This window comes from Suilimivivens aceti, from assembly GCF_025567405.1.
GTDB lineage: Bacteria > Bacillota > Clostridia > Lachnospirales > Lachnospiraceae > Suilimivivens > Suilimivivens aceti.
Window position 1 is genome coordinate 1 of the sequence record NZ_JAOQKJ010000017.1, and the last position, 57,485, is coordinate 57,485.

A 57,485-nucleotide genomic window follows, 5' to 3' on the forward strand; every position below is an offset into this window, starting at 1 on the left:
CCGCGCCCACCTCATAGCCCCGTATCTGGTCGCTCTCCTGATCGTTGGCGGTCAGGAATATTACGATGGTGTCCGGGTGCTGAGGCTTTATTAGCTTGCACAGCTCAAAGCCGTTCCCGTCCGGCAGGTTGATGTCCAGCAGCACTAAATCAAATTCCCGCTGGCGGATGGCGTCGGCTGCGGTTCTGGCATTTAGGGCAGAAGTCACGCCGTAGCCGTCTGCGGTCAGGTTATAGGCCAACATCTTATTCAAAAAACTGTCGTCCTCGACAATTAAAATCTGCTTCATATCCTCACTTCCTTTGCTTTTTGCAGATAGTATAACAGGCAAATGTCCGTGAAATGTTACAAGGACAAATATATTTATCATTTTACAGCTTTTTTCTGTGTACTGCAATTTTATAAAAGCAAGGACAGCAGTATCAAATTGCTGTCCTTGCGGTTTATTATAGCTGGTAGTGTATAAGCGTGGGTTCATCATATTTGGTGTGGTATCTTTAACTATGGGAAACTCCGCATTCCCACTTAGAAACCGTCTTGTCACTGACGCATAGTCTTTCTGCAAGTTCCCTTTGTGTCATCCCCTTTTCTTTTCTCAGCTTTGCAATAAAGTTTCCTATCTTTTTCTGATCCATCTGCTTTTCCTCTCTTTCTGCTGTCAGCATAACGGCAGCTGACCATAGAATCAACCTACAGTTGGGAGAACTACTCTCTCTTTCGTGGAATCTATCCTCTCCCGCCGTAAAGAATTCTCTCTGTTCCGGATATGCTTTCCACCCATATCAAGGTCACTGAAGCTTTTTTCATTTCTGGACATCAACCAGTTCATTTTGTGTACAAAAAAAGAAAGACCCGGATCTCTCCAGGTCTCTCCATCTTATTTTATCTTTCATTAAGCACGAAGCTTAAACTTGTCAAGCAGTTCATTTAAGGTAGCTGCTGATGCGGAAAGCTCTTCACTGGTTGCTGAGGTCTCCTGAGCTGCTGCTGAATTAGACTGGATAACATCATTGATATCCTCTACACCCTTACGGATCTCCTTAACGGATACAGCCTGTCTGTCAGATGCAGTTCTGATATTGGCAACCTCCTGAATAATCTTGTCGAGCTCATTCATGACTTCCTTCATGGCATCACCGGTTTCCTTGGTAACCTTATTACCAACCTCAACCTCATTTAATGACTCTTCAATCAGTTTCTTCGATTCTACTGCAGAGTTTGCACTTTCTTCTGCAAGCTGTCTGATCTGGTCAGCTACTACTGCAAATCCACGTCCTGCCTCTCCTGCACGTGCTGCCTCGATAGAAGCATTCAGGGAAAGGAGATTGGTCTGAGATGCGATATTTTCAATATCAGCAATGATCTTTTCAATATTCTGGGTAGTGATGTTGATCTTCTTCATAGCATCAACAAGCTCGTCCATCTTCTTCTGGCTGTTAGCAGCCTCCACCCCTACCTGCTTAGCTTTATCATGTACAATATCAGTAGATTTAGTGTTCTCTAATACCTGATTGGTTACCTCATCAACGGTTGCTACCAGTTCTTCAACCGCTGCCGCCTGGTTTGTAGCCCCCTCTGCAATATCCTGTGCGCTCTCGGCAAGCTGGTTACTTCCTGCGGATACCTGCTCAGAAGAATCCTGAATACCGTGCATCGTAGAGCTTACCTTATCAACCATTGCATTCAGTTCATCCAGAACGCTACGCAGCCTTCCTACATAAGCATCCGGACAGGAGCTTTGTACATCAAAATTTCCATCAGAAAACTGTCTGACAATACTATACAGATCAAGAACAACCTTATCAAGAACCCCTGCTGCTGTTTCAAAGCTGTCTGACAGTTCTCCCAGTTCATCCTCGGCCTCATAGGGAACTCCTATTTCAAAATCACCGGAAGAAATTTTCTCGGATGCCTCAACCAGATTTTTGATCGGTTCAACCAGTGTTTTACTCAGAATACTCTGTAACCGCACATTGTTAAACCAGATACTTACCAACATGATCACGACAATAATTGCCATTCCTACATAATTCTTAGCCTGGACCATACCAACAAATCCAATTGCTGCCAGCATAAGATATGCAATCAATATAAATTGGAATATAAGACTGAGCTTCTTCGCTATCGGCCTGTCCTTTATCATTTTTTCAATTTTTTTCATTTGTCATTGCTCCTTTTGTCTTAGCTTCATCTATAGATTCTATTCTAGTTTCTTCCTCATCTTCCGTCAAGAAAAATATAAAAATACAATACTCTTTCAGATACGGTTTTTCCCATCTTGTTTTTATATCTGGAATTTTTCTATTATCTTGCGGAGCTGGCCGATACTTTCCCTGCACTCATTAAGCAGTGCATATCCTTCTGCTGTTTTGGACGCTGCTTCTGTAGATTTCTCTGCAATCTGATTTACCCCCTCTGCAGACTGGCTTACCGTATCACTGACGTTTTCAATAGACTCTGCTATATCGCTTATTTTACTATCCAGATCTGCAATTTCCTGATTGATCCTGCTCATTGCTTCCGCAAAGGTATTGGCATCTGCCTGATATTCTTCTCCGATCTGTCTGAAAGAATTATAGTCCAGCACAACTGTGTTCTCAAGGAAGTCCATGATCCTCGTAATGCAGTCCGTCATATTTTCAACAGCACCATTAACCTCTTCCACCATTTCATTGATACCGTTTACTGTTTCAAAGGTCTGGTTGGAAAGATTACCAATCTCTGTTGCCACCACTGCAAATCCTTTTCCCGCTTCACCTGCACGCGCTGCTTCAATGTTCGCATTCAGTGCAAGCAGATTTGTCTGGGAGGAAATCTGTCTGATATTATCAGTCAGATTATTGATCTGTTCCACTGCCTTTGATCTTTCTATGGCTTCCTGCGTCTTACCTTTCATTTCCTGATAAATTTCCATTGCCTTGTTGCTGGAATCCACGGTAGTACGCTGCAGTCTGTCTGCCCTTCCCTTTACCTCTCCGGAAGTTTCCTTTCCTTCTTTTGACAGACTTCTGATCTCCTCCGTACTCTGCTTAATCCCATTGATATTCTCTGTGATCATCGAGGTACTTGCAGTAGTTTCTTCCATTCCGGCAGCCATTTCCTGTGTCGTGGCTGAATTATCCTCTGCCATTTCACTGTTTGTCTGCATAATCTCATTCAGCTTGTCCATATCTGTCAGGATAGCCGTTTCAGTTTCTGTAATATCACTCACAAAGCTGCGGAATGCCTTTCTCATATCACCGACAGCACAGGCCATCATGCCGGTTTCATCCTTCCTTTTGGTAAGCTTCTCTCCGCTTTCAGTCTTTTTAAAATTCAGATCCGCAGTCTGCCTTATGACTGCTGTAATTCCCGAAATCGGTTTGCCAATATTTATACTTATGATCACCCCAAGTACGATACTGAGCAGCAGACATACCAGTACAATCCCACCAAGACCTGCTGACAGGCTTACAGCACCTTCTGTGATCTCTGCGCGCGGTGCCGTCAGTGCCAGATACATGCCATTACTAAGCTCATAGAAAACAATATTTTCTTTTTCTTTTTGGGAAGTATAATCCATGATCTTACCGGCATTTTCAGGATTACACAGGAATTCCTGATCTGCCTGTGTAAATCCGAGCTGGTCCAGCCCTGTCCCATTATCAAGCTCCGGATGATACATGATCTTTCCATCCGCATTGTACAGGAAGGAATATCCTGTTTCAAACGCTTTTACACTTTCTGCCATTCCGGTAATCTTGGAGAAATCAATATCCATACCTATGATACCTACAGACTCCCCGTCAGCATATAGTGGAACCACGTAGGAAATCATATAAATATTAACATTTCCATTCAGATAGGGCTCCATCCAGATCGGCGCACCATTCTGCACCGGTATGTAATACCAGCCCACATGTTCCAGATCTGTTTTCTCATACATAGTGAAATCCGTTGGTGTTGAACTGGTAAATGGCTCCTCTGTACTGTTTCTGGTCAGAAAAATCCCTGATGTAGGAGCTGTGAAATCAGGATTATACCGTACATAAACGCAAATTGCACCATCGGTGTTTTCTCCAAATTTAACCACATCACTCATCAGAGATTCTGTATATTGTGTTACATATGTATTATTTCCTTTAAATTTTGAAAAATCCAGTCTTTCCATTGCAATGCTGCTTAAGGTATCCACTGACTGGGCGATTTGGGCGATCTGTGCATTGATCTCGCTTTGTCCATTCAGGCATGTCAGTGTCATTTCTTTTTCTGCACCCTGATCGGAAGTCTGATAAATATCCTTGATACTCAAAAATCCAATAGAAGCAGAAGAAAGCAATGTGCATTTGATAATGCCTGCAATAATTTTTGCTTTAATTGATTTCATGATTCTTACCCCCCATGATTTACTTCTTCTTAAGAATACTATATTGACCGTCATTTTTCAATATAGCGTTGCACTTTTGACATTTTATCTTAAACTTTTTCAAATACTCCTTTTGCTCATCTGTAATCCGGTAGCTTTCCCTTGCCTTCTGTATTGTCTTATTCTGAATCCACCGGTCCAGTCTTTTCTCCTCTATATAGGGAATTGTTTTTTCCCACTGTCTGGCAAGTGCTGTTGCAAAAAACCAGGCTGTCATCATATTCACATAATACTCATCAGAGTGGACTGCGGCAGGTATCTCCAGATATTCCTCTCTGAAATCCCCCTCAAGGAAATGCGTCATCAGCATTTTCATGCCAAACCGGCACGTATAAGGTTCCCTGGATGCGGACCATTTTCTGATCCTGCCTATCAGATCTTCTCTGTTCTTTCTAAATACCCTTGGAGAAAAAATATCGCAGACTGCCCAGTTATCCACAAAAGGCAGGAATCTGTCTACTGCCTCTACACATTCCTGATAATCGTTTATATCCGAAACCAACAGTGCGTGCAGTATGTTTTCATCATAATAGGTATGCGGCAGGCACTGCAGAAACTCTCTACTCTCCTGCTCCTTTGCATAGCTCTTTGCCAGCTTTCTCATCGCAGGTATTCTTATCCCTATGATCGTTTCCCTGTCAATTCCAGGAACCAGTTTACTCTGAAAATCCCTGTATTCTTTATCCTGCAGTGCAAATAACTGTTCCTGTATCTTCATCACATCTCCTCTGGATACTTAAGTCCCCATTCCCTTCTGAGTCCTGTCATAATATCCATTACATCCTTTGTATAGTTCAGATACATTTCTGTTTCATCCCCACTCTCAACAGCTCTTTCCATATCTGTCATTTCATAAAAAAGTGCATCCTCGGTCTTACCACAGGAGATTTCTTTCTTCTCACCGGTACTTGCATCCACGATCTTTGCCCTGTCCGCTCTTGGATATTCCATGATTTCTATATATCCCTTTTCGCAGCTGATCATAGCACGCTTGGGCTGCTTGGAATGCAGGGAAAGGGCAACTGTCGCCATCTGCCCGTCTTTATTCTTCAGAAGAATCGCCGCCTGCTCATCCGACCCTGCCGGAGACGGTTTCCACTGGCTTACGATATCAGCAGGCTTCTCTGTCATAAAGCTCCTCACGATAGAAAGGGCATAAACACCAATATCCAGAAGAGCGCCTCCTGCCAGATTCATATTGAAGAAACGGTTCTTCATATCATATTCCTTAAAGCTTCCAAAGTTCACAGTGATCATCTGGACTTTGCCAAGCTCACCACTTTCCACAATCTCCCAAAGTTTTTTATAGATCGGCATATGCCAGATCGTCATAGCCTCTGCCAGAATCAGATGTTTTTCTCTGGCAAGGGCGATCATCTCATCCAGCTCTTCGCTGTTCAGGGTAATGGATTTCTCCACCAGGAGATGCTTTCCATGCTCCAGTGCTTTTTTCATAAATCCATAATGGGTATTATGAGGGCTTGTGATATAAACGATATCCACCGCCTCATCCTCAAACATATCATCGATCTGCGGGTACACCTTCTGAATGCCATACCTCTTTGCAAACTCTACTGCCTTTTCGTAGGTTCTGTTGCCTACCGCATATAACGGTTTTCCTATTTTCTGCAGTGCCTGTGCCATCTGGTTTGCAATAACTCCCGTTCCAAGAACTGCCCAGTTTAACTCTGTGCCCATAGTAACCTCCTGAATGCTTGTATTTGAGTGTATTCGAATATATTTAAACAGACTTGAATGTATTTATTTCTTTCTTACGTCTTACCAATTGTCATAACTCTTTTTTATATTATCATTTCTGCTGTATCTGCTCAATATCCTATCCGGTTTCTCTCGTCAATTTTCCTTACCACTTTTTATTGTCAGCTTCCTTGACCAGTTTCTCCTGTCCCAAATCCTTTGAATCATTAAAGAAAATAGGTTTTGATATAGGAATCTACAACTTTCATATTTAAAGGAGCTGTACTCGTTTCATGTGTAATAATCAGGCTCTCTCCCAGTAAGTATCCGTTCTTTTCATATAAATCAAGTTTACGCATATTGGAAGCAACATAATTCTCGTCATCCATTTTCCCAAGATGTTCATAAAGAAACATTTTTCCTGTCCTTTTATTTATAACAGTAAAATCAGGTCTGCATGTCACTATTCTTCATTCAAAAACTCCTCAATCTGCTCTTCCACAGTCTTGAAAAGCGGTTTCACATGCTTTTTACGAGCCTTACATAACCTTTCAAAACATTTTTCAGGTTCTCTGGAACTATAGTTTTTCTCAAGTTCACGTAAAATCTGCAGCCTCTTTTTTAGCGCCACCTGCAATTTTTCATCATATTCTCTCTGTATGATTCCCTGTATTGTATTCATCTGCCTTTTATTCGCATATTTCCCGTTTATAAAAAATTGATCTGTTCCATTACTGCTTGTACACCGTAGCGTTCCGCCTGGCAAACCCTTAAGTTCATTCTCTAGACATACGAGCCCCTTCTCCAGTGTTTCGATTTCATTCTTTATTTTGTATAAAATAAAAATTTCCCCTTTTTCACTCTTCAATCTGTATTTTTCTTTTACTTGTCAGGAAAAATACGGCTATTTATTCTTTATTTATTTCTCAGGCAGTAAAAGCTTTATTTATTTATGCTTTTCTGACTAATTTTTACTGCTTTTGCTTATCTTTCGTGTTTCGAGCAGTACGATTAGGTAGCAAGAAAGCCGAGAGCAGTATGATTGTCCAAACCAAGTTCTGATATTGAAATATCTGGCACGGAAGTGTGCCCTAAATATGACCCCAAAATATGTTTGATTAGAAAATTATAGAAAAATTGGGGAAGTACAAGTACTTCCCCAAAATATTAGCTATACACTATCTGTCAATGATTACTCGATGATAGTAGCAACACGGCCTGAATGAGTTTTACCCTTCTTGTACCATTATGTATTACTCATCATTCAGCCTTATTTATCAGGTTTTCAGTCATGCATTACTACATATTCCTATGTACTGTTAATCCCTGATTCGTTGCAAATCCCCTTAAGTGTTGTATAATAAAGAAAATGGAGGAACTCATTATGTCACGACAAACAGCTCATCACACCAAGCAGTTCAAGTTGGATGCCATCAACTATCGCAAGGAACATCCTGATCTTACACAGGTTGAATGTGCAAGGAACCTAGGGATCGGTGTCAGTACCCTTGCCCGCTGGGAAGCCCAGTTCAGAGATAACGATGGCGATATTCCCGTTATTGGTTCCGGTAGTTACGCTTCCGAAGAAGAGAAGGAAATCGCTCGCCTTAAGCGTGAACTCCGTGATGCTCAGGATGCTCTTGATGTGTTAAAAAAGCCATCGGCATTCTGGGAAAAAATTAACAGAAGCTATCTATACTGAAGTTTCTGCAAAGGTAGAGGCTGCCAAAGTAACCGGACGCCGCGTCTCTATCTCCGTTTATTTTTCTTTTAACACCTATAAATAAAACTCCAGAAATTCTGTTGGTGTCATAATCTCCGGCTTTTCTATATCAATGTCCTTGAAATCCTTGTCTCCGGTGATAAGAATATCCACATCCTCAATAATTGCTGTGTAAAGTACCGGATAGTCTTTGATATCCCGAATATCAAATAAGCCTTCCTCCAGATCATTGGGTGTGTATACATACTCATAGCTCATTGCCACCAACAATTTGTTAATTACGTGTTCCTTATTGGGAAATTTTCTCTTTACAACGTTCTTAAGTTCCTCTACTACATAAGATGACAGTACAAGTTGATGCCTTGTAAAAATACAATTCATTAAGGTATCCATTTTACTGCCGGGAAAAAGCAGCGCCGATATCAGCACATTCGTATCCAGCATAATCCGCATCTACTTCACCACGCTTTCTTCCCTAATCTCTTTGATCATTTCCATTACATCATTGTCATCATGAAGCCCAAGTCTTTCAGCCTCTCCTGCAAATGCCCTCTGTGCTTCACGTAATGCATCCATGGAAGAATTCAACATATAAATTTTTCCGGCCTCTTCCACAAACAGAATTTTATCTCCATTCTTAATACCAAGTTTTTTACGGATTTCGATAGGTATTGTCACTTGTCCTTTGGATGTTACTTTTGCTAATTCCATATAAAGTCCTCCTTTCAAAAGCAATGCATTCCTTACTTTCCTTACACCAATAGTATATTCAATTTTCATAAAATTATCAACTAATATTATGTTTCCCTGTGTTCTTGACATGCAATCATTTCGCTGTTATATCACGCCCATTTTCAAATGCTATTGTTTTGTTAAAAAAGATATGATCTGCGCAGCAAACACGAATTTTCTGAATCAGTTTCCCACCATATGCATTTCTCTTTTCAGCATTATTAACAGCTACCCCTTCATTAATTCTAATAAACATTGTATTCCTTAATTGCCATTACGTCCTCCCTAGCATATTCATCTAAATTTTTAGTTTTATCAAATTAATCTCTTATACATCTTACCCTTTATACTACCAGTACTCTCAATCAAACCTTGCTCCGACAAATCCTTAAGGAGCACTTTAATTCTTGATTCTTTAACATCGGCAACGTCTTCAAATTCAGAAGCCTTATATCACTTATCAGGCTGCATAGCGTTCAAAATAGCATCGTATTTTTCTTGCGTTTTTTTCGTCACTTTTTCCGTCACTTTTTTTAAAAAAGAAAGCGACAATACCGTTCTGTCCGGATCAAATCTCTCCTCAATCACTGGTTCTTCCCAGCCTTCGTCTGCCCAAACATTAAAGATGTTCGGCACACCACTTCCAGCAACGCTATAATACTTGCAGAATACTGAGAAACATATTGCGGTTGGTTTTGATTATTCTTTACTGGATGATTTCCTGAATACCTGGAAAAAGAAAAAAGAGGACTTAGCCTCCGGTAAAATTACCAAAGAAGAGTATTTTGAATGGAAGATTAACTGACCGCACACTGAAGATTAGAAATAATACATATAATGTCCGTACCACAGATACACCGGATAATTGTTTGTTTTTTTGACGTGTATCAAATTTGTATCACAAGCCCATTTTGAGAGAAATCTTGAAGTGGGCTTTTCTTTGTGTTCGACCATCTTCCGCTAATAAAAGAAAACCGCAACTCCTCATAAAATGAGGAATTGCGGCTTGTATTTAAGTTTCTATGATACGAAATCAATGATTACTCGATGATTGTAGCAACACGTCCTGATCCTACAGTACGTCCACCTTCACGGATAGCGAATGTAAGACCCTGCTCCATAGCGATAGGATGGATCAGCTCGATAGTCATTTCTACGTTATCACCAGGCATGCACATTTCTGTACCAGCAGGAAGGTTGCAGACACCTGTTACGTCAGTTGTTCTGAAGTAGAACTGAGGTCTGTAGTTGTTGAAGAAAGGTGTATGACGTCCACCTTCATCCTTGGTAAGAACGTAAACCTGAGCGGTAAATTTCTTATGGCATGTTACTGTGCCGGGCTTTGCAAGAACCTGTCCTCTTTCGATATCTGTTCTCTGAACACCACGAAGCAGAGCACCGATGTTATCACCAGCCTGAGCCTCATCAAGGAGCTTACGGAACATTTCGATACCAGTTACAACAGTCTTACGTGTCTCTTCCTTAATACCAACGATTTCAACTTCCTCGTTAAGGTGAAGAGTACCACGCTCTACTCTACCAGTAGCAACGGTACCACGACCTGTGATTGTGAATACGTCCTCAACAGGCATAAGGAAAGGCTTGTCTGTTGCTCTTTCAGGATCAGGAATATAAGAATCAACTGTATCCATAAGTTCCATGATCTTGTCGCCCCACTCGCCGTTGGGATCTTCAAGAGCCTTAAGAGCGGAACCCTTAATGATAGGGCATCCTTCGAATCCGTACTCTTCAAGCTGCTCTGTAACTTCCATCTCAACCAGCTCGATCAGCTCAGGATCGTCAACCATATCACACTTGTTAAGGAATACGATGATGTAAGGTACACCTACCTGACGGGACAGAAGGATGTGCTCCTTTGTCTGAGCCATAACACCATCAGTAGCAGCTACAACAAGGATAGCACCATCCATCTGAGCAGCACCTGTGATCATGTTCTTAACGTAGTCAGCATGGCCAGGGCAGTCAACGTGTGCATAGTGTCTCTTAGCTGTAGAATACTCAACGTGAGCAGTAGAAATGGTAATACCTCTTTCTCTCTCTTCGGGAGCCTTATCGATGTTCTCGAAATCTGTAGCTTCGTTACCAGGAACTCTTGCAGCAAGAACCTTTGTGATTGCTGCTGTCAGAGTTGTTTTACCATGGTCTACGTGACCGATGGTACCAATATTACAATGGGGTTTGGTTCTGTCAAAATGCGCTTTAGCCATTTCTAAAAATCCTCCTTAATAAAATTAAATTGTTTACTCGTTTTACTATAAATCAGCTATCTTTGATTATATTAAAGATGTCCGATATTTTCAAGTTTTTCTTTATTTAATTACTTTGTTTTTGCAGCAAGTACCTTTTCCTGAACGTTCTTCGGAACGGGCTCGTACTTTTCGAAGAACATGGAGTAGTTACCACGGCCCTGTGTCTTGGAACGAAGGTCTGTGGAATAACCGAACATTTCGGAAAGCGGAACGAATGCACGAACCATCTTGCCTCCTCCGATATCATCCATACCTTCTACACGTCCACGACGTGAGTTCAGGTCACCAATTACATCTCCCATATATTCTTCAGGCATTGTAACCTCTACCTTCATGATAGGCTCAAGAAGTACAGGTGATGCCTTTGCCATAGCGTCCTTGAATGCCATGGATCCGGCAATGTGGAATGCCATTTCTGAAGAGTCGACTTCATGGTAGGATCCGTCATATACAGTAGCGTGAACGCCAAGTACAGGGAATCCTCCAAGAATACCAGCCTGAGCTGCTTCCTGGATACCTTCACCAACTGCAGGGATGTATTCCTTCGGAATAGCACCACCGACTACAGTGGATTCGAATAACAGGGTAGGCGGATCGTTGATCAGGATGTTTGCCTTAGGATCAAACTCGAACTTCTCGCAGTTTGCTTCCAGGGGCTCGAACTTAACTTTACAGTGACCGTACTGTCCACGACCACCGGACTGCTTAGCGTACTTGGAATCAACATCCACAGCCTTGGTAAAGGTTTCCTTGTATGCAACCTGAGGTGCACCAACGTTAGCTTCTACCTTGAACTCACGAAGGAGTCTGTCTACGATGATTTCCAGATGCAGCTCGCCCATACCAGCGATAATGGTCTGACCGGTTTCCTGATCAGTATGAGCTCTGAAAGTAGGATCTTCTTCAGCAAGCTTTGCAAGAGCTTCACCCATCTTGCCCTGTCCTGCCTTTGTCTTGGGCTCGATAGCAAGCTCAATAACGGGTTCAGGGAATTCCATGGATTCCAGAATAACAGGATGCTGTTCATCACAGATTGTATCACCTGTTGTAGTAAACTTGAAGCCTACTGCAGCAGCGATATCACCGGAGTAAACCTTATCCAGCTCTGCTCTCTTGTTTGCGTGCATCTGAAGGATACGTCCTACACGCTCTTTCTTATCTTTTGTAGCATTCAGTACATAAGAACCGGAGTTCATTGTACCGGAATAAACTCTGAAGAATGCAAGCTTTCCAACGAAAGGATCGGCCATGATCTTGAACGCAAGCGCTGAGAATGGCTCCTCGTCAGAAGAATGTCTTACAACTTCGTTGCCGTCCAGGTCAGTTCCCTTAATAGGAGGGATATCTGTAGGAGCAGGCATGTACTCAAGAATTGCATCAAGGAGCTTCTGTACACCCTTGTTTCTGTATGCAGAACCGCAGCAGACGGGAACAGCTGTACACTCACAGGTTGCTTTTCTTAATACTTTCTTCATTTCCTCTACAGAAGGTTCTTCACCTTCCAGATACATCATCATCAGATCGTCATCTAATTCGCAGATCTTCTCGATGAGTTCGGAACGATATAATTCAGCATCATCCTTCATGTCGTCCGGGATATCAGTAATGGTAATATCTTCACCCTTATCGTCATTGTAGATATATGCCTTCATTTCAAAAAGATCAATGATTCCCTTGAATTCATCTTCCTTACCAATGGGTAACTGAAGAACGATTGCATTCTTGCCAAGTCTTGTCTTGATCTGTTCTACGGCTCCGTAGAAGTTGGCACCTAAAATGTCCATCTTGTTGATGAAAGCCATTCTCGGAACATTATAGGTATCAGCCTGACGCCATACGTTTTCTGACTGAGGCTCTACACCACCCTTTGCACAGAAGACACCAACAGCACCATCCAGTACACGAAGTGAACGCTCTACTTCTACAGTAAAGTCTACGTGTCCAGGGGTATCAATGATATTGATACGATGCTCCAGTGCACCCGGCTTAGGCTTGCAGTTCTCTTCCAAAGTCCAGTGGCATGTTGTAGCGGCTGATGTGATAGTAATACCTCTTTCCTGCTCCTGTTCCATCCAGTCCATGGTAGCAGTACCTTCGTGAGTATCACCAATCTTGTAGTTGACACCGGTGTAGTACAGAATACGCTCTGTCAGAGTAGTCTTACCAGCATCGATGTGAGCCATAATACCAATGTTTCTGGTTCGCTCTAATGGATATTCTCTTTCAGCCAAAGGTTTTTCCTCCTTATATTAGTCCGGGCAAAAGGCAAGGCTTAGAAACGATAATGTGAAAATGCCTTGTTTGCTTCTGCCATTTTGTGCATGTCTTCTTTTCTCTTAACTGCAGCACCTGTATTGTTTGCAGCATCAAGAATTTCATTTGCAAGTCTGTCTACCATGGTCTTTTCGCCTCTCTTACGAGAAAACATTGTTAACCAACGGAGACCAAGTGCCTGACGTCTGTCAGGTCTAACTTCGATAGGCACCTGATAGGTAGCACCACCGATACGTCTTGCTTTACATTCCAGAACAGGCATGATGTTGTTCATAGCCTCTTCGAAAACTTCAAGAGCCGGCTTACCGGATTTCTCTTCTACTGTAGCAAATGCGCCGTATACAATCTTCTGTGCTACGCCTCTCTTACCATCTAACATGATGTTGTTGATCAGCTTGGTAACAACCTTATTGTTGTATAAAGGATCTGCTAACACATCTCTTTTCTGAATATGTCCTTTACGTGGCACGGTTCTTCCCTCCTTATTAAATAATAAATCATCGGTACTCACAGTGTGTCGTTCTAATTTAATACACATATTGTGTTCGTGCGGGTAAGTCTGTTCTATACTAACAGAATTCCAACACTATAATTAGTTCTGTTTGTGGGTCCAATCTGTTCCAAAAACTTATTTAGCTGCCTTAGGTCTCTTGGCACCATATTTGGAACGGGCCTGCTTTCTGTTTGCAACTCCCGCAGTATCCAGTGTACCTCTGATTACGTGATATCTGGTACCGGGTAAGTCCTTTACTCTACCACCTCTGATCAGAACAACGCTGTGTTCCTGCAGATTGTGTCCTTCACCGGGAATGTAGCTTGTTACTTCGATTCCATTGGAAAGACGAACTCTGGCAATCTTTCTCAGAGCTGAGTTAGGCTTCTTAGGGGTTGCAGTCTTAACAGCAGTACAAACACCTCTCTTCTGAGGAGCAGAAGTATCGGTTGCTTTCTTATGAAGGGAGTTCCATCCTTTCTGTAAAGCAGGAGCCGTTGACTTCTTAACTGATGTCTGACGTCCTTTTCTGACTAACTGGTTAAATGTTGGCATTCTGTTTCACCTCCTGTATATAAGATCAAAAAGTTTCTGTGCACACAAAAAGTATATGCCTTTTGCCGCACACTAGATTAGTATAATTGCTTCCTTTTTCCTTGTCAATATCTTTCCCTGTAAAAAATCGCTAAAATTAAGGCAAAAACTCCGTCTATACCATTATCAGTATACACGGAGTTTTCCTGTCATAAACATATGCTGACAAATATTCTGTCAGAAAATGGATTTTACTCTTCTTCTTTTTTCCTTGCCAGCTTTGTGCAGGATACGACTGCTGCCGCTCCTGCTATTGCCATAGCTCCTGCCCATGCGAATACTTCTGTACTGTCCCCTGTCTTCTGGCTTCTTCTCTTGCCAAGTACTGCCTGGTCTGTCCCCCTCTTCACACCAAGAACTGCCGGTTCCTCATCCTGTGCTGCTCTTCTTGCACCGAGAACTGCCGGTGCATCCGCCGGAACTGCTGCAAGCGGCACTGACTGATCCTCGATGGTCACGGTGGTTCCAGTGGTTCCACCATCACCACCGGTTGGAGCCGTGGACGGTGTTGTACTGGGTGCTGTTGAAGGAGCTTCACTCGGTGATGTTGTCGGTTCTTCCTTACTGTCCTCGTATTTATACATCAGCCCATCAATATGATATCCATCATTTTCATACTTAAAGGTATATCCAATAAAATACGTACTGCCTGTTGTCAGTTCGTCCAGGCTTGTAAAGTAATTTCCTGACAGCTTTCCATCCGTTCCAACTTCCCAGTAAATCACATCCATTTTTGATCCAGTGGAGATTCCTTTTCCTCTTGGCTTGGAATCATAATCCTCCTGATACATCAGATTTACATAATCCCTGTAAATAGTATAAGGTACCTTTACAGAACTGGTTCCCTTGGATACACATACAAAGTCACTGGTAGGTCTGGAAATTACTTTATCATTGGAGGTATCATAATTTTTCAGGTTTTCAGTCAATGGTGTTTTCTTTCCATTTTCATCAGCTGCTGCCTGTGCATAAGCTCTTGTATACTGGCCGGTGATCAGGGAATCTGCCCATTTCTTGAAGTTCTCTGCTGCATTTTTCGCTGCTACTGCTTCCTTTAAAGACTCCTCTGTATCCTTTACCTTCTGCTCTGCTTTCTGGATCTGTTCAAACAGTCTCTGCAGCTCCAGCGTAGTAGGTGTCTTCACATTTTTCGCTGCAGCCTTCACCGCATCCAGTTTTGCCTTCGCATCATTGTAAGTATCCTCAGCTGCAGTAATCGTATCCTGTGCTGTACTGATCACATTTTCCGCCGCCTGTGCCGCATTCTTTGATGCCTCTGCTGTTTTTGCAATATCCTCTGCTGCTTTTGCAGAGGCTTCTGCACTGTTCTTCGCATCCTGCGCATTGATTGCAGCAAGCTGCTTTTCATATTCTGCCATATTTTCACGGTATGCCTTTATGATGGCATCCATAGCAGCCTCTCTCTGCGCCGTGCTGACAGCCCACTGGGTGATTCCAAGATAATTAAAGATCTCCTGTACTTTGGATGCATTATACTCATTATCCATCCACCTTCTGGTATCTTTGGCATCGTCATAAATATCTGCGTACTCTTTTATTGTCTCCCAAAATTTCCAGCTTGCCTTTGCCTCATCATATTTGTCAAAGGTAGTATTGGCCCAGGCATTTAATTCCTTATCATACTCTACCTGATTGATTCCATCAGAGCTGTCAGAAAGCGCTTTCTTCACATCATCAATAGCTTCTAATTTTTCACCCGCCTCTTTTTTCTCCTTCATAGCTTCTTCAGCTGCTGTATTTGTCTTATCTACAGATCCGGTACCTTCTTCATTTGTAAGCAGTTTTTTCGCATCCTCTGCTGCCTTCTCTGCTGCCTTTGCAGCCTTCACTGCATCCTTTGCGGTTTCCTGTGCGGTATCTGCAGTAGTTTTAGCATTCTGAATTTCTTTTTCAAGTGCTGTGATATCCGCATTTTCGATTTCTTCTTTTCCCGCATTTACCGCATTTCTGTCGGCTACCTGCTTCTGGATCTCTGCCTGAAGCACAGCATCAGTAATGCCCGCTTTGGCAAAGCTGTCTGCATCATAGGTATAAGTAACACCTTTTTCACCATAAAGCGGAAGTCCGTACATCATCGCATAGGAATTATATTTTACTTTGGCATCTGCCACATTCTGGTTTGCCTGATCGACTGCTGCCTGCGCATCATCTGCTGCTTTAGCTGCATCAGCCGCTGCCTGATCGACCTCGCCTACCAGTTCCTTCACTGTTTTTTCTCCATCTGCAGTTGATACCTTATCATCTGCTGCTCCACCCTTAAGAGCCTCCTCCAGCTTAGCCTGTGCTTCCTTCTGTGCCTCCTTGGCTGCCTTCGCCTGCTCCTCAACATACTTGTCTAATTCTGTATCTGAAGCACCATTCTCCCCCTTTACAGAAGTAAGTCCCTCTGCAGTAACACTGTCTGCTGCAGACTGATTGTTTTCGAAGGTCTTATTATAATCTTCTGCGATTTTGCTGATATCATCCTTCTTTGCCTCTGCCTCCGCTGCTGTCTTTGCTGCCGTACCAGCCGCAGCCTCTGCTGATGCAGCCGCATCCTCCGCTGCTTTCACAGCACCGGTAGACTCCGTTTCACCTGTCCCCTTTGCTCCGGCAGCTTCAACCTTTTTCTCCACCTCAAGACCATCTATCGTTTTCTGCAGGTTTTCCACTGTTTTTGCTGCATCTTCCGCAGCATTTTTTGCCTCATCCGCCTTCGCTAAAGCAGCTTCTGCAGCAGGATCCTCTGAGGTTTCCTTATCATTGAATCTCTCTGCTGTAGAGTCCACGCGTTCCTTTTCCAGCTCACAGTCATCCACACGGTTATCTACCGCATAAACAGTCATGGTTGCCATGCTGCTAAGACCAGCAGAAAAGGAAAGCATCAGTACCATTGCCCAGGTAATCGCTCTCTTTACCACTTTATTTCCCATATTTCGTCTTCTCATTGAATTCTCCTTTTCTCTTTTACACAACAGATCCCGTCAATCCACTTTACTTTTTCTATATATAAAGACGTATTTTTCTGCTGCAACAGCTCACATCAGGGCAAAATTTTTTCGTTTTTTTCGCTTTTCTGTTATTATTATTTTTGATCCTTTCAAAAGTCTGCTGTTTTTGCAAAAGCTGTTGCCTCTGCAGTGTTTCTTCTTATATAATATGATCAAAGACAGCTACTAATCATAATATTGGAGGAACTTCCTTTATGCAAAAGGATAATTCTATCTACCGTTTAAAAAGAGCCAAGCTGATCCAGCTGACCCTGACAATCGGCATAGATCTGGTTTTCTTTATTATATTTATGCAGAGGAGCTTCCAGGCAGCATTATCTGATTCTCCTGCCCTTGCCTGCTTTTGCGCTGCTGTATGGGTATCAGTAGTCAGCTTTCTCATTTTCCTTCTATGGGATCTGACTTTGCTCCGCTCTCTTTCAGCAGAATCAAGGGAACTGAACCGGCTCGTCTATCTGGACGACCTGACCAGCATCCCTAACAGACATTGTCTGGATAAATTCCTTGCTGACCATATTGCTCCTGGCTCGCTCCCTTCACTTGGCTGCTGTATGCTGCGTATTTCCAATCTGGATAGGATCAACACCTCCCTGGGGCGCAGCAGTGGAGATGCTGCTTTACAGGATTTTTCTGAAATTCTGGAAAAGGTGGGAAAACCCTATGGTTTTGTTGGCAGAAATAATGGAAATGAATTTGTACTTGTAATGGAAAATGCTTCTCAGGAAAAAACTGAACAGTTCCTTGCTGATTTTGGAAAAGAAATTACTTCCTATAACAGTCACAAAACTCCAATCCAGTTTTCTTCCTGCTATACCTTAAACCAGGAATGTAATTTTACGGATCTTGGACAATTATTTGCCCATACCTCCAATAAGCTCCACCACTGATTTTAATTTCTTTTTATGAAAGATAATTATGGCGAATTACAATCACAGGCAGATTGCCATGCTTGTCAGCCTCTTTGTAGAAGAAAATGACAGTAATGCATTTGCCCAGCTTTATGGACTTACTTACAACAAAATATATAATTATGCCTGCTACTATCTGAAAGACACGTATCTTGCCCAGGATGCTCTCCAGGAGATCTACATTCAGGTCATGAAAAAGCTGCCGGACCTGAAAGAGCCGGAGCTGTTCATTTCATGGCTTAATACGATCGCTTTTCATGTATGCTATGATATTGCCATCCGTAAGAGCAAGGTAGAATTTTCTTCCAGTGAGCTGTTTGAGCTTCTGAATTTTGCTGATAGCCAGAACACTCCGGAAGAGTTCTGTACCAAAAATGCCGTACGTTCACTGCTCAAACAGGCTATCGACAGTCTGTCCCTCATGGAACAGCAGATCATTGTACTTCGCTATTTCAACGACCTGACCATGGAGGAAATCTCCAAAGCCTGCAGCGTCAGCCTCAGCAGCATCAAACGCCATCACCATACTGCTTTAAAGCAGATGAAAAAATATCTGGAAGAAAGAGAATAATCCTATGAAAAAGCCAAAACTGAGTATTGAAAAAGCAGATACTACCCTGCAGAATGTTTTTTCCGCCTGCAAGATGACGCCAAATACAATCCCGTTCCCCCGGATCGTCAGTCAGCAGAAATCCGACTTCATCTATTTTAAATCTACGATCTACATCAGCTTCTTTGTACTGCTGCTCACCCTGCTGATGCCTTTTTTTGTACTGTTCCGCTAAATTACAACACGTTTACAGCAGGCATATTCCAAAAACAAGTATCAGAAACGCACACCACCAGGCGCACAAAAAAAGCCCCACCGGCATTTTGCCGGCAGAGCCTCTTTTTATTTCTTATTCTTCTGCCTTTACGGTTTCTTCTGCCTCTGCAGTGTCTTCCGTTGTATCCTCAGCTGTTTCATCAATGCTGATTTCTTCCTCCGGATCAATGTCATCACCAAAATCGATCAGATCATCTCCTCCGATGGTTCCATCAAGCTTATCATCTGTGCTGAGTTTGATGTTGCGGTAACGCTTCATACCTGTACCTGCAGGAATCAGCTTACCGATAATAACATTTTCCTTCAGACCGATCAGCGGATCAACCTTACCCTTGATCGCAGCTTCTGTCAGAACCTTGGTGGTCTCCTGGAAGGATGCTGCTGACAGGAAGGAGTTCGTAGCCAGTGCTGCCTTGGTGATACCAAGCATTACCTGCTTTCCTTCTGCAGGCTCCTTACCTTCTGCGATGAGCTGTTCGTTCATATCTTCATAATCCAGAACATCTACCAGTGTTCCAGGCAGGAAATCTGTATCTCCGTTGTTTTCGATTCTGACCTTCTTCAGCATCTGACGTACAATGACTTCGATATGCTTGTCACTGATATCAACACCCTGCAGACGGTATACTCTCTGAACTTCACGGATCATATAATCCTGTACGGCACGAATCCCCTTGATCTTTAACAGATCGTGAGGGTTAACACTACCTTCAGTCAGTTCATCACCGGCTTCAAGCACTGCACCGTCCAGAACCTTGATTCTGGATCCGTAAGGGATCAGATAAGCCTTGGTCTCACCTGTCTCATGATTGGTGATAATAACCTCACGCTTCTTCTTGGTATCCTTAATGGCTGCCACACCGCCAAACTCAGCGATGATCGCAAGTCCCTTGGGCTTCCTGGCTTCAAAAAGCTCCTCTACACGGGGAAGACCCTGTGTGATATCATCACCGGCAACACCACCGGTATGGAAGGTTCTCATGGTCAGCTGTGTACCGGGCTCACCGATAGACTGTGCTGCAATGATACCAACTGCTTCACCAACCTGTACTGCCTCACCGGTAGCCATGTTCGCGCCATAGCACTTTGCACAGATACCAATATGGGAACGGCAGGTAAGGATCGTACGGATCTTTACGCTTTCTACCGGGTTGCCATCCTGATCTACGCCTACGCTTAAGATCCTGGCTGCACGGCTCGGTGTGATCATGTGGTTCTTCTTAACGATCACATTGCCGTCTTTATCTTTAATCTCCTCGCAGGAATATCTTCCTGTAATTCGATCCTTTAATCCTTCGATGGTTTCCTTACCATCCATAAATGCCCTTACTGTCATACCGGGAATATTCTCGGCACCTTCCATACAGTCAACCTCACGGATGATCAGATCCTGCGACACGTCAACCATACGTCTTGTCAGGTAACCGGAGTCAGCGGTACGAAGAGCAGTATCAGACAGACCCTTACGTGCACCATGTGCGGACATGAAGTATTCCAGTACGTCCAGACCTTCACGGAAGTTTGACTTAATCGGCAGTTCGATGGTTCTACCTGTTGTATCTGCCATCAGTCCACGCATACCTGCCAGCTGCTTGATCTGCTGATTGGAACCACGGGCACCGGAGTCAGCCATCATGAAGATATTGTTATATTTATCAAGTCCTGCAAGCAGAACGTCTGTCAGCTCCTTATCTGTTTCGTTCCATGTCTCAACTACGGCACGGTATCTTTCTTCTTCTGTGATCAGACCACGTCTGAAGTTCTGGGATATCTTATCAACAGTGGCCTGTGCCTCTGCCAGCATCTGGGGCTTTCTTTCAGGCACGGTCATATCGGAAATGGATACTGTCATGGCTGCTCTTGTGGAGTACTTGTATCCGGTAGCCTTGATCAGATCCAGCACCTCTGCGGTCTTGGATGCTCCGTGTGTATTGATGACCTTTTCAAGGATCTGCTTTAACTGCTTCTTACCTACATGGAAATCCACCTCAGGAAGCAGGAAGTTCTCTTCCTTGCTTCTGTCCACATAACCAAGATCCTGGGGAAGGATCTCATTGAACAGGAAACGTCCCAGTGTAGATTCTACAGTTCCAGTGATCACCTCACCGGCAGCATTAGTCTTGCTCACTCTTACCTTGATTCTGGAATGAAGGGTACAAGCCCCGTTCTCATAAGCCAGAATTGCTTCATTAACACTCTTGAAGAACTTGCCTTCACCGACTGCACCAGGTCTCTCCTGAGTCAGATAGTAGATACCAAGCACCATATCCTGTGAAGGAACGGCTACCGGACCACCATCAGACGGCTTTAACAGGTTGTTGGGAGACAGGAGCAGGAAACGGCATTCTGCCTGTGCCTCTACGGAAAGAGGAAGGTGTACAGCCATCTGGTCACCATCAAAGTCAGCGTTGAACGCTGTACATACAAGGGGATGAAGCTTGATTGCCTTACCTTCAACCAGAATCGGCTCAAATGCCTGAATACCAAGTCTGTGCAGTGTAGGAGCACGGTTCAGCATAACCGGATGTTCCTTGATGACCTCTTCCAACACATCCCATACCTGAGTATCCAGTCTCTCTACCAGTTTCTTTGCATTCTTAATATTCTGGGAAATGCCTCTTGATACCAGCTCCTTCATAACGAAGGGCTTGAATAATTCAATTGCCATTTCCTTCGGCAGACCACACTGATAGATCTTCAGTTCAGGTCCAACGACGATAACGGAACGTCCCGAATAGTCAACACGCTTACCAAGCAGGTTCTGACGGAAACGTCCGGACTTACCTTTCAGCATGTCAGACAGAGACTTCAGTGCTCTGTTACCAGGTCCTGTTACCGGTCTTCCTCTTCTTCCGTTATCGATCAGGGCATCTACAGCTTCCTGCAGCATTCTCTTCTCGTTACGGACGATGATATCCGGAGCACCAAGCTCAAGCAGTCTCTTCAGACGGTTGTTTCTGTTAATAATCCTTCTGTACAGATCATTCAGGTCGGAGGTTGCGAAACGTCCACCGTCAAGCTGTACCATGGGACGCAGATCCGGTGGAATAACCGGGATTGCATCCATGATCATCCAGGAGGGTTCGTTTCCGGACTCTCTGAAAGCTTCTACAACTTCCAGTCTCTTGATGATCCTTGCTCTCTTCTGTCCGGTAGAATCCTTCAGTCCGGACTTTAATTCCTCTGCCTCTGTCTCAAGGTCAATGGCCTGCAGAAGCTCCTTGATCGCCTCTGCACCCATTCCTACACGGAATTTACTGCCCCAGGTATCTCTTGCATCCTGATATTCCTTCTCGGAAAGAACCTGCTTATATTCAAGGTTTGTTTCCCCTGCATCCAGTACGATATAGGATGCAAAGTAAAGAACCTTCTCCAGTACCCTGGGGGACAGATCCAGGATCAGTCCCATACGGCTTGGGATTCCCTTGAAATACCAGATATGGGAAACCGGTGCGGCCAGTTCGATATGTCCCATACGCTCTCTGCGGACACTGGACTTCGTAACCTCTACACCACACCTGTCGCAGACAACGCCCTTATATCTGATCTTCTTATATTTACCACAATGACACTCCCAGTCCTTGCTGGGTCCGAAAATTCTTTCACAGTACAGACCATCCTTTTCAGGCTTTAAGGTTCTGTAGTTAATGGTTTCCGGCTTTGTTACCTCGCCTCTTGACCACTCTCTGATTTTCTCAGGTGATGCTAAACCAATCTTGATGGCATCGAATGTCATCGGCTGGTATCCTTCTTGCTTTGTTTCTGACATTTTGGCACTCCTTCCAGATAACTATTTATCCACAGTCTTATTCTTCATCGCCATCAAAAGATTCGTCCATGGCAAGATCGTCCTCGAAATCGCCATCAAACTCCTCGTCAGGTTCCTCGTCCTCTGCGTTTACAAGCTCACCGCTCTCTTCGTCAAATTCCTGCTGCTGATAACCCATTGAGGAAAGAGAACTCTTATCATAATCATAGTTCTTATTGTCCCCTTCGATCTCATAACGGTAATCGTTTTCGCCATAGTCGATGTTCTCAGTAATTTCTACCTCTGTATTGTCCTCGCGGAGTACTCTGACATCCAGACCCAGAGACTGCAGCTCCTTCAGAAGTACCTTGAAGGATTCCGGAATACCGGGAGCCGGGATATTGTCACCCTTGATAATTGCTTCATAAGTCTTTACACGTCCTACGACATCATCAGACTTCACTGTCAGGATTTCCTGAAGTGTATAGGATGCACCATATGCCTCCAGAGCCCAGACTTCCATTTCTCCGAAACGCTGTCCGCCGAACTGTGCCTTACCACCAAGAGGCTGCTGTGTAACCAGGGAGTAAGGACCGGTTGAACGTGCATGGATCTTATCATCTACCAGATGATGGAGTTTCAGGTAATGCATGTGGCCAATGGTAACCGGGCTGTCGAAGAACTCACCGGTACGTCCGTCACGGAGTCTTACCTTACCATCTCTGGAGATCGGAACGCCCTTCCAGAGTGCTCTGTGGTCTCTGTTATCTGACAGATACTGCAGTACCTCCGGAAGCAGTTCATCCTTATGCTTTGCTTCAAATTCTTCCCAGGATAAGTTGACATAGTCATTTGCCAGATCCAGGGTATCCATAATATCTATTTCGTTTGCACCGTCAAAGACAGGCGTTGCCACATTAAAGCCAAGTGCCTTGGCTGCCAATGACAGATGGATCTCCAGCACCTGTCCGATATTCATACGGGAAGGCACACCCAGAGGATTCAGTACGATATCCAGCGGACGGCCATTAGGCAGGTAAGGCATATCTTCTACTGGAAGTACACGGGAAACAACACCCTTGTTACCATGACGTCCGGCCATCTTATCACCAACAGAAATCTTTCTCTTCTGCGCAATATAAATGCGTACAGCCTGATTTACACCAGGAGACAGCTCATCGCCGTTCTCTCTTGTAAAGATCTTGGCATCCACAACAATACCATATTCACCATGAGGTACCTTTAAAGAGGTATCTCTTACTTCTCTTGCCTTCTCACCGAAGATCGCACGGAGCAGTCTCTCTTCAGCTGTCAGCTCAGTCTCTCCCTTTGGAGTTACCTTACCAACCAGAATATCACCGGCACGAACCTCAGCACCGATACGGATGATACCTCTTTCATCCAGATCCTTCAGTGCATCATCACCAACACCGGGAACATCTCTTGTGATCTCTTCAGGTCCCAGCTTGGTATCACGTGCTTCTGCTTCATATTCTTCAATATGGACTGATGTATATACATCATCCTGTACCAGTCTTTCACTTAACAGAACCGCATCCTCGTAGTTATAGCCTTCCCAGGTCATGAAACCGATCAGAGGGTTCTTACCAAGAGCAAGCTCACCCATGGAAGTGGAAGGACCGTCTGCGATCACCTGGCCTGCTGCCACACGGTTGCCCTTGAATACGATAGGCTTCTGATTATAGCAGTTGGACTGGTTGCTTCTGGAGAACTTGGTCAGATGGTACTCTACCTTTTCTCCATCATCACAGGTCATCCTGATCAGATTAGAGGATACATAATCTATCACACCAGGCTTCTTTGCCACCACACAGACACCTGAGTCAACAGCTGCCTTGGGCTCCATACCGGTTCCCACAACAGGAGCTTCGGTAGTCAGAAGTGGTACGGCCTGTCTCTGCATGTTGGATCCCATCAGTGCACGGTTCGCATCATCGTTCTCCAGGAAGGGGATCAGGGCTGTTGCCACTGAGAATACCATCTTGGGAGATACGTCCATATAATCAAACATGGTCTTCGGATACTCGGAAGTTTCCTCCCTGTAACGGCCGGATACTGTATTCTTTACGAAATGACCCTCTTCATCCAGAAGCTCATTCGCCTGTGCCACATGATAATTATCCTCTTCATCCGCTGTCATGTACTCTACTTCATTGGTGACTCTCGGATTCATCGGATCACTCTTATCAATCTTACGGTAAGGAGCCTCCACGAAACCATATTCATTAATTCTTGCATAGGATGCAAGTGAGTTGATCAGACCAATGTTAGGACCTTCAGGTGTTTCGATAGGACACATTCTTCCATAATGGGAATAGTGAACATCTCGAACCTCGAATCCGGCACGGTCTCTGGACAGACCACCAGGACCAAGGGCTGATAAACGTCTCTTGTGGGTCAGCTCACCAAGAGGGTTGTTCTGATCCATGAACTGTGACAGCTGGGAAGATCCGAAGAACTCCTTAACGGCTGCCTGTACCGGCTTGATGTTGATAAGTACCTGAGGAGAAACCTCCTCAGCATCATGGGTTGTCATTCTTTCACGGACAACTCTTTCCATTCTGGAAAGACCGATCCTGTACTGGTTCTGAAGCAGCTCACCTACGGCTCTGATACGTCTGTTGCCAAGGTGGTCGATATCATCATCATTACCAATACCGTATTCCAGATGGATATTATAGTTAATGGAAGCAAGAATATCTTCCTTTGTAATATGCTTGGGAATCAGCTCATGCACATTTCTCTTAATGGCATCTGCCAGTGCTTCCGGATCCTCTCCGAACTCTTCAATGATCTGTGCAAGAACAGGATAATATACATGCTCTGTGATACCAAGCTCCTTCGGGTCACATTCAACAAAGCTTGTAATATCTACCATCATATTGGAAAGAATCTTTACGTTCTTCTCCTCTGTCTGGATAAATACATAAGGAACTGCCGCATTCTGGATCCTGTCAGCCAGTTCTCTGTCAACCTTGGTTCCTGCCTGTGCAAGTACCTCTCCGGTAAAAGGATCCACAACATCCTCTGCCAGGATATGGTTTCTGATCCTGTTTCTGAATGCCAGTTTCTTATTGAATTTGTAGCGTCCAACCTTGGCAAGGTCATATCTTCTGGGGTCGAAGAACATGGCATTGATCAGGCTTTCTGCGCTTTCAACACTTAAGGGTTCACCGGGACGGATCTTTTTGTATAACTCTAAAAGACCATCCTGATAATTTTCAGAAACGTCTTTGGAAAAGCTTGCTTCGATCTTGGGTTCATCACCAAACAGCTCTCTGATCTCGTCATTGGTTCCTACACCAAGTGCTCTGATCAGAACAGTGATCGGCACCTTTCTCGTACGGTCAACACGTACATAGAAAATATCGTTGGAATCTGTTTCATATTCCAGCCACGCGCCTCTGTTCGGAATTACAGTTGCGGAGAAGAGCCTCTTACCGATCTTATCATGACCGATACCATAGTAAATACCAGGTGATCTTACGAGCTGGCTGACGATAACTCGTTCTGCACCGTTAATCACAAAAGTACCTGTCTCTGTCATGATCGGAAGATCACCCATGAAGATCTCATGTTCACTGATTTCTTCCTTCTCCTTATTGTAAAGACGGACCTTTACCTTAAGGGGAGCTGCATAGGTCGCATCCCTTTCCTTGCACTTCTCGATAGAATACTTTACGTCATCCTCACACAGCTCGAAGTCAACAAATTCAAGGCTTAAATGGCCACTGTAATCCTCGATGGGAGAGATATCCTCAAACACTTCCTTGAGGCCTTCATCCAGAAACCATTTATAGGAGTCTTTCTGGACTTCTATCAGGTTCGGCATCTCCAAAACTTCTTCCTGTCGTGAGTAACTCATACGCATGTTCTTGCCTGTGGCAATAGGACGTATTCTGTTCTTTTCCATTGACATTCACCCCGTTCTTTATGATTTATGAAGCTTTCAGCCAAGCAGCCCATTAAAAAAGACCGTTTGACGCTTTCAAATATGCATACCACACCACAATAGTGCACTATCCATACTAACACAACATGAAAAGCCAGTCAATCATTTTTTGACTGCAGCTGCTAATTTTTTACCAGAGGGACTTCAAAAGCCCCAGTCACAGATGTGACCGGGGCTTTATCATTCTCATATGACGTATGACAATTACTTAAGAGTAACCTTAGCGCCTTCAGCTTCCAGCTTAGCCTTGATATCGTCAGCTTCTTCCTTGGAAGCGCCTTCCTTAAGAACCTTGGGAGCAGAATCAACAAGATCCTTAGCTTCCTTCAGTCCAAGACCGGTAGCTTCACGAACAACCTTGATAACCTTAACCTTGTTAGGACCAACTTCTGTCAGCTCTACGTCGAACTCTGTCTTCTCTTCTGCTGCTGCAGCGCCATCACCAGCTGCTGCTGCAACTACAACGCCTGCTGCTGCAGAAACGCCGAACTCTTCTTCACATGCTTTAACTAAATCATTTAACTCAAGTACAGTTAACTCTTTGATAGCATCAATAATTTCCTGTGTGGATAACTTTGCCATTTTATTTTCCTCCATTTTCATTTTCATAGGCTCCCACCTGGTGGGAATGTTTGATTATCTTGTATTATTCTGCAGGTGTCTCTGCAGGTGCTTCTGCTTCAGCAGGAGCGGCTTCCTCTGCGGGTGCTTCAGCAGCAGGTGCTTCGCATGCGGATGCTCCGCCTTTTTCTGCTAACTGGTTCATAACACGTGCAAAGTTTGTGATAGGAGACTGAATGCTTCCAAGCAGCTTGGACAGCAGCTCTTCTCTTGAAGGAATCTTAGCGATCTCGCCGATTCCATTGGCATCATATGCGATGCCTTCAACAACACCACCCTTAACCTCAAGCTTCGGAGCTTCCTTAGCAAACTTGCAGAGAATTCTTGCAGGTGCTGTTGCATCTGTTGTGGAGATTGCAACTGCGCTGGGTCCCTCAAGATAAGGAGCCAGTGCCTCGAAATCTGTTCCCTTGAACGCAAAGTTCATCATGGTGTTCTTGTAAACCTTGTAGGTAACTCCTGCCTCACGAAGCTGCTTACGAAGCTGTGTGTCCTGTTCTACAGTAAGTCCACGATAGTCAACAAGAACAACAGACTGGGCATCTTTAATGTGAGCAGAAATTTCTTCTACAACGGGCTGTTTTAACTCAACCTTAGCCATTTCTTTACCTCCTTTTAGATTTTCTGCCGAAAGGAGTTTCTACTTTGTAAAAAAAATCCTTCCGAAGTCCGGAAGGATAGAATCTACTTGAAATAAACTCATTTCCTCGGTAGGCGCTCCGCTTACACCGCATCCGGTACCTACTGTCTTCGGCATGGTCATATCGACCTTTGAAATAATAGCATACCGGTTATACCACTGTCAACTGTTTTTACCCTATTTTTAACTTTATACTTCACTCCTGCCTGCTTATGCTTCCGTCACTTCCTATAAAAACACCCGTTGACAGACTATTCATATAAGAAATCACCCGCTGTCCTTCTTCTCCCTCCGCAAGGGAGGTATAGCATCCACTCTGCACTGCGGGGATAAAGGTCATACTTTCAATCCTGCTATCTGTCAGTGTCACCTTCAGCAGACAGGTATCCAGTGTTTTAGAATTGAACCAGAAATTTCCAAGGCTGTAAAACACCGGTGTTTCCCCAAAGTACTGGATCCCCTGCAGGCAGTGGGGATGATCTCCGATGATCAGATCGGCACCGGCCTGTGCGATCTTTGGTGCCTGATCAAGCTGTGCCCAGTCCGCTTCTGCCACGTTCTCCGTCCCCCAGTGGATATAAACCACAAGAAAATCACAGTTTTTTCTGGTCTCCTCTGTGACAGCAAGGAGCTTTTCCGGGTTCCAGCACCTAAATACACCAGCCGCCCCCTCTGTGGCCCCCTTCGTATCCGGATTATCCAGTCTCTCGATCTGCGTAGCAGAAAGAAAGCCGATCTTCATTCCACCACTGATAAAATAAACCGGTGCTGCCGCTTCTTCGAGATTTCTGCCTGCTCCTGCATAAGGAATCCCGTCCTGCTGCAGCGTATCCAGTGTATCCAGAAGCCCGGTTTCCCCGAAATCGTAGCAATGGTTATTGGCAAGTGACACCAGATCCACGCCAAGGTCATCCAGATAATGCACGGTATCCGTATCCGCCCGGAAGGTATAGGTCTTTCCTTCTGTAGGCGTCCCCCTGTTTGTATAAGGAAATTCATTGTTGATCATCATTATATCAGCAGCCCTCATCTCAGAGATCAGGGTCTCAGAAATTCCATCCTCTATGGCACCGCCCCGGCTCTTCAACTTTGCCATCACTGCATATTCGTCATCAAAAAGAATGTCCCCTGCAAAGCAGAGAGTTACCCTGCCATCCTCGCTGCTCTTCTTCTCATAGATCCGGTTGGCAGCCATATATTCCGGATCCCGCAGAATATCTGCATATGGCTCTTTCTCTTCCTCTGCTGCAGCCTGCTTCTCGGGGATCATCTCCCAAAGACTGTGAAGCGGTGTTCCCGCTTCTGCATTATCCTTTCCTTCCAGATCATCCTGCCGGCTGTTTTCATCTGCATCAGTGTTCCATGCCTGCTGCGCTCCTCTTTTTCCTGTCTGGAGTGACAGGAAAAGAAGCCCCGAAAGTCCCACCAGGAGAATTCCTCCCAAGGTCAGGAAAAAGATCAGAACCGGAGATATCTTTTTTTTCTTTGTCATAACTTTTTTCTTTGAAACCATCATATTATGAGTATACCATAAAACATACTGCAGATGCAAAAAGAGCCGCAGAAACAAATCTGCGGCTCTCATTATTCTTCATCCGGTTAGATTAGAATTTTGCTACGCTTACCTTTACACCAGGTCCCATGGTAGATGTAAGAGTGATGCTCTTTAAATACTGTCCCTTCAGTGCTGAAGGTCTTGCCTTTACAATAGCATCCATCAGTGCATTGAAGTTCTCCTGAAGCTTCTCTTCGCTGAAGGAAGCCTTTCCGATCGGAACATGAATGATATTAGCCTTGTCAAGCCTGTACTCAATCTTACCAGCTTTAATATCATTAACGGCCTTAGTAACATCCATAGTTACTGTACCAGCCTTCGGGTTAGGCATCAGACCCTTAGGTCCAAGAACCTTACCAAGACGTCCTACAACGCCCATCATATCAGGTGTAGCTACTACTACGTCGAAGTCAAGCCATCCATCATTCTGGATCCTGGGGATCAGCTCATCTCCTCCAACATAATCTGCACCAGCTGCTTCTGCTTCATTTACCTTGTCACCCTTGGCAAATACCAGAACCTTAACAGTCTTACCAGTTCCGTTAGGCAGTACAACTGCACCACGGATCTGCTGCTCAGCATGACGTCCATCACAGCCTGTTCTGATATGAACTTCAATGGTCTCATCAAACTTAGCTACTGCTGTCTTCTTAGCTAATGCAACTGCATCTGCAGGTTCGTAAGCAACTGCACGGTCTACCTGCTTTGCGGCCTCGGTATATTTCTTTCCATGTTTCATTATTTAATCCTCCTATGGTTCAAACGACGCTTAAGTCTCCCACTTGCCATTAATTTGTTATTAGTCTTCTACTGTAATACCCATACTTCTTGCAGTACCAGCGATCATGCTCATAGCAGCCTCTACGCTTGCTGCATTCAGGTCAGGCATCTTCATCTCAGCGATTTCCTGAAGCTTAGCCTTGGAAATTGTTGCTACCTTTGTCTTATTGGGTGTACCAGAACCAGACTTAATGTTGCAGGCCTTCTTTAAAAGAACTGCAGCCGGGGGAGTTTTCGTAATAAAACTGAAACTTCTGTCTGCGTATACAGTAATAACAACAGGGATAATCACATCACCCTTGTCAGCGGTTCTTGCGTTGAACTGCTTTGTGAATTCAACGATATTAACTCCGTGCTGTCCAAGTGCAGGACCAACCGGGGGAGCTGGTGTAGCTTTACCAGCAGGGATCTGTAACTTAATGTATCCTTCTACTTTCTTTGCCATTGTGGCACCTCCTATAATAATGCAATAAATGCATTGTGGTATGGCGCATTCCTCCCGTGCAGCTTCTGCTGCAGCCTGAAGTTCTGCTCCCACTGTCTGCGGGTAAACGCAGACCTTACTTTGTTCCTATATTTAATAAGAAGTTTCTTGTGGAATACTTCCTAAAAAATATCAATCCTATGACATTTTTCTCACTTCTGCAAAACCAATCTCTACAGGAGTCTCCCTGCCGAACAGTTCCACATTGATGGTCGCTGTCTGTTTGCCAAAGTCCATACGCTGAACAATGCCAACCGTATCCTTCCAGACACCGGCTACAACAGCAATGGTATCTCCCTCTGCGAAATCAACAGATACATTCTCTGTCTTGATACCAAGGGGCTTCATCTCTGCCTCTGTCAACGGAACAGGCTTACTTCCGGGGCCTACGAACCCGGTAACACCTCGGGTATTCCGTACCACATACCAGGTGTCGTCATTCATGATCATGTTGATCAGGACATAGCCGGGAAACAGCTTCTTCTGGACTGTCTTCCTGGCACCATTCTTCATCTCAACAACATCCTCCATGGGTACACGGACTTCCAGGATCTCTTCTTCCAGATGTCTGTTCTCGATGGTTTTCTCGATATTGGCTTTGACTTTATTTTCATACCCTGAATAGGTATGTACTACATACCAGTTTGCTTCTGCCATATTATCCCACCCTCACTTTACAGACTTGTCAGGAAATCCACTCCGTACTGCATCAGGAAATCCAGCACGGCGATAATTGCACCAAGTACGATAGAAATGCAGACAACAGCAACAGACTGCTTCAGCACTTCGTTCCTGTCAGGCCATACGATCTTCTTGTACTCTGCCTTCAAGCCTTTAAAGAAGCTGGGTTTATTCGCTTTTTCTTTCTTAGCGGAATCTGCCATCTCTACTCCTTTCTTACGCAAAGCTGCATTTTCATGCAATCAGATTATTTGGTTTCCTTGTGTAATGTGTGAGTTTTGCAGAATCTGCAATACTTCTTAGTCTCCATCCTGTCCGGATGTGCTTTCTTATCTTTTGTAGTATTGTAGTTACGCTGTTTGCACTCTGTACAAGCTAAAGTAATCTTAGTACGCATTGTAATTCCTCCAATCTTTTACCGGATTTTGAGCATAAAAAAAAGACCTAAATCTCATCTCGCCCGATAACTATAACATATCTGTCCTGCCCCGTCAACTCATTTCCCAATGTTTTTCTTAATTTTTTGCGTATTTTTACGCCTCCTGTGCTTGAATTTATACCTCTCCCATGCTAAGATAGTAACATAACAGTGAGTTATTATGCCCTTAGTTTAATTATCAGGGAAAGGATTCCCTTACAGAATGATAGTCATGGAAGAAAGGAGGGGCAGTTATGGCTTATAGTGCAGCTCTGAATACGATCTATAATCATTATCTTTCGGCCTATGCACCAAAGGGCACGACCCGTTATGATGCTCATAAACGAAGTGAACTGAAAAGCATCTATAATACCATCCTCAAGCTGAATAAAGAATCCCCCCTTTACCTTCCGGAAACAAATGACGAATCAATCCAGTTTGCTGTCAGCCTGAAGGAGAACGCAAGGCAGCTTCGGAACACCATTGCTTCCCTTGGCGGACTTGACCGCACAGATCTGCTGAATAAAAAAACAGCCTATTCCAGTAATCCGGATCTTGTGGAGACCTCTTTTATTGGAGATGCCTCGGAGAAAGAAGTTCCATCCTTCCAGATCTCTGTAGAAAATCTGGCTACCGGTCAGATCAATATAGGAAGCTTTCTTCCTTCAGCAAGTCTTGCAGATCTGCCAGAGGATTCCTATTCCTTTGATGTCCTGGTCAATGATCTGAACTATGAGTTTCAATACAACATCCGTCAGGGGGAAACCAACAGGGATGTACAGGAACGTCTTGCCAGGCTGATCTCCGGTGCAGACATTGGTCTTAAGGCAGATGTACTGATTGAAGGCCAGAACAGCGCCCTGCGTCTTACAGGTGTCTCTACCGGCCTTAAAGACGGACAGGATTTCCACTTTGTCATTTCCGATGACAGTACCAGTAAAAAAGCCGGCAGTGTGGCATACTTTGGTTTAAATACGGTAGCAGTTTCCCCTTCCAATGCCAAATTTACCCTGAACGGAGAACCGCGGGAAGCATCCTCCAACCATTTTACAATCGAGAAGCTGTATGAAGTTACTCTGCACGCAGCAAGCACTTCGCCCGAGGATACTGCTGAGCTTAGTCTGAAAACAGATGTAGAATCCCTGACTGAGAATATTTCCAATCTGATCGATGGTTATAATTCTTTCCTTGCCTCTGTCAGCAATTATGATGTGGATTATCACAAGAGCCGCCGGCTTCTTCGTGAAATGAATCATCTGTCCTCCCAGTATGCGCAGTCTTTTTCCGAGCTTGGCATCTCAAGGCAGGAGGATGGTTCTCTTAGTCTCGACAAAAACACATTCACACAGACTGCCCTTTCCGAAAAAGGCTTCCACGGTTATGACACTCTTAAGGATTTTACGGATTCTATCCTTAAAAAAATAAATGATGTCTCCCTGAATCCCATGCAATACGTGGAGAAGACCATCGTGGCCTACAAGAATCCCGGGCACAACTTCCCGGCTCCCTATGCAGCCAGTGCCTACAGCGGCATGATGTTCAATTACTACTGTTAAAAAACCTCACTTCCCAGTCCATACCGGTAAGTGAGGTTTTTTAACTCTTACTGTTCCTTATACTTATCAAGCTGTGAATAGTCTTCCATCATTTCAAGGATCTTCTTACGTCCCTTCTTGTTCAGAAGCACATAATACTGCATAACTCTGTTTTCAAGAATCCTCTCTCCCAATGACTCTCCCTTTTCAAGAGAAGAAAAGTCAACCGGATTCAGACTCAGCTTGTCGCACATACGGATCACCGTTCCATATGCCATGCCCTCAATTCCTCTGTCAAGGGCAGTCACAAGAGTACTGTAAGGAATTCCCATTTCAAGGGCAAACTGTCTGACACTCTTGTATTGCTTTAAAATTTCGGCCTTTAAAATTTCTGCTTTGGTCATTTTCAAACCTCCATTAGCGTTTCCTGTTTATAATTCATATATCTTTGTTCTTCATGCAAGTATATCACATTCTCGATATTTCGTCACTGATAAAATACTTAATTTTTTATAAACTGTTACCAAAGTACCGAAAAATCCGGTTAAAAGCCCCATAATGCAAGAAGGAACAGGCAAAGCCTATTCCTTCTGTTTTATTTATTGTGTATTTGGCTCATATTTATTTTTTCTGATCCATGAACTGCGGTGGTATTACATTGTTGCCACTCATGTTCTTATAATATCCATATGCTGTCCGGGAAGCCTTCCTTCCCTTCTGGAGCTCTCTCCGTTCTCTTATAAAGTAATCCTCCACCAGCTTTTTATTTCTGGTCTCCTGGGCTTTAATGGAAACTCCTTTTTCTGTCACCTCGGAAATCAATCCCTGAATCCTTCTGATCTGATCCTTATAAGCATCCTTATTTGTAAGCAGCTGCTCCCGGATTCTTTCATACAGTGCTTCAAAGCCTTCATCCAGCTCTGTCAGCTTCTGTATCAAAACATCCTTCTGTTCCATATTGGTGTCCAGTTCTTCCATGGATACTGTGTCCTTTTTCAGAAGTTCTTCCTGATGTTTATTGTAGGCTGTGATCTCCTCCAGTACGTCAAGCTTCTTATGCAGACTGTCTTCCAGTATTCCCAGGTAATTATCGATCATACTCTTCCTTTCTCTCTATTAACCCGCATAACTTCCTTCCAGTTATCCCGGATGGCATGCAGGTGATCACGGATCTCTTCAAGGATCTCCACATCCTTCTTTACATTTGCCTCTACAAGTCTCTGATCCAGATAGACATACATCCTTTCAAAATCCTGTGCTACCGGATACTTCATATCCAATGTCTTCCGGAGATAATCGATAATATTCTCTACCTTGACAATATTAGTATGTGCCTTTGCTATATCCTTACGCTCTACAGCATCGATCGCCACATTACAGAATTTGATCGCTCCCTCATAGAGCATCAGTGTCAGCTCTGCCGGTGACGCTGTCAGCACCTTGCTATTGTTATACTGGGCATACGCATTTGGTAACGCCATGTCATGAGCCTCCTAATAATCCTGTTACTGCGCTGGAATTTGACTGCATCTTGGCCAGTGCGGTTTCCATCTTGCTGAATTTGGAGTACCATTTATCCTCATAATCCTGAAGCTTCTTCTCCAGCTCCTTGATCTTGCTTGTGTAATCCTCGTAATCCGACTTCATTTTCTTGTCATCATAGAAATTACCAAAGGTTCTGTAGCCGTCTACTGACTTGGAAAGGTCTGTCATCTTGCCATACAGCTTCTGGGACAGTGACGTAAAGAAGGAAATAACCGTGTCCGGATCATTGGAGATCATGGTCTTCAGCTTGTCAGCATTGCCAGCGGTACTGGCATCATCTGAATCTCCATCGATATGATAAGCATGCTTCTCATTCTCAGCTGCTGTAAAATAGCCGAGGGTATCGATGCCAAAATCACTCAGATACATGGTCTTGCCGCCAACCTCAACGCCGCCTGACATGATCTGCTGCAGAGCAGAATTTACTGTGGAAAGATTGTCATCTCTCCGGAGCAGGGCATCCTTGATCTTCTTTTCATATTTCTCAACCTCAGAATCGGACAAGGACTCCTTCTCATCATCCGTCAGCGGCTCATAGCCCTTGGCGGAATCTGCATTGTACAGCTTATCCATTTCGTTGATCACACTGTTATATTCCTTCAGGAAATTCTTGACCATGTCATAGATACCATCAGTATCCTGCTCTGTGGTCACAGTAACTGTCTCTCCCGGTGCTGTTGCAGAAAGTGCAGTAAAGGTCAGCCCGTTGATCTCAAATACATTGGTGCTGTCGGTAAATTTGGCACCATTCAGATAAATCTCCGCATCCTGTCCCTTGGTATAATGCGCTGCAGCCTCATCATCACTTTTACCGGTAGACTCTGCACTCGCATCATAGGAGATGCCAAGCATCTTAAGTGCCTTCTGTCCGCTTGCATCACCACTTGTGATACTGAAGTTACCATCCTCACCTGATGTTTTAGCGCTGACAAAGAACCTCTTCTGTCCGGCATCGTAGCTGGCATTTAAACCCGCTTCCTTCATAGTATTCAGCACCGTTGAAATACTGGTATTCTTATCAATATTAAGTGTTTTCTGCTTGTCTCCGGCTCCAACTGTAATCGTACCGGAAAAATCATCTCCCAGTGTTGCATCCAGGTCTCCAAGAGTCGTAAGCGCCGTTACCTCCTTACTACTCTGAATCTTACCACCTGTCAGGTAAGCAGTTTTGGCAAGTCTGGAAACTTCCAGGGTCTGCACTCCATTCACAGCACCTTCACCTGTGATCACACTGACTGCGCTGCTGTTGGAAACCTTGGTCGTTTTTTTGCTGTATGCATCAGAAAAACGCATATTTGCGATATATTTGGACTGAAGATTCTTCAGCTTGGTATTCAGATCCTTCCAGGCATCCTGCTTCCACTCAAGCTTGGTCTGTGCTTTTTTCTGTGTATCTACTTTTGTCCGTTTGGCACTGACCAGCTCCTGAATGATGCTTTCCGTATCCATACCGGAAAACATACCGGTCATTCTCATTGACATATCATATCCTCCTATCTCTTCTCATCCACTAAAATTCCAGCAAGCTCCCATACCTTGGCGATCATGTCAAGAGTCTTTTCGGGAGGAAGCTCCCTGATCACTTCCTTGGTATCCTTATCTATGATCTTGATGGTCACTCTGTTTGTTTCCTCATGGAATCCGAAGATTGCCTCTGAATGCGGCATACTCTTATTCAGCTGCTCTACCGCCTTCTTCAACTGTTCATTACTGGGCTGCTGATTCTGGGAGCCATTCTGTCCGCTCTGGCTGTCCTGCCTCTCTGTCTCCCCTACCCTGGTTCCCGCTGCAATATCACCGCTTACAGCCTTCCCCTGTGTAGTAGTAACCTCCGTGTCCTCTACAACTGTCTTCTGTACAGGCTTCGCCTGTCTGGTCGTCTGTGCCTGATAGCTGACGGCACTGTTTAATGCTTCAATTGCCATGATAATCACCTCCGTGTGATAGTAAACAATTCCATTTAAACTGATTTCTTCTGTTATCTTTTATTTATATCGGAATAAATATCAAAAAAATTAAGAGTCAGCCAAGCAGATTTTGCAGTGCAGAAAGCCCTTCCATACTGACAGCCTCCTGATTTGCCTCCTGGATCTGCACATAGACCTCTTTCCGGTAAACCGGCACTTCCTTCGGTGCACTGATGCCAAGCTTTACCTGTTCTCCCTTGATCTCCAGTACAGTAATTTCAATATTATTGTTGACGATCAATGCCTCGTTCTTTTTTCTGGATAAAGCTAACATCTATTCACCTGCTTTCTTTCCCGCATTCAGGATATCATAAATAGGGTATTTGACTGCATAAGCTTCGCCTTCCACAATCACCTGGCACGCTTTCTTTTCTGCCGCATTAATAATGATCGGTCCTCGTAAGTTAACGCTCATCTTCGTCAGATCCGATGGAACTGTTACCGTAACGAGCACCAGAATCTCTTCCGGATCCAGCTTTCCGATCTGGGAAAGCAGTTCATCTTCTATTTCCGGATTGTAGTCAGGCTTTACGATCAGCGGATCCATGACCGGCATGGCAAAAGCAGCTTCCTGCATGGACTGCAGCCAGTGAATGGAGCCAGTTCCCTTGTCTTCATCATGGATCAGGGCAAATTCCGTCATATCAGGGAAACCGATAATCCCTGCCGGAAAATGGATCACCTTATCGTCATCAATCGTTACTTCTCCAAATACCTTCGTTTTGATCTTCATCGCTGCTCCTATCTGTACTCTCCGGTACGTTTTAAATATAATTCATCAGTGATGTCTGTAATATCTTTCCTGTTGCCATCAGTGCTGCTTCGTATGTCAGTTTGGAACTGGTGAGTTCCACGGTCACTTCCGCAATATCTGCATCCTCATTTTCAGACTGCAGAGTCTTAAACGTAGTCTTCTGATCCATCAGTCTGTCGCTGATCAGGGCAAGTCTGCTGCTTCTCGTACCATTATCTGTAACTGCAATATTGGTGTCATCCAGATATCCCTGCATGCTGGTAATGGAATTTTCAAATTTTGTATGAATGTTTTCTCTGGCGTAATTGTAAGCCTTGGTTGCCGCATCAAGCTGCTTCTCTACCTTTTCATAGTCGGCAGTCCCCTCTGTCAGTTCCTTCTTCAGCCTGCTCAGATCCGTCATGGTCGCATTGATCTCCTGCAGGGAAGAAAGTGCTCTCTCAAGATCCTCGATATCTCTATTAAGGCCATGGGAAAAGGCTTCGTTTGCCATGGTATTGACACGTATCGTCTGGTTATATCCCACATCATACTCTATCACCTGATCGTTCACATCTGCCTCAAAATTAAACTTGGTCTTTGTACCATCTGCCTTCGTAACAGTGCTTCTGAAATAATGCTCAGGTCTTAAATCACCCTTTTCCCATTCGCTCTTTGTATAATTAATGGAAATCTCGGTATCATCCTTCACCGCTTTGCTCAGGGTTTCATAGGCCTTATCACTGAATAACAGCTCTCCCGTCTCCGGAATGTAGGCCATGGCTACATTTCCTGCCTCATTTGCTGCTGTAATCTGCTGATAGCCTGCTTCTGCCGATGCCGCTGTCTGAATAGCTGCAGATTTAATACCCTGAATATCCTTAAAAACTTCATTCCCACCTGCATCAACCGTAGCAGTTCCGATCGTAATACGGGCTGCACTGTCCAGCTTGTCATAGGAAAGGCGTATCCTGTGGATGGTGCTGTTTGTTACATCCTGCTCTGTTACCTTATTATATTTGGCATCGTTGTAATTGCTTTTCGTCAGCCCGGCAAGCGTACTCATATTTGTATAACTGGTGGTATCAAAATCCTTCAGCTTCACCGGCTCTGTCATATTGTAGGAATCGCCCTTTGCCGCATCCTCCTCTGTAAAGGTCAGCGTGGTATTGGTACGGTAGCCTGTAAATACATATCTGCCTGCAAAGTCTACATTGCCTGTAGAATAATACTCATTCCGGAGTGTCTTCATTTCCTGCAGAAGGATATTCAGGTCTTCCACCCTCTTTTCCTTATTGGCTGCCTTGCCCGCCTTCTTGACCAGATCTGTCAGAACCTCGGCATTCGTGCTGAGCGCGCCCTCTGTAATAGACAGCCAGCTGTCTGCATCCGGTGCATTTTTTTCATAGTACTGTGTCAGTTCGGATACACTGGTACGAAGCCGCAGTGCACGGATCGCTGTCACCGGATCGTCCGATGGTCTTGTCAGCTTCTTGGTCGTAGACATCTGTGTACTGAGCTTATCCTGTAAGATCTTATTGTTATTGATATTGTACAGGGAATTATTTTCCATGATCCTGTTTGTCATTCTCATAACTATGTTCTCCTCTTTATGGCCTGGCTTTATACGCCGGTTTCCAGAATCAGTCTGTCATAAATTTCCGTCAGTGTCTGGATCATCTTGGATGCCAGTGTAAAGGAATTCTGATATTTTACAAGGCTGACCGCCTCTTCGTCCTTATCCACTCCGGATATCGAACTTCTCTGGTTCTCAATCGTATTTTCCAGTCCCTCATAAGTCTTTTCAAAGGTATTGGCATTGCTTGCATTCAGTGCCACATCCGACAGGATCATCTCCAGCATCTGACTGGCTGAACCATTCCGGAACTGATATTTCTCCTTGCTCGTCAGAAGCTCGATCATTTCCTTGATCTGTCCGCATTCCTCCACACCCTGAAATTCATCATTCGAGATCCATGATCTGGTGCCCAGAAGCCCTGCATCATTTAGAAGCTCTTCATTTATAGTAAAGTTTCCTGCCGTCAGCTCATACAGACCGTTGTCCTTAGCTGCATCAAGGTCAGCCTCTGTATACTGTCCTCCCGTTGCCTTATTTCCTGTAAAAAGGATGCATCCCTTACCGTCATAAGCGTTCACACCACCGGTAAAAATATTATTTACCTTCTCAGAAAAGCCCCTGATCCATGTGTTCATCTGTGCCATATAATAGGGAATCCCCTGATATTTAATGGATTCTGAGGTCTTCGCTTCCTTACCGGCTGCCTGTGCTGTAGGAAGACCGGTATCGGGACTCGCCTTCAGGGTAAAGGTGTAAGTGCCATCATTATTGTATACCCATGATGTATAATCATAGATCGTATTTGCGATATTGATATGACCACCCGTGTCAGAAAGCGTACAGGTCTTCATATCCTTCAGGTCATTGGCTGTTACCTCGATCGTAACCTTAGTGCCGACATCCGTTACAGACTTTACCTTACCTTCAAAGTTGGTGCCGTTATTTCCATCCCGGAGCTCTACAAGTCCCTTCAGCCTGCCCTTCATGGCTGCATTGGTCAGATTGAACTCATTGCCATTTGACCAGTGGATCTCATACAATCCGTCTACATCCGTCTGGTTCACCTTCTCGGAGGTGGATCTTGCTGTATAGGAAAGGGTATTGTAATCATTGGCATCTACAAGTGGCTGTCCCCCTGCGATCTGCACAATGTAACGGGTTCCCCCCGTCTTTCTGTCCGGCTTATTCGGATCTGTGATGTCATATTCTGTAACATCCACATCCACGATCTTAGAAAGGTCATCAACAAGCTTTTCTCTCTGATCCCGGAGTTCATTGGCCTTTGCTCCGGAAAGCTCAATGACATTGATCTGCTTGTTTAAGGTGGCGATCTTCTCCGCAATAGAATTGATCTGATCCACATTCTGCTGGATCTCAAGGTTTACATCCTTCTGCAGCTCCTGCAGGTTTCCATACATGGTATTGAAATAATCTGTCAGTGCCTTGGCCGAGGAAATGAAGGTCTGCTTTGAATGATCGCTGCTGGCATTGGATACCACACTCTGCAGTGCCTGGCTCATCTTATCAAAGACACTTTTAAAGCCTGTACTTCCATTATCATTGAAATAATCCTCAATGGTCTTGCAGTAATAGGCCTTAGACTGATACTCTCCGTATTTGCAGTTGTTATCCCAGTACTTCACGTTGTAGAACTGGTCTCTCACACGTTCAATCGCAATCGTATCAACTCCGGCACCGGCGCAGCCATAGGTCGTAAAGGTGCGCAGTGCATTATTTGCTTCCTGTGATACCACCTGTCTGCTGTAGCCTTTGGTCTTGGCATTGGAAATATTATTTGCTGTTGTATTCAAAGCCGCATTGGAAGCTCTAAGTCCCGAGCCTGCGATCTGTAATCCAAAAAACTGTGAAGGCATGCTGTCACCTCATCTCTGATTATTTTGATTATCTGCCAAGCGTTGAGATCACGTGATCCAGCATCTCACTGATCACATTGATATAACGGCTGGCTGCATTATAAGCATTCTGGAACATGATCATATTGCTGAGCTCCTCATCAGACGATACACCATGCACCTGATCTCTCGCTGCATATGTCTCATTTACCGTCTTCTGCTGGTTCTCACTGATCCCCTTCAGTACTGATCCTGTATTTTCCACCTGGGATACCAGATTATTATAATAATTGGCAAGATTTGTCTTCGTATGAACCTTTGGATTCAGCGTATGCACGGCCTCTGTAAACAACGTTTTCAACGCATCTGCTGTATCCTGATCCACCTTCTGATCCGGTCTGATAAATCCAAGTAAGGATGGGGACTGCTTGATCTCACCGTTAATGATGATATTATTTATGGTAAAGTAAGGATCCCCATTCTGATCCGTTTCATTTGCTACCAGATTAAAAATCTGATAAGGGTTTCCATTACCGTCTCTCATATAGGTACTGTCCGGATAACTGCCGGCCTTATCAGCTGCATTTTTGAAAATCTCATTGATCCCCGTTACAACCTTGTTTACAAGCTGATCCAGCTCTGCCTGTACATTCATCAGGATCGACTGGGATATGTTCTTTTCATAATGATCCGCATCCTTCAGGTCTTCGTAGGTTGCTCTGTGATCTCCCCTCGCAAACAGCATGGATTTCAGGGATCCGATATCTGTATTGGTATCTGTGGAGATCGTCTGCTGCATATCATAAACTTTGGCAGAGCTGATATCTATAGGATTCTTCGTGGTATCAGCCAGATTTTTCCAGTAGGGCGTGTAGAATCCTGTAACCTCATCCGCCAGAAGTGCGATCTCATTGATCGAATCTTCCTTTACAAAATCATTTCCTTCAAATTTCACCAGCACATTGCCGTCTACATCCTCATAGTAGCTGATATTCCCCTTGCCTGATAATTCATCAAGCAGCTGGTTTCTCTGGTCACGAAGGTCATTGGCATGCTCTCTACCGCCTGCCTCGATCTTCAGGATCGCCTGATTCAGCTCCACGATCCTTTTACCATATTCATTGATCGTATCTACTTCCTTTTTCAGGTTGCTGTTCAGATTGTCCTGATATTCCGCAAGTCCTTCATATACCGCCTTGCCCCTTGTGATAAATTCATTACATCTCTGGACAAATACTCCCTGATTTACAGAATTGGACGGATCCTTTGAAAGCTCCTGGACTGCTTTCCAGAGATTCTGGATCCCCTCGGAAAAGGTCTCTCCCTGCAGCTCCTGCAGAAGATCCTCCACCTCCTCTATAGCAGAAACAGAAGTGTCATAGAAAGCACTCCTTCCATTCTCCTGACGATAAGTTTTATCAAGGAAATAATCTCTGATCTGTTTAACCCGAGAATAATTAACACCAAGCCCTGTCTCCTGATAGGCATTGGCTGATGCTGTCTTAGATAAGATATTATAAGAACGGGTACCCTGCTGCACCTGCTGCCTGGTATACCCGGTAGTGTCAATATTGGACATATTATGCGCTGTGGTATTCAGTGCATTCTGACCGGTCTGTAATCCGGATACTCCGATGTATAAGCTTCCCATCAAACCCATTGTTATCACCTCATATAATTACAAATGCTGCCTTACTGTTTGGCATCAAAACCGCCAAAGTTCACGCCAAGCTGCTCACCGGTATTGTAAGCGCCTCTGTTATAATTGGCTCCTTCCGGTGCTGCATTTCTGGACTGCAGCATATTCATGTCAAATTCAATCATCTCAAGTGCGTTCTGTAAAAGGATCCTGTTCTGTTCATTCACCCTTTTCACTTCTTGCACGACAGCCCTTAATCTGTCATAGGTCTGTGCCAGCTTCTGCTGTTCAGAAGGTCTCTTCTCAAGCATGGCGATCAGATCCGTGAGCTTCAGTGTTTTAACATCCTTGTTAATTACATTGGCAATATCGGCATAGATTTCCTGGCGTTTATGATCCAGTTTATTCACTCTGCCTGCAATAGTCTGTTCTTCATCCGTGATTCTGGTAAGCTCTTCCAGATTGCCGGATACGATCACCGGCGTCTTCTTTCTGCATAATCCCAGCAGCGCTTCATATTCTCCGCTTTCCTGATCCAGTACATCTATCAGGTTTTCCATCAAACTTGCCACTGGGATTACCTCATTTCTTCATATTTGGAAAACAGCTTATCTGCAAAGCTTTCTGTGCTTACATGATAAGTTCCTGCCTCAATACTTGCTTTAAGAGGAGCAGTCACTTCTTCTCTGATATCCGAAGCAGCCCTTGCAGCTTCCTTCGCAATCTGCATATCCCTGCCCATGCTGGAAATCTGCAGCTGGTCAGTAGGGTGCACATTCTTCTTTTCCTGCGTCTTCGTTGTCCTGTTGGTGTTATAGATCTGCTGGATCTGTGAATAAGCTTCAATACGCATTCTGTTGTCCTCCTTCCATTATTATGATTTCATAATAGATATCGGATAAAACAGGAAAGACTTTAGTATATTTTCAAAAAAAGAGACCGGACACCTGCTCTGGCAGTCCGGTCTCTGATCATATTCTTCTGTTTAAATGTGCTCTCTTACTTAGATCTTGAACTTTGACATCGCAGCTTCCAGCTCTCTGGTCTGCATCTGCAGATTTTCAGCATCCTTTGTCAGACCCTTCAGGAATTCAACCTGTTCAGAAATGCTTGCTGTTACCTCTGTTGTTGCAGCGCTTGCACTCTCTGATGCCTGGGATACTGCCTGGATCTTCTTAAGAACATCATCCTTGTCTCCAACAAGCTCTGTCATGCCGCTTGTAATTCCCTGCAGATTAGATACCAGTGCCTGCACGGTATCATTGATCTCGTGGAATACGGAAACCGTTTCCTCCAGTGCTTTCATCTGATAATCCACATTCTTCTCTGTCTGTCCCGCAGACTCCGCTGCAGTTCTTGTAGCTTCTTCAATCGATGCCACAATTCCGGTGATCTCGCTGCCCGCTGTCATAGACTGGGCTGCCAGCTTGCCAATAGACTGGGCTACTACAGCAAAGCCTCTTCCGCTCTCTCCGGCTCTCGCTGCCTCAATGCTTGCATTCAGGGAAAGCAGATTCGTCTCCTCTGCAATATCACTGATCGTTTCAATGATCCTTGCGATCGCTGTACTCTGTTCGTTTACATTCTCAACATTGTCTACCAGCTCTCTGGTGATCTTGCCGGTAGCTGTTGCTGTCCTCTTCAACTCATCCACCATGGTAGTACCACGCTGGATACTTCCGATCGTGCTCTGCATCATACTGCCCATGGAGTCCACCGTTTCATTCATGTGGTTGATCTTATCGCCGAAGGCTGCCATCATCTGATAGCCATCCTCTGCATCCTGTGCCTGAGTAGCAACATCTGCTTCCACACTGCCAAGGGCACTGTTTACTTCTTCCATGGAAGACAGGATCTGTGAGGTCGTTTCTGCTACCTGCCCTGCGGAGGTATCTACCTCACCGCCAAACTTCTGAACCTGCCACAGCAGCTCCTTCACACCGCCAAGCATCTTGCCAATGCTCTTGGATACCAGCCCGAATTCATCTTTTCTCTTCTTGGTCGGAATCTGTACGAGCAGATCACCTTCACTTGCCACCTGCATGCACCTAGAGATGGTATTCAGTGTCTTACGGATATCACTGGAAAGTATGATACCGATCATGATTGCTACTACAGAAGCGATCAGCACGAATATAACCGTAGTGTTCCTGAGTCCTGCTGCCTCTTCCAGGATACTGGCCTCCGGGATCAGGGCACATACTATCATTTCAGTTTCTCCGACCGGTGCCGCCAGAAGCAGATATTTCCTGCCGCCTACATCCACATATTCAGATACGCTGTCCTTTCCTTCTGCAGGAGTAAGCTCCAGTCCCTGGTACAGCTCTGCATCTGTCACTTCTCCATTCTGGATATTGATCTCACGTCCGTCCGCAGTCACGATAGATGCACTGCTGCCCTTGCCAAAGTCCATCTTTCCAAGAACCTCTGCAACCGTATCCATCTTGATATCAATGGTAAGGAACCCCTTACCTGTCGTAAATCTCTTCACGAAGCTGAATGCATAATTATCTGTAGTGATACCGGTCGTCTCATCAATATAAGGGTGGGTTCCCATCCATATACTTTTTACTGTAGAATCTTCAAAAACAGCACCTTCCCTCTTCAGGAACTCATCATAAGCCCCATCCGGGAAAGCCACCTTGGTCGGTGAATCCTTCGTGGTAGAAGAAACCGGGCGTCCAAGCTGGGCAAACTCATGCACATTTGCCGTATACTTGGTCGATGAGGTCTGCTTCAGGATCAGATCCTTCATTTCATTATAAGAGGTTGCTTCCTTATTCTTGTCCTTGCTGCCGGCATTCATGCCGAAGTAATTTTTTACCTGATCCGAGGTAAGCAGCTCTGTCGTGCCGCTCTCTACCGTCTGTGTCAGCAGCTTCATATATTCTGCCACTGAAACCACAGTACTGCTGGCAGACTGCTCATACTTCTCCATCGTCGACTTGGACGCGGTCTCATAGGACACCACTCCAAGAACGATCATCATTACGATCGGAACCAGAAAGGCGCCAAGTAATTTAACAAAAATATTTTTCTTTTTCATATGTAACCCCCAGTGAAGCATATAACTTAATCGTTTTCGTTACATTTTATTATAATCCAAAAATACCCTTCTGTCTATGGATTATTTCCCTTCATAAGTAACAACTGCTTCAAAATCATAGCCCTTCAGCTTCCTGCGGCCCTCCAGCCCTGCAAGCTCCATCAGACATACGATCTTGACTACTTCTCCCCCAAGTCTCTCTACCAGCTTGATCGCAGCTTCGATCGTTCCGCCGGTTGCGATCAGGTCATCGATCAGGACAACCTTCTGTCCCGGTTTAATAGAATCCTTATGCATCTCGATCTCTGCAAACCCGTATTCAAGCGCATATTTCTCAGAAACTGTTTCACAGGGCAGCTTTCCCTTCTTGCGGACCGGGACAAATGCCTTCCCCATAGCATAGGCAACCGGTACTCCAAAGATAAAGCCCCTTGACTCTGTTCCTGCTACAACATCAAAATCCACGCCGTCCAGTATTTTGATCATGGAATCAATGGCAAGCTTCAGTCCCTCCGCATCCTGCAATACGCTTGTCACATCCCGAAACATGATACCGGGCTCCGGAAAATCAGGAATGCACCGGATATATTCTTCCATTTTCTTCACTTTTTCTTCCTCCCATCTGCTAGTATGACTATCATTTCTGCATATATTTCATTATACTCTGTGGTCATTTGAAAAGCAATGTTATTTCCGCAGGAGACCGTTTTCCAGTGCCACAGAAAGAGAGACCGTCTTCATCCCCGCCGGATCCGGAAAGGCGATCATGGCCTTGTCCCCTTCCCTTTTCAGGATGAGACCAAGCCCGAAGGTTTTATGCAGGACATACATACCTTCTTTATATTCTTCCATGTCATATGTGTATGCCTGCCGGCTCCCGCAGGATATTCCGATCCCTTTCCCCCTGCTCCCTGCTGCTGATGCCCTGGGCGCAAATATCTCCCTGGAAAAGGAGGATGTGCTTCCATCCTCAAAGGCAAAAATATAAAGCTCCTTTCTGGCACGGGTCATGGCTACATAAAAAAGGCGTCGTTCCTCCTCATACAGTTCCCTGTCCTTCTCTGCTTTTCTGCCGCTCCCGGTGCCCTTTTTCCCCTCAGGCGGCTTCTGCACAGAAGGCAGGATTCCCTCTGCCATATCCAGCAGAAATACCCTGTCATACTCAAGTCCTTTACTGGAATGAATGGTTGAAAGCAGAAGATGCGGTTTCTGCTTCGTCATGCTGCCGCCGGTGGAAATCAGCTCCTGCAGCTCCAGCAGTCTCCGTAAAAATGCCCTGCTGTCATTTTCCGCTTCTCCAAGGATCCGCAGGATCTCTGCCTTGCCACTGTCAAGTCCATGGCTTTCCATGTAATCCTGATAGCCCATGAAATGCAGGATCCGGTAGATTGCCCTGCCTGCTCCTTCTTTCTGCATACTGGCAAAATGTGTCTGCAGCGACCGGCACTGCTTTCTGACAAAGGGCGTTGCCTTCTCTCCCTCTGCCACCTCCTGCAGGAGCGTCCGCTTCAGGGAATTATTCTCTATGGCCTCCAGTGCCGCCGCCTTGCTGATCCCTGCTCCCATTTTGTAATAGATCCGAAGGAACACCTCCCCATCATAAGGGTTCTGGGCAAGCCGCAGAAAATCACAGATATCACCCACCACCGGATGGGAAAAGAAGGTCATGTCACTCCCCTTCATCCGGTATGGAATCCCCTCCCTCTCCAGAAGGTCAATGAGCGGCAGGGCACTTTCGTGATTCCGGTAAAGCACCGCCGATATCCCTTTTTTCTCCCTGGCCTGCTGAAGAAGGTACTCATACTGGGCTTTCCGGTTCCGCAGCGTGATCCGCTGCACCTTTCCTTCCATATCCTTCCATGGTGTCATGTGCTTTTCGTGCCGTGCCACATTTTTCTGGATAAAGCGGTCTGCCGCCTCTACAATCTGCTGTCCGCTCCGGTAATTGCTTTCCATCAGAAGCACAGACGCCCCCGGATGTACCGCTTCGAAATCCACCAGTGCCTCCGGATAGGCCGCCCGGAACCCGTAGATGCTTTGGTCTTCATCGCCCACCATGAAAAGATTGCCGCATTTTTCAGAAAGCAGCCGGATCATGTCATGCTGGATCTTCGAAGTATCCTGCGCTTCATCCACGCAGAAATAGCTGTAGCTTTCCTGAAAATGTGAGCGCACCTCCGGGAATTGCTGAAGAATCCGCAGTGCATATACCATCTGGTCGTCATAATCGATCAGTGACTTCTCCTTCAGCCCTTTCTGATATGCCTGATAAATCTCCGGAAGCTTCTGTACTGGTGTCTGATATTTTCGTATCTCTTCCTCTGTATAGCGCATATTTTTCACATAGGTTACCGCTGTCTGCAGCTCTCTGATGTCATTTTCTGTGGCAAAGCTGTTTCTTACCTCGAAAAAGGCACTTTTCAGAATAGCCACCGCTTCCTTGTCCGCTACGTCAAACGGTGTTTTGCCGGTCTTATATCCAAAATACTGCAGCACCCGTTGGGAAATCCCGTTGATCGTCCTAAACTCCAGCCGCCCGGCATGCTCTTCCCCAAACAGCTCGCAGAACCGCCGCTTCATATCTGCCGTAGCTGCTACCGTATAGGTCACCGTCAGGATCCTCTCCGGAGGGATCTCCTTACAATAGATCAGATACCCAATACGGGTCACAAGTACCGTAGTCTTACCACTTCCGGGCACAGCAAGCAGCAGTACCGCTCCCTCTGTGTGCAGTACCGCTGTCTCCTGCTGGTCATTCATCTGTAAGGAAAATCTTTCTTTAAATTCCTGGAAGGTCATGGAAGCCTCTTTATCTGTGTGGGTAAATGTCTGGTGGTTTCAGAATATCTGATATCATATTATAGGATACCAGGGTCAAAAGGTCTAAGCCCACATGAGCTTGCTCATAAGTGGGTGAAAGGCCTTAGGACCCGCCCCGATATGAGCATAAAAGTGGGATGATAATCCCACGATATGCGAATATTGGGTAGGATTGTGGGAGTGCGTAGCACGAAGCAATCCGTAGGTATCAAAGTCGGGGGCTTTTGACCCCGACATCATTATAGGAAAGTATAACTGATTCAGGGGGAAATGGCAAATTACCTGTTCCGTGCTCTCCTGCAGCAGAACAATAAGGTACTTACCGGCCTTATTGCCTCCCTGCTCCACCTTTCGCCATCAGAAATTTCTTCTGTGGAAATCACCAATCCCATTATCCTTGGCGAGTCCATTAACGACAAAACCTTTTTTCTGGATATCCGGGTAGACCTGAACCAGAATACCCTGATCAACCTGGAAATGCAGGTCATCAATGAACATAACTGGCCGGAACGCTCCTTAATCTATCTCTGCCGGGAGTTTGATCAACTTTCTGCAGGTCAGAGCTATGAATCGGTAAAACCTGCCATCCAGATCGGTCTTCTGAATTTCACTCTGTTTCCGGATCACCCGGAATTTTATGCCACCTATAAACTTCTGAATGTAAAAAATCATACCATTTATAGTGACAAGCTGCAGCTTTCTGTGTTAGACTTAACACAAATCCATTTAGCAACCGATGAGGATAAAGCCTGTCATATCGACTTCTGGGCTTCCCTCTTCAAAGCCAGAACCTGGGAGGAATTACATATGCTTTCTCAGAACAATGAATACTTAAAAGAAGCTTCCGAAACTGTCTACCATCTGACACAGGAGGAAAAAATCCGCCTGCAGTGCCAGGCCAGAGAAGATTACTATCGGCGAATGAAGGGCATTCAGGAGAAGTTCGAACAACTTAAGCAATACAAAGCGGAAATAAAACAATATGAAGCACAGAAAGTACAATATGAGGCTCAGAAAGTACAATATGAGGCTCAGAAAGTGCAATATGAGGCAGAAAAGAAGCAGTTTGAGGCACAGAAAGCTCAGTTCGCAGCAGAGAAAATTCAGTCAGACGCTGAAATTGCGGAACTGAAGCAGCAGATAGCAGCCCTAAAAAAAGAACTGGAGGCAAAAAGCAGGGAGTAACCCTGCTTTTTCACTATTATGCCGAAACTATCATATTGGTTTCAGAATGGTAATTTCATCTGTTCATAGGACTGTGACTGTTTTATATTATCAAGAAATGCAGCAAGGCCTGTCTCATCATGTAAAACGGTGCTTTTTCCGGTATTTTCCAGATATTGATTTCCGGATGACATCTGTAACAAGCTGTACGCATAGCAGGCCAGTCTTTTATATTGCCGCATGGCAAAATCTGCAGTATGCATTGTTCCACTGTTCTGTTCTGCTTCAATAACAATCACTCCCTGGCTGATTCCACTCTGCAAACGATCTCTTTCAACATATCTGTATTTCTGTACCGCCGTTTTTTCCGGATATTCGCTCAAAAGACAGCCACCTTTCTCCAGAATTTCCTCTGCCAGTTTCTGATTGGAAGCAGGCAAAATCCGATCCAGCCCGCAAGGAAGGAACACCACACATTTTCCGTTTACAGAAAGAGCCCCTTTCAATGCAAGTGTATCACAGCCCAGCGCCAGTCCATTTACAAGATTGAACCCTTCCTCTGCTATCTTTATTCCTGTCCGATATGCCAGTTTACTTCCCTGCTCCGAAAGTGTCCTGCTTCCTATCGCTGCAATGTTTTTATGCTGATTAATAATTTCTATATTGCCTTTATAATACAGAAGCGATGGCATTCCTTTTAAATTCCGTAGTTCATTGGGATATCTTTCATCATCTTCCCTGCATACTGCAATGTTATATTTCATCAGATTGCCTTTCCCAGTGCGAACATTTCCACTTCACGTGCACCATTTTGAAGTAATATTTCTTTACAGGCATATAAAGAATTTCCTGTAGTTGTCACATCATCCATAAGTAATACAATATCATTGTCAATATCCATATCAAGTACTGTACTGATAGACTTCATATGTGTTTCCATGCTTCTGTTTCCACCAGTTGCCAGTTTGTCTATACTCTTGTTTCTTCTCAAAAAGTATACCTTATTCTTTCTTCCATTACCAGCAAGCATTTCTCCCAATTTCCCAATTCCGCTTTCCTTTACTTCAGAATTACTTGATGGCACTACACAAATCGTAACACCTCTTCTTATTTCCGGATCCAGCAGCTGATAAAAATATTGAACAGCAGACATCTTTCCTTCCTTTAAATCCAGAATTTTCCCACTGTATACATCAAATAATGGATTTTTAATTTTCCGTTCTCTGTCCAGCCAATATTTATGATAATTACTGTATACCACAATATCTCCTGTCTGATTCCATGCTTCGTTCACAAATACCATACAAACTTCTCCTTCCGTGTCTACTTAAAATTTCCATTTTGCTTTCTCTTCTTTACAGCCAGACTTCTTCCAGGTAAAACAATAATCAAGGCATGGTTCATGCCAGACATCCTGTGCAGGGAAGCAAGAAAGGATCAGCAATGGAGATCGAGCTGACCGATTACTTTACAATCGGTGTAGATCTAGAAGCCTACTCCTCCATGGACGAGCTGGTTGATAAATGCGCCTATTATCTGGCTCATGATGAAGAGCGGAAACAAATCGTCAAAAATGGTTACGATAAGGTACCTGCCTGCCATGCCTATCCCCACAGGATCCGGGAAATGCTGAAAACACTGATACCTATCAGTTGAGATATACTTCATTTTAATGTATTGTGCAAAATGCAGTCAATATTATATATCGTATTTCGTCATGTATTTAAAAAAGACATCTGGCAAAATGCACAAACGTCTTAATGTCAGTATTTCTACCGGTTTACACAGGTACTAATGTAAAATCAAGTCCAAAACACACTTTATTTTCTACGTATTTCCCAGCTCTTCCCTCCTGCCAGGAATCGTATTTCTGCCCTTACCTCACGATCATGACTTTATTATAATACTCACTCTTATCACGCATGATCTCCAGTCTTCTGTGCAGCTCTTCAAAGAGCAGTCTGTATGTGATCTGCTTTTCGGGACTTAAGATTCCCGACTTTATGCTTCCCGGTGTGGCAATTTTTTACTTACACGATATAGAGTATGCTGATATACTGCATTCAACACAGAAGAACCGTTTTTCTATTTTTCTGCGTTTCCATTTATTTTTGAAAGCCGTCCGCTTTCTCATTTTATATTATTTAATTTTACTCATGTTCCAAGCGGAACATCCTTCCGGTCTTTCACCGGGTATTTTCACTCACTATTTTTCACACCATTCTAAGGAGGATCTTATTTTCATGTCTAACAATCAAAACAACATTCAGCTCCCGGAGCATGGCAAGCTCACCATCCCTATGGCCAACGATTATCTGTTCCGAGCTCTCCTGCAGTAGAACAACAAGGTACTTACTGACCTCATTGCCTCCCTGCTCCACCTATTTCCATCAGAAATCACTTCTATGGAAATCACGAATTCTATCGTGCTTGGTGAATCCACTAACGGGAAAACCTTTTTTCCAGTGCACCGAAAAATAAGTTCTGATACATTGACGCCGAATGATTGTTTCATATGCAAGGCGGAGGAACGAGGCGTAGCGGGGGCTACGTCGATTGACGACAACGCATCAGATGAAAAATCAGGCAAGTCAAGGTGTCAGTTATTTATTATTCGATGTACTGAATATCCGGGTAGTCCTTAACCAGAATACCCTGATCGATCCGGAAATACAGGTCATCAATGAACATAACCGGCCGGAACGCTCCTTAAGCTTCCGGGCTTCCCTCTTCAAAGCCAGAACCTGGGAGGAATTACGTATGCTTTCTCAGAACAATGAATACTTAAAAGAAGCTTCCGAAACTGTCTACCATCTGACACAGGAGGAAAAGGTACACCTGCAGTGCCAGGCCAGAGAAGATTACTATCGGCGAATGAAGGGCCTTCAGGAGAAGTTTGAACATTATAAGGCAGAGAAAATACAGTCAGACGATGAAATTACGGGTCTGAAGCAACAGATAGCAGCTCTGAAAAAGGAACTGGAAGCAAAAAGCAGGGAGTAACCCTGCTTTTTCTTTCGCTTCAAAAGAGAAAAGGCCGGAAAATCCGACCTCTTCTTCACAATTCGTCTTTGCAATTTTACTCTTACAGAAATTACTGTAATAAGGAAAGTACACCCTGATTAGCCTGATTAGACTGAGCCAGCATAGCCTGACCTGCCTGAGACAGGATATTGTTGTTGGAGTACTTAACCATCTCAGTAGCCATATCTGTATCACGGATAGCAGATTCAGCACTTGTGGTATTCTCAACTACGTTGTCGAGGTTGTTGATGGTATGCTCAAGTCTGTTCTGTACAGCACCAAGTGCGGAACGCTGGGTGGATACCTTCTGGATTGCTGCGGAAATGGTATCGATTGCAGCGGTAGCCTTGGTATCATCATCACCGGATACCTGAATGCCATTTACACCAAGTCCACGAGCGCTCATCATAGCGATATCAACATCAATCTTATTGTCCTCTGTAGAGTCAGCACCTACATGAAGGCTGAAGTTCAGAGACTTATTTAAATCTGCAAATGCTTCAAGAGAAATCGTATCTCCATCTACAGAAAGACTCTTTAAGTTTCCCTTTCCTGTTTCATTGTATGCATTCTTTACTGCTGCAAGGAATTCGTCTTCCGTTTCATATACACCACCAGTAGCCGTTTTTTTGGCTTCTCCAATCGCAAAATCATTTGTGAAGTTTTTACTTTTATCTGCATCTGCTGCAATATCATGGATATAGCCATATTTTTTACCACCAATTTCAATGGTATCTAACTTATAGCTACCCTTATTCTCAGCTGCATCGTCTCCTACATTGGTAGCAGTAGTTCCTCTTGTAATCGTCGCAGTACCTTTACCTGTTTTTGCATCAATAGCATTAATTGCTCCTTTTGCAGTATCATAAGTAAGCTCTGCTGCATTACCATTCTTACTAACACCCTTTAACAGGTAGCTCTCATTGAACTTGGTTGTGGTGGATACACGGTCAATTTCAGTTACAAGCTGATCGATCTCATTCTGGATATAGCTTCTATCATTCTCAGCCTGAGTTCCGTTAGCCGCCTTTACTGCCAACTCATTCATTCTCTGAAGCATGTCCTGAACTTCGTTCAGAGCGCCTTCTGCAGTCTGCACTGCACTGATACCATCCTGTGCGTTGGAAGAAGCCTGTGTCAGACCTCTGATCTGCTTTCTCATCTTCTCGCTGATAGACAGGCCTGCTGCATCATCTGCTGCACGGTTGATCTTGTAACCGGAAGATAACTTCTCAGTTGACTTAGCCTGTGTCTTTGTGGTTACGCCTAACATTCTGTTAGAGTTCATTGCTGTAAGATTGTGTTGTACTACCATAATATATTCCTCCTTGAATTTAAGGTCGCTTCCCTGCGACTCATTTTTGACTGTAATGACCTCTGACAGTCGTACGCACCGCCAAAAATCATCACCGTTAAGTTTCGTAAGCAATCATCTTGCTTTACTTGTTATGTATATCGGTGGAAGTCCAAAATACTTTATAGGTCTTTTGAAATTTTTAAATATTTCTTATTTTTCAAAGTAAATGCAACCTCTCACATATATTTTAGTTGCATTTACTTTAGGAAATCATAGCAGTTGCATTTACTATGAAAAATAAATAGCTATATTCCCCTCTGGCATGGTATCATTCTTTTGCTGTACCCCGGTGTAAAGGAGAGAGGTACCGCTATGAATAAAAATAAACATTTACTTTCTGACGAAAGAATAAGAATTGAAGAGCTCTTGAAAGAAGGTCGTTCCTTCAAGGCAATCGCTAATGAACTGGGTAAAAGTCCTACCACTGTTTCCAGGGAAATCCGTTCCCATACTATTACTAAAAATGTAGGTTCTCCCGGCTGTCCCTATAATAACTGTAAGCACAGATTTTCGTGTACTTCCAGCTTTCTCTGCAAAGAATGTGGTTTCAGACGTTTTCGCTCTCACTGTAACCAGTGTAAACTTTGTAATTCTGTATGTTCCCGGTATGTCCCTGATTCCTGCCGCCTGCTGGGGAAACCTCCCTATGTTTGTAATGGCTGTCCAAAACGTAACCGCTCCTGTACTTTACAGAAGCATCTCTATGATCCTGTTTCTGCGCAAAAGCAGTACGAAGAGAAACTGTCTGAAGCCAGATCAGGTATTTCCCTGACAGAAGATGATATTGCCCACCTGAACGGCATTGTTTCCCCTCTTTTGAAAAAGAAGCAGTCCCTGCATCATATTTGTGTTAACCATCCGGATTCGGTTATGGTGAGTGAAAGTACTATGTACCGTCTTATAGATTATGGCCTTTTTGATGCAAAAACACATTGATCTTCCAAGAAAAGTCCGTTATGCCCGCCGAAAGAGAAAGAAAGTATACAAAGTAGATAAGAGCTGCCGTCTTTGGCGTACCTATGCTGATTACCAGCTTTATATCCGGGAGCATCCTGATCTGCCGGTTACACAGATAGATTCTGTGGAAGGTCGTAAAGGTGGAAAGGTTCTTCTTACCATTCATTTCGTAAAAGCTGAATTCATGCTTGCTTATCTCAGAGACCACAATGATTCCCAATCTGTCATTGATGTGTTTGAACAGCTTTATTTTGAATTGCGTCCGGACAGATTTATGTCACTAATGCCAGTCCTTTTAGGTGACAATGGAAGCGAATTTTCCAATCCCAAAGCTTTGGAATCCGACAGGCAGGGAAACCACCGGACAAAGGTCTTTTATTGTGATGTATCTGCCCCACATCAGAAGGGCTCTGCTGAAAGGAACCATGAATTCATCCGCATGTTCATTCCCAAAGGAACTCCCATGGATGATTTCTCTCAGGATGATATTTCGGTAATGATGAATCACATTAATTCCTATGGCCGTTCCAGTTTAGGAGATAAGTCACCTTACGAAGTGATGGAATTTTTGTATGGTCCGGAAATTTTAAAACTCCTTGGATGTACCAGGATCTCTCCGGATGATGTAACCCTCAGTCCTTTCGTTTTCAAGAAAGAAGGTGAGCAAAAATGAGCCGCCCGCTTTTGCCTATAGAACGTATGGTCCTACATGACAGACTTCTGGAGTTTGAAACTTTAGTTCCCATGATAGTTTCTGAGAGAAGTGCCCTGCGACGCTGGGTAAAAGGTGGACACGATATCAATAGCAATCCATGGAATTTTTATGATGCTGATGGATGGGAAATGAGCTATCTGGAGGCTTTCAGAATGGATCTTGCAGAATATGAATTAAAAACTCTTTCTTATGCCGTATTTTTTAAATCATCTGTTTTTGAAGTATTTTTCACACAGAAAAATCCCTGTCCGACAAGCGGGCAGGGATTGACAAGACATTTTCTTTGACAAACCGGAATTCACTTTGTCATTTGGTCTTTTTATTTCATTTATTTTGTGCGTTTTATTAATCTCCTTGTTTTCCAACAGCACATGGTTCAAAGCAGCAGCCTCAAACCAGTGAATCCTGAATTTCTTTTACCAGTGCAGGGGCACATTCAGCAGCTTTACAGATATCATCTACAGAAAATCCCATTTGCAGAAGGTTTCGGACTACGGTTTTCGTCTTTTTTAAACTGCCCTCTCTTCTGCCTTCATTTCTGTTATCCTCCATCAATTCTTTCAATGCCTGGCACATGTTGTACTCCTCCTCTTCTCCATTTTCTGTTTTATACTTATCCTTTTTCTGAAGCATCACTGCATTGTCTGTCATGACTGCTATCGCTTCCCAGGTTTCTTTACTCAGATGAGTCCAAAACAACAGTATCAACCAGATAAATCCTGCATTTCTTTCACTAGTGCAGGGGCACATTCAGCAGCTTTACAGATATCATCTACAGAAAATCCCATTCGCAGAAGATTACGGACTACAATTTTCGTCTTTTCTAAATTGCCTTCGTTTCTTCCTTCTCTTCTGCCTTCATTTCTGCCTTCTCTTCTGCCCCTTCTTTCTCCCATGATTTCTCTCTCTTCCATCAATTCTTCCAACGCCTGGCACATGTTGTATTCCTCCTCTTTCCCGTTTTCTGTTTTATACTTATCCTTCTTCTGAAGCATTGCTGCATTGTCTGTCATGACTGCTATCGCTTCCCAGGTTTCTTTGCTCAGATGAGAATAAGCCTCATTTTTCATCAGCTCTGCCATCCTCTCTTTATCCTTCCGGCAGTTCATCGCACAAAACAGCTGCTTTAAGCCGGAATGGAACTCTTCAAACCCTTCCTGCTCGTTGATACAAAATAATGTCAGCGGATAATCCTTAAACAATGATCGAACTGATTCCTCTGGATCAAACTCCATCATATCCGACAGCTTCCTTGGTCCGTCCCATGGTTCCTCCCCACTGTAGAGGCAGATCGTATAAACCGGATGCAGCCTGTCTGATCTCAGGATCCCTGAAAGCTTCTCATCTATGGTTGTTTTCAATTCTTCCTCAGGTTCTTCCTTATGCCTTCCAAGAAGCCTCCGTTCCTGCTTTCTCTCCTTCAGCTGTCTGCTGTACTCTGCGGCATCATAGCCCATACACCTAACCGGCATGCCATAGTCTATGTAGCTTTGGTTTTCTACTGCCAGCACCTGCAGGATCATCCCTGAACGGTACCTCATTTTCACATCACGGATGATCTCCGTTCCTTTTTGTAGTGGCTTTCCTGGCTGCTTTTCCTCCACGGCCACATAGTTCTCCGAAGCCTCCTCCAGATCCTCTGCCCGGATGACCTGCCTTCCCTGAAAGCAGCTGCCATTGAAGAGATCCGCAAACCGCCTTTTGTCCTGCAGATACG

At 44.4% G+C, this 57,485-nt stretch carries 56 protein-coding genes, 1 pseudogene and 1 other annotated feature; of the genes and pseudogenes, 11 read left to right on the forward strand and 46 right to left on the reverse strand.

Going from position 1 to position 57,485, the window contains the following annotated elements:
• The 8 genes and pseudogenes from OCV77_RS14895 to OCV77_RS14930 form a co-directional block, all read right to left on the reverse strand.
• Nucleotides 1-289: response regulator (locus OCV77_RS14895; protein WP_262575801.1), on the reverse strand; the 289-nt coding region annotated here is incomplete at its 3' end.
• A gap of 217 nt (nt 290-506) precedes the next feature.
• Nucleotides 507-635, reverse strand: a pseudogene (locus OCV77_RS14900) (helix-turn-helix domain-containing protein); the annotation flags it as partial.
• Between the two features lie 257 nt (nt 636-892).
• A complete protein-coding gene (locus OCV77_RS14905) occupies nt 893-2,161 on the reverse strand; it encodes a methyl-accepting chemotaxis protein (RefSeq protein ID WP_262575803.1) in 1,269 nt (422 codons plus the stop codon).
• A gap of 123 nt (nt 2,162-2,284) precedes the next feature.
• Entirely contained in the window at nt 2,285-4,366 is a 2,082-nt protein-coding gene (locus OCV77_RS16455; RefSeq protein ID WP_317246645.1) for a methyl-accepting chemotaxis protein, read from the reverse strand.
• Between the two features lie 19 nt (nt 4,367-4,385).
• Nucleotides 4,386-5,123, reverse strand: coding sequence for a DNA alkylation repair protein (locus OCV77_RS14915; RefSeq protein WP_262575804.1), 738 nt, complete (start codon nt 5,121-5,123; stop codon nt 4,386-4,388).
• On the reverse strand, nt 5,123-6,103 hold the full coding sequence (locus tag OCV77_RS14920) for a Gfo/Idh/MocA family protein (protein ID WP_262575805.1): 981 nt from the start codon (nt 6,101-6,103) through the stop codon (nt 5,123-5,125). Before OCV77_RS14920 ends, OCV77_RS14915 begins: the two co-directional genes overlap by 1 nt.
• Before the next feature lie 227 nt (nt 6,104-6,330).
• Entirely contained in the window at nt 6,331-6,519 is a 189-nt protein-coding gene (locus OCV77_RS14925; protein WP_262575806.1) for a hypothetical protein, read from the reverse strand.
• Between the two features lie 47 nt (nt 6,520-6,566).
• The gene (locus OCV77_RS14930) at nt 6,567-6,971 is read right to left on the reverse strand and encodes a hypothetical protein (RefSeq protein WP_262575808.1); all 405 of its coding nucleotides are present in this window, start codon (nt 6,969-6,971) and stop codon (nt 6,567-6,569) included.
• Between the two features lie 516 nt (nt 6,972-7,487).
• Between OCV77_RS14930 and OCV77_RS14935 the strand changes: the two genes are divergently transcribed.
• Complete coding sequence (locus tag OCV77_RS14935; RefSeq protein ID WP_262575810.1) at nt 7,488-7,805, forward strand: transposase; 318 nt, start codon at nt 7,488-7,490, stop codon at nt 7,803-7,805.
• Between the two features lie 75 nt (nt 7,806-7,880).
• On the opposite strand, the gene OCV77_RS14940 is transcribed toward OCV77_RS14935, so the two are convergent.
• The 8 genes from OCV77_RS14940 to OCV77_RS14975 all read right to left on the reverse strand — a co-directional run bounded on the left by OCV77_RS14940 (nt 7,881) and on the right by OCV77_RS14975 (nt 17,137).
• Nucleotides 7,881-8,279, reverse strand: a complete 399-nt coding sequence (locus OCV77_RS14940) for a putative toxin-antitoxin system toxin component, PIN family (RefSeq protein ID WP_262575812.1) — start codon at nt 8,277-8,279, stop codon at nt 7,881-7,883.
• Nucleotides 8,280-8,648, reverse strand: coding sequence for an AbrB/MazE/SpoVT family DNA-binding domain-containing protein (locus OCV77_RS14945; RefSeq protein WP_317246646.1), 369 nt, complete (start codon nt 8,646-8,648; stop codon nt 8,280-8,282).
• A gap of 363 nt (nt 8,649-9,011) precedes the next feature.
• A complete protein-coding gene (locus OCV77_RS14950; RefSeq protein WP_262575814.1) occupies nt 9,012-9,194 on the reverse strand; it encodes a hypothetical protein in 183 nt (60 codons plus the stop codon).
• Between the two features lie 404 nt (nt 9,195-9,598).
• Entirely contained in the window at nt 9,599-10,786 is a 1,188-nt protein-coding gene (tuf, locus tag OCV77_RS14955) for an elongation factor Tu (protein WP_262575815.1), read from the reverse strand.
• 110 nt (nt 10,787-10,896) lie between these two features.
• On the reverse strand, nt 10,897-13,059 hold the full coding sequence (fusA, locus tag OCV77_RS14960; RefSeq protein ID WP_118799059.1) for an elongation factor G: 2,163 nt from the start codon (nt 13,057-13,059) through the stop codon (nt 10,897-10,899).
• A 41-nt stretch (nt 13,060-13,100) separates the two neighbouring features.
• Nucleotides 13,101-13,571, reverse strand: coding sequence for a 30S ribosomal protein S7 (rpsG, locus tag OCV77_RS14965; RefSeq protein ID WP_262575818.1), 471 nt, complete (start codon nt 13,569-13,571; stop codon nt 13,101-13,103).
• 159 nt (nt 13,572-13,730) lie between these two features.
• Complete coding sequence (gene rpsL, locus OCV77_RS14970; protein WP_118799057.1) at nt 13,731-14,150, reverse strand: 30S ribosomal protein S12; 420 nt, start codon at nt 14,148-14,150, stop codon at nt 13,731-13,733.
• 230 nt (nt 14,151-14,380) lie between these two features.
• Nucleotides 14,381-17,137 (reverse strand): hypothetical protein, encoded by a 2,757-nt coding sequence (locus tag OCV77_RS14975; protein ID WP_262575819.1) that lies wholly within the window; start codon nt 17,135-17,137, stop codon nt 14,381-14,383.
• Between the two features lie 257 nt (nt 17,138-17,394).
• Here OCV77_RS14975 and OCV77_RS14980 point away from each other — a divergent pair, with 257 nt between their 5' ends.
• From OCV77_RS14980 to OCV77_RS14990, 3 genes are read left to right on the forward strand one after another with little or no spacing between them, the layout of a single operon-like run.
• Nucleotides 17,395-18,087 (forward strand): GGDEF domain-containing protein, encoded by a 693-nt coding sequence (locus OCV77_RS14980; protein WP_262575820.1) that lies wholly within the window; start codon nt 17,395-17,397, stop codon nt 18,085-18,087.
• A gap of 28 nt (nt 18,088-18,115) precedes the next feature.
• Nucleotides 18,116-18,679, forward strand: coding sequence for an RNA polymerase sigma factor (locus tag OCV77_RS14985; RefSeq protein WP_262575821.1), 564 nt, complete (start codon nt 18,116-18,118; stop codon nt 18,677-18,679).
• Nucleotides 18,680-18,683: 4 nt separating this feature from the next.
• Complete coding sequence (locus OCV77_RS14990) at nt 18,684-18,893, forward strand: hypothetical protein (RefSeq protein WP_262575823.1); 210 nt, start codon at nt 18,684-18,686, stop codon at nt 18,891-18,893.
• 114 nt (nt 18,894-19,007) lie between these two features.
• On the opposite strand, the gene rpoC is transcribed toward OCV77_RS14990, so the two are convergent.
• From rpoC to rpmG, 10 genes are all read right to left on the reverse strand, one after another.
• Nucleotides 19,008-22,703 (reverse strand): DNA-directed RNA polymerase subunit beta', encoded by a 3,696-nt coding sequence (gene rpoC, locus OCV77_RS14995; RefSeq protein WP_262575824.1) that lies wholly within the window; start codon nt 22,701-22,703, stop codon nt 19,008-19,010.
• 37 nt (nt 22,704-22,740) lie between these two features.
• On the reverse strand, nt 22,741-26,616 hold the full coding sequence (gene rpoB, locus OCV77_RS15000; protein ID WP_262575825.1) for a DNA-directed RNA polymerase subunit beta: 3,876 nt from the start codon (nt 26,614-26,616) through the stop codon (nt 22,741-22,743).
• A gap of 243 nt (nt 26,617-26,859) precedes the next feature.
• Complete coding sequence (gene rplL / locus OCV77_RS15005) at nt 26,860-27,237, reverse strand: 50S ribosomal protein L7/L12 (RefSeq protein ID WP_118799120.1); 378 nt, start codon at nt 27,235-27,237, stop codon at nt 26,860-26,862.
• A 64-nt stretch (nt 27,238-27,301) separates the two neighbouring features.
• A complete protein-coding gene (gene rplJ / locus OCV77_RS15010) occupies nt 27,302-27,877 on the reverse strand; it encodes a 50S ribosomal protein L10 (protein ID WP_118799051.1) in 576 nt (191 codons plus the stop codon).
• 41 nt (nt 27,878-27,918) lie between these two features.
• Nucleotides 27,919-28,048, reverse strand: a sequence feature (ribosomal protein L10 leader region).
• A gap of 64 nt (nt 28,049-28,112) precedes the next feature.
• Nucleotides 28,113-29,408: a CapA family protein gene (locus OCV77_RS15015; RefSeq protein ID WP_262575826.1), complete on the reverse strand. Its 1,296-nt coding sequence runs from the start codon at nt 29,406-29,408 to the stop codon at nt 28,113-28,115.
• Nucleotides 29,409-29,520: 112 nt separating this feature from the next.
• A complete protein-coding gene (gene rplA, locus OCV77_RS15020; protein ID WP_262575827.1) occupies nt 29,521-30,210 on the reverse strand; it encodes a 50S ribosomal protein L1 in 690 nt (229 codons plus the stop codon).
• A gap of 60 nt (nt 30,211-30,270) precedes the next feature.
• Entirely contained in the window at nt 30,271-30,696 is a 426-nt protein-coding gene (gene rplK / locus OCV77_RS15025; RefSeq protein WP_118799049.1) for a 50S ribosomal protein L11, read from the reverse strand.
• A 177-nt stretch (nt 30,697-30,873) separates the two neighbouring features.
• Nucleotides 30,874-31,392: a transcription termination/antitermination protein NusG gene (gene nusG / locus OCV77_RS15030; RefSeq protein WP_262575828.1), complete on the reverse strand. Its 519-nt coding sequence runs from the start codon at nt 31,390-31,392 to the stop codon at nt 30,874-30,876.
• 17 nt (nt 31,393-31,409) lie between these two features.
• Nucleotides 31,410-31,619, reverse strand: a complete 210-nt coding sequence (gene secE, locus OCV77_RS15035; RefSeq protein WP_118799118.1) for a preprotein translocase subunit SecE — start codon at nt 31,617-31,619, stop codon at nt 31,410-31,412.
• 44 nt (nt 31,620-31,663) lie between these two features.
• On the reverse strand, nt 31,664-31,813 hold the full coding sequence (gene rpmG / locus OCV77_RS15040) for a 50S ribosomal protein L33 (RefSeq protein ID WP_118799047.1): 150 nt from the start codon (nt 31,811-31,813) through the stop codon (nt 31,664-31,666).
• 275 nt (nt 31,814-32,088) lie between these two features.
• Here rpmG and fliD (OCV77_RS15045) point away from each other — a divergent pair, with 275 nt between their 5' ends.
• Entirely contained in the window at nt 32,089-33,390 is a 1,302-nt protein-coding gene (gene fliD / locus OCV77_RS15045) for a flagellar filament capping protein FliD (protein ID WP_262575829.1), read from the forward strand.
• 47 nt (nt 33,391-33,437) lie between these two features.
• On the opposite strand, the gene OCV77_RS15050 is transcribed toward fliD (OCV77_RS15045), so the two are convergent.
• The 15 genes from OCV77_RS15050 to OCV77_RS15120 form a co-directional block, all read right to left on the reverse strand.
• Nucleotides 33,438-33,773, reverse strand: a complete 336-nt coding sequence (locus OCV77_RS15050; RefSeq protein WP_118799045.1) for a transcriptional regulator — start codon at nt 33,771-33,773, stop codon at nt 33,438-33,440.
• A gap of 217 nt (nt 33,774-33,990) precedes the next feature.
• Nucleotides 33,991-34,467, reverse strand: coding sequence for a flagellar protein FlgN (gene flgN, locus OCV77_RS15055; RefSeq protein WP_262575830.1), 477 nt, complete (start codon nt 34,465-34,467; stop codon nt 33,991-33,993).
• Nucleotides 34,464-34,850: a flagellar export chaperone FliS gene (gene fliS, locus OCV77_RS15060; RefSeq protein WP_118799043.1), complete on the reverse strand. Its 387-nt coding sequence runs from the start codon at nt 34,848-34,850 to the stop codon at nt 34,464-34,466. The genes flgN and fliS overlap by 4 nt, the downstream gene beginning before the upstream one ends.
• Before the next feature lies 1 nt (nt 34,851).
• A complete protein-coding gene (gene fliD / locus OCV77_RS15065) occupies nt 34,852-36,396 on the reverse strand; it encodes a flagellar filament capping protein FliD (protein WP_262575833.1) in 1,545 nt (514 codons plus the stop codon).
• An 11-nt stretch (nt 36,397-36,407) separates the two neighbouring features.
• The gene (locus OCV77_RS15070) at nt 36,408-36,839 is read right to left on the reverse strand and encodes a flagellar protein FlaG (protein WP_262575834.1); all 432 of its coding nucleotides are present in this window, start codon (nt 36,837-36,839) and stop codon (nt 36,408-36,410) included.
• Nucleotides 36,840-36,936: 97 nt separating this feature from the next.
• Complete coding sequence (gene csrA, locus OCV77_RS15075) at nt 36,937-37,155, reverse strand: carbon storage regulator CsrA (protein WP_262575835.1); 219 nt, start codon at nt 37,153-37,155, stop codon at nt 36,937-36,939.
• The gene (fliW, locus tag OCV77_RS15080; RefSeq protein ID WP_262575836.1) at nt 37,156-37,614 is read right to left on the reverse strand and encodes a flagellar assembly protein FliW; all 459 of its coding nucleotides are present in this window, start codon (nt 37,612-37,614) and stop codon (nt 37,156-37,158) included.
• Nucleotides 37,615-37,645: 31 nt separating this feature from the next.
• The gene (gene flgL, locus OCV77_RS15085; RefSeq protein ID WP_262575837.1) at nt 37,646-39,208 is read right to left on the reverse strand and encodes a flagellar hook-associated protein FlgL; all 1,563 of its coding nucleotides are present in this window, start codon (nt 39,206-39,208) and stop codon (nt 37,646-37,648) included.
• A 29-nt stretch (nt 39,209-39,237) separates the two neighbouring features.
• Nucleotides 39,238-41,067 (reverse strand): flagellar hook-associated protein FlgK, encoded by a 1,830-nt coding sequence (gene flgK, locus OCV77_RS15090; protein ID WP_262575838.1) that lies wholly within the window; start codon nt 41,065-41,067, stop codon nt 39,238-39,240.
• Between the two features lie 28 nt (nt 41,068-41,095).
• A complete protein-coding gene (gene flgK, locus OCV77_RS15095; protein ID WP_262575839.1) occupies nt 41,096-42,706 on the reverse strand; it encodes a flagellar hook-associated protein FlgK in 1,611 nt (536 codons plus the stop codon).
• Between the two features lie 32 nt (nt 42,707-42,738).
• A complete protein-coding gene (locus tag OCV77_RS15100) occupies nt 42,739-43,257 on the reverse strand; it encodes a flagellar protein FlgN (RefSeq protein ID WP_262575840.1) in 519 nt (172 codons plus the stop codon).
• Between the two features lie 5 nt (nt 43,258-43,262).
• Nucleotides 43,263-43,538, reverse strand: coding sequence for a flagellar biosynthesis anti-sigma factor FlgM (gene flgM / locus OCV77_RS15105; RefSeq protein ID WP_262575841.1), 276 nt, complete (start codon nt 43,536-43,538; stop codon nt 43,263-43,265).
• A 150-nt stretch (nt 43,539-43,688) separates the two neighbouring features.
• Nucleotides 43,689-45,731 carry a methyl-accepting chemotaxis protein gene (locus OCV77_RS15110; RefSeq protein WP_262575842.1) on the reverse strand — a complete coding sequence of 681 codons (2,043 nt, stop codon included), beginning with the start codon at nt 45,729-45,731 and terminating at the stop codon, nt 43,689-43,691.
• A gap of 81 nt (nt 45,732-45,812) precedes the next feature.
• Nucleotides 45,813-46,337, reverse strand: a complete 525-nt coding sequence (locus OCV77_RS15115; protein WP_262575843.1) for an adenine phosphoribosyltransferase — start codon at nt 46,335-46,337, stop codon at nt 45,813-45,815.
• A gap of 81 nt (nt 46,338-46,418) precedes the next feature.
• The gene (locus tag OCV77_RS15120) at nt 46,419-48,530 is read right to left on the reverse strand and encodes an ATP-dependent helicase (RefSeq protein WP_262575844.1); all 2,112 of its coding nucleotides are present in this window, start codon (nt 48,528-48,530) and stop codon (nt 46,419-46,421) included.
• 291 nt (nt 48,531-48,821) lie between these two features.
• On the opposite strand from OCV77_RS15120, the gene OCV77_RS15125 reads away from it, so the two are divergent.
• Nucleotides 48,822-49,736: an Rpn family recombination-promoting nuclease/putative transposase gene (locus OCV77_RS15125; protein WP_262575845.1), complete on the forward strand. Its 915-nt coding sequence runs from the start codon at nt 48,822-48,824 to the stop codon at nt 49,734-49,736.
• A gap of 41 nt (nt 49,737-49,777) precedes the next feature.
• On the opposite strand, the gene OCV77_RS15130 is transcribed toward OCV77_RS15125, so the two are convergent.
• Nucleotides 49,778-50,479, reverse strand: coding sequence for a DNA-protecting protein DprA (locus OCV77_RS15130; RefSeq protein WP_262575846.1), 702 nt, complete (start codon nt 50,477-50,479; stop codon nt 49,778-49,780).
• Nucleotides 50,479-51,018, reverse strand: coding sequence for a phosphoribosyltransferase (locus tag OCV77_RS15135; RefSeq protein WP_262575847.1), 540 nt, complete (start codon nt 51,016-51,018; stop codon nt 50,479-50,481). Before OCV77_RS15135 ends, OCV77_RS15130 begins: the two co-directional genes overlap by 1 nt.
• Nucleotides 51,019-51,158: 140 nt before the next feature.
• Here OCV77_RS15135 and OCV77_RS15140 point away from each other — a divergent pair, with 140 nt between their 5' ends.
• Together OCV77_RS15140 and OCV77_RS15145 are read left to right on the forward strand one after the other, a co-directional pair.
• A complete protein-coding gene (locus OCV77_RS15140) occupies nt 51,159-51,371 on the forward strand; it encodes a glycosyltransferase family protein (RefSeq protein WP_262575848.1) in 213 nt (70 codons plus the stop codon).
• Nucleotides 51,372-52,271: 900 nt separating this feature from the next.
• Nucleotides 52,272-52,718 (forward strand): hypothetical protein, encoded by a 447-nt coding sequence (locus OCV77_RS15145; RefSeq protein ID WP_262575849.1) that lies wholly within the window; start codon nt 52,272-52,274, stop codon nt 52,716-52,718.
• Nucleotides 52,719-52,809: 91 nt separating this feature from the next.
• Here OCV77_RS15145 and OCV77_RS15150 read toward each other — a convergent pair whose 3' ends face one another.
• The gene (locus tag OCV77_RS15150; protein ID WP_262575850.1) at nt 52,810-54,054 is read right to left on the reverse strand and encodes a flagellin N-terminal helical domain-containing protein; all 1,245 of its coding nucleotides are present in this window, start codon (nt 54,052-54,054) and stop codon (nt 52,810-52,812) included.
• 354 nt (nt 54,055-54,408) lie between these two features.
• Between OCV77_RS15150 and OCV77_RS16930 the strand changes: the two genes are divergently transcribed.
• Genes OCV77_RS16930 through OCV77_RS15165 form a run of 3 tightly spaced genes read left to right on the forward strand, consistent with a single transcriptional unit; the run spans nt 54,409 to nt 56,055 of the window.
• Nucleotides 54,409-55,032: a helix-turn-helix domain-containing protein gene (locus OCV77_RS16930; protein ID WP_262575851.1), complete on the forward strand. Its 624-nt coding sequence runs from the start codon at nt 54,409-54,411 to the stop codon at nt 55,030-55,032.
• On the forward strand, nt 55,013-55,726 hold the full coding sequence (locus tag OCV77_RS16935) for a hypothetical protein (protein ID WP_262575852.1): 714 nt from the start codon (nt 55,013-55,015) through the stop codon (nt 55,724-55,726). Before OCV77_RS16930 ends, OCV77_RS16935 begins: the two co-directional genes overlap by 20 nt.
• Nucleotides 55,723-56,055 (forward strand): hypothetical protein, encoded by a 333-nt coding sequence (locus OCV77_RS15165; RefSeq protein ID WP_262575853.1) that lies wholly within the window; start codon nt 55,723-55,725, stop codon nt 56,053-56,055. The genes OCV77_RS16935 and OCV77_RS15165 overlap by 4 nt, the downstream gene beginning before the upstream one ends.
• A 103-nt stretch (nt 56,056-56,158) precedes the next feature.
• On the opposite strand, the gene OCV77_RS15170 is transcribed toward OCV77_RS15165, so the two are convergent.
• Together OCV77_RS15170 and OCV77_RS15175 are read right to left on the reverse strand one after the other, a co-directional pair.
• On the reverse strand, nt 56,159-56,476 hold the full coding sequence (locus tag OCV77_RS15170) for a hypothetical protein (protein WP_262575854.1): 318 nt from the start codon (nt 56,474-56,476) through the stop codon (nt 56,159-56,161).
• Nucleotides 56,473-57,485: hypothetical protein (locus OCV77_RS15175; RefSeq protein WP_262575855.1), on the reverse strand; the 1,013-nt coding region annotated here is incomplete at its 5' end. The genes OCV77_RS15170 and OCV77_RS15175, both read right to left, overlap by 4 nt.

Coding starts and splice junctions, on each gene's coding strand:
- OCV77_RS14905 (WP_262575803.1), bottom strand. CDS start 2,161: ATGAAAAAAATTGAAAAAATGATAAAGGACAGGCCGATAGCGAAGAAG.
- OCV77_RS16455 (WP_317246645.1), bottom strand. CDS start 4,366: ATGAAATCAATTAAAGCAAAAATTATTGCAGGCATTATCAAATGCACA.
- OCV77_RS14915 (WP_262575804.1), bottom strand. CDS start 5,123: ATGAAGATACAGGAACAGTTATTTGCACTGCAGGATAAAGAATACAGG.
- OCV77_RS14920 (WP_262575805.1), bottom strand. CDS start 6,103: ATGGGCACAGAGTTAAACTGGGCAGTTCTTGGAACGGGAGTTATTGCA.
- OCV77_RS14925 (WP_262575806.1), bottom strand. CDS start 6,519: ATGTTTCTTTATGAACATCTTGGGAAAATGGATGACGAGAATTATGTT.
- OCV77_RS14935 (WP_262575810.1), top strand. CDS start 7,488: ATGTCACGACAAACAGCTCATCACACCAAGCAGTTCAAGTTGGATGCC.
- OCV77_RS14940 (WP_262575812.1), bottom strand. CDS start 8,279: ATGCGGATTATGCTGGATACGAATGTGCTGATATCGGCGCTGCTTTTT.
- OCV77_RS14945 (WP_317246646.1), bottom strand. CDS start 8,648: ATGTCAAGAACACAGGGAAACATAATATTAGTTGATAATTTTATGAAA.
- tuf (WP_262575815.1), bottom strand. CDS start 10,786: ATGGCTAAAGCGCATTTTGACAGAACCAAACCCCATTGTAATATTGGT.
- rpsL (WP_118799057.1), bottom strand. CDS start 14,150: ATGCCAACATTTAACCAGTTAGTCAGAAAAGGACGTCAGACATCAGTT.
- OCV77_RS14975 (WP_262575819.1), bottom strand. CDS start 17,137: ATGAGAAGACGAAATATGGGAAATAAAGTGGTAAAGAGAGCGATTACC.
- OCV77_RS14980 (WP_262575820.1), top strand. CDS start 17,395: ATGCAAAAGGATAATTCTATCTACCGTTTAAAAAGAGCCAAGCTGATC.
- OCV77_RS14985 (WP_262575821.1), top strand. CDS start 18,116: ATGGCGAATTACAATCACAGGCAGATTGCCATGCTTGTCAGCCTCTTT.
- OCV77_RS14990 (WP_262575823.1), top strand. CDS start 18,684: ATGAAAAAGCCAAAACTGAGTATTGAAAAAGCAGATACTACCCTGCAG.
- rpoC (WP_262575824.1), bottom strand. CDS start 22,703: ATGTCAGAAACAAAGCAAGAAGGATACCAGCCGATGACATTCGATGCC.
- rpoB (WP_262575825.1), bottom strand. CDS start 26,616: ATGGAAAAGAACAGAATACGTCCTATTGCCACAGGCAAGAACATGCGT.
- rplL (WP_118799120.1), bottom strand. CDS start 27,237: ATGGCAAAGTTATCCACACAGGAAATTATTGATGCTATCAAAGAGTTA.
- rplJ (WP_118799051.1), bottom strand. CDS start 27,877: ATGGCTAAGGTTGAGTTAAAACAGCCCGTTGTAGAAGAAATTTCTGCT.
- OCV77_RS15015 (WP_262575826.1), bottom strand. CDS start 29,408: ATGACAAAGAAAAAAAAGATATCTCCGGTTCTGATCTTTTTCCTGACC.
- rplA (WP_262575827.1), bottom strand. CDS start 30,210: ATGAAACATGGAAAGAAATATACCGAGGCCGCAAAGCAGGTAGACCGT.
- rplK (WP_118799049.1), bottom strand. CDS start 30,696: ATGGCAAAGAAAGTAGAAGGATACATTAAGTTACAGATCCCTGCTGGT.
- nusG (WP_262575828.1), bottom strand. CDS start 31,392: ATGGCAGAAGCAAACTGGTATGTAGTACATACCTATTCAGGGTATGAA.
- secE (WP_118799118.1), bottom strand. CDS start 31,619: ATGGCAGATTCCGCTAAGAAAGAAAAAGCGAATAAACCCAGCTTCTTT.
- rpmG (WP_118799047.1), bottom strand. CDS start 31,813: ATGCGTACTAAGATTACTTTAGCTTGTACAGAGTGCAAACAGCGTAAC.
- fliD (WP_262575829.1), top strand. CDS start 32,089: ATGGCTTATAGTGCAGCTCTGAATACGATCTATAATCATTATCTTTCG.
- OCV77_RS15050 (WP_118799045.1), bottom strand. CDS start 33,773: ATGACCAAAGCAGAAATTTTAAAGGCCGAAATTTTAAAGCAATACAAG.
- flgN (WP_262575830.1), bottom strand. CDS start 34,467: ATGATCGATAATTACCTGGGAATACTGGAAGACAGTCTGCATAAGAAG.
- fliS (WP_118799043.1), bottom strand. CDS start 34,850: ATGGCGTTACCAAATGCGTATGCCCAGTATAACAATAGCAAGGTGCTG.
- fliD (WP_262575833.1), bottom strand. CDS start 36,396: ATGTCAATGAGAATGACCGGTATGTTTTCCGGTATGGATACGGAAAGC.
- OCV77_RS15070 (WP_262575834.1), bottom strand. CDS start 36,839: ATGGCAATTGAAGCATTAAACAGTGCCGTCAGCTATCAGGCACAGACG.
- csrA (WP_262575835.1), bottom strand. CDS start 37,155: ATGTTAGCTTTATCCAGAAAAAAGAACGAGGCATTGATCGTCAACAAT.
- fliW (WP_262575836.1), bottom strand. CDS start 37,614: ATGAAGATCAAAACGAAGGTATTTGGAGAAGTAACGATTGATGACGAT.
- flgL (WP_262575837.1), bottom strand. CDS start 39,208: ATGAGAATGACAAACAGGATCATGGAAAATAATTCCCTGTACAATATC.
- flgK (WP_262575838.1), bottom strand. CDS start 41,067: ATGCCTTCACAGTTTTTTGGATTACAGATCGCAGGCTCGGGACTTAGA.
- flgK (WP_262575839.1), bottom strand. CDS start 42,706: ATGGGTTTGATGGGAAGCTTATACATCGGAGTATCCGGATTACAGACC.
- flgM (WP_262575841.1), bottom strand. CDS start 43,538: ATGCGTATTGAAGCTTATTCACAGATCCAGCAGATCTATAACACCAAC.
- OCV77_RS15110 (WP_262575842.1), bottom strand. CDS start 45,731: ATGAAAAAGAAAAATATTTTTGTTAAATTACTTGGCGCCTTTCTGGTT.
- OCV77_RS15120 (WP_262575844.1), bottom strand. CDS start 48,530: ATGACCTTCCAGGAATTTAAAGAAAGATTTTCCTTACAGATGAATGAC.
- OCV77_RS15125 (WP_262575845.1), top strand. CDS start 48,822: ATGGCAAATTACCTGTTCCGTGCTCTCCTGCAGCAGAACAATAAGGTA.
- OCV77_RS15130 (WP_262575846.1), bottom strand. CDS start 50,479: ATGAAATATAACATTGCAGTATGCAGGGAAGATGATGAAAGATATCCC.
- OCV77_RS15135 (WP_262575847.1), bottom strand. CDS start 51,018: ATGGTATTTGTGAACGAAGCATGGAATCAGACAGGAGATATTGTGGTA.
- OCV77_RS15140 (WP_262575848.1), top strand. CDS start 51,159: ATGGAGATCGAGCTGACCGATTACTTTACAATCGGTGTAGATCTAGAA.
- OCV77_RS15150 (WP_262575850.1), bottom strand. CDS start 54,054: ATGGTAGTACAACACAATCTTACAGCAATGAACTCTAACAGAATGTTA.
- OCV77_RS16930 (WP_262575851.1), top strand. CDS start 54,409: ATGAATAAAAATAAACATTTACTTTCTGACGAAAGAATAAGAATTGAA.
- OCV77_RS15165 (WP_262575853.1), top strand. CDS start 55,723: ATGAGCCGCCCGCTTTTGCCTATAGAACGTATGGTCCTACATGACAGA.